This window comes from Nocardia sp. NPDC006044 (assembly GCF_042871115.1).
GTDB lineage: Bacteria > Actinomycetota > Actinomycetes > Mycobacteriales > Mycobacteriaceae > Nocardia.
The window spans coordinates 1004752-1061575 of the sequence record NZ_JBIAID010000004.1; the positions used below are offsets into that span (position 1 = coordinate 1004752).

52 protein-coding genes (2 of these 52 running past the window's edge) are annotated in these 56824 nt (G+C 68.9%); 28 read left to right on the forward strand and 24 right to left on the reverse strand.

The window, feature by feature from the left end:
- The 10 genes in view from ACFYO1_RS35665 to ACFYO1_RS35710 are tightly spaced (at most 2 nt apart) and all read left to right on the forward strand, a layout consistent with a single transcriptional unit that may run on beyond the window.
- A protein-coding gene (locus ACFYO1_RS35665) for a condensation domain-containing protein (protein ID WP_387241214.1) crosses the window boundary here: on the forward strand, nt 1-4991 show its 3' portion. It extends 22 nt beyond the left edge of the window; 4991 of the gene's 5013 nt are visible here — the last part of the coding sequence; its start codon lies off the left edge, out of view; its stop codon occupies nt 4989-4991.
- Complete coding sequence (locus tag ACFYO1_RS35670; protein ID WP_387241217.1) at nt 4988-7969, forward strand: type I polyketide synthase; 2982 nt, start codon at nt 4988-4990, stop codon at nt 7967-7969. The genes ACFYO1_RS35665 and ACFYO1_RS35670 overlap by 4 nt, the downstream gene beginning before the upstream one ends.
- The gene (locus tag ACFYO1_RS35675) at nt 7962-13589 is read left to right on the forward strand and encodes an amino acid adenylation domain-containing protein (RefSeq protein ID WP_387241220.1); all 5628 of its coding nucleotides are present in this window, start codon (nt 7962-7964) and stop codon (nt 13587-13589) included. The genes ACFYO1_RS35670 and ACFYO1_RS35675 overlap by 8 nt, the downstream gene beginning before the upstream one ends.
- Nucleotides 13586-15346 (forward strand): fatty acyl-AMP ligase, encoded by a 1761-nt coding sequence (locus tag ACFYO1_RS35680; protein ID WP_387241223.1) that lies wholly within the window; start codon nt 13586-13588, stop codon nt 15344-15346. The genes ACFYO1_RS35675 and ACFYO1_RS35680 overlap by 4 nt, the downstream gene beginning before the upstream one ends.
- The gene (locus ACFYO1_RS35685) at nt 15343-16302 is read left to right on the forward strand and encodes a hypothetical protein (protein ID WP_387241226.1); all 960 of its coding nucleotides are present in this window, start codon (nt 15343-15345) and stop codon (nt 16300-16302) included. The genes ACFYO1_RS35680 and ACFYO1_RS35685 overlap by 4 nt, the downstream gene beginning before the upstream one ends.
- A 2-nt stretch (nt 16303-16304) precedes the next feature.
- Complete coding sequence (locus ACFYO1_RS35690) at nt 16305-18044, forward strand: HAD-IIIC family phosphatase (RefSeq protein WP_387241229.1); 1740 nt, start codon at nt 16305-16307, stop codon at nt 18042-18044.
- A complete protein-coding gene (locus tag ACFYO1_RS35695) occupies nt 18037-18285 on the forward strand; it encodes an acyl carrier protein (RefSeq protein WP_387241232.1) in 249 nt (82 codons plus the stop codon). Before ACFYO1_RS35690 ends, ACFYO1_RS35695 begins: the two co-directional genes overlap by 8 nt.
- The gene (locus tag ACFYO1_RS35700; protein ID WP_387241235.1) at nt 18282-19829 is read left to right on the forward strand and encodes an SDR family NAD(P)-dependent oxidoreductase; all 1548 of its coding nucleotides are present in this window, start codon (nt 18282-18284) and stop codon (nt 19827-19829) included. The genes ACFYO1_RS35695 and ACFYO1_RS35700 overlap by 4 nt, the downstream gene beginning before the upstream one ends.
- On the forward strand, nt 19792-20751 hold the full coding sequence (locus ACFYO1_RS35705; RefSeq protein ID WP_387241238.1) for an ABC transporter ATP-binding protein: 960 nt from the start codon (nt 19792-19794) through the stop codon (nt 20749-20751). The genes ACFYO1_RS35700 and ACFYO1_RS35705 overlap by 38 nt, the downstream gene beginning before the upstream one ends.
- Nucleotides 20738-21526 carry an ABC transporter permease gene (locus ACFYO1_RS35710; protein WP_387241241.1) on the forward strand — a complete coding sequence of 263 codons (789 nt, stop codon included), beginning with the start codon at nt 20738-20740 and terminating at the stop codon, nt 21524-21526. Before ACFYO1_RS35705 ends, ACFYO1_RS35710 begins: the two co-directional genes overlap by 14 nt.
- 5 nt (nt 21527-21531) lie before the next feature.
- On the opposite strand, the gene ACFYO1_RS35715 is transcribed toward ACFYO1_RS35710, so the two are convergent.
- The 4 genes from ACFYO1_RS35715 to ACFYO1_RS35730 all read right to left on the reverse strand — a co-directional run bounded on the left by ACFYO1_RS35715 (nt 21532) and on the right by ACFYO1_RS35730 (nt 24027).
- Nucleotides 21532-22032, reverse strand: a complete 501-nt coding sequence (locus tag ACFYO1_RS35715) for a hypothetical protein (RefSeq protein ID WP_387241244.1) — start codon at nt 22030-22032, stop codon at nt 21532-21534.
- Between the two features lie 342 nt (nt 22033-22374).
- On the reverse strand, nt 22375-22572 hold the full coding sequence (locus ACFYO1_RS35720; RefSeq protein WP_387241247.1) for a hypothetical protein: 198 nt from the start codon (nt 22570-22572) through the stop codon (nt 22375-22377).
- 62 nt (nt 22573-22634) lie between these two features.
- Nucleotides 22635-23075 carry a YybH family protein gene (locus ACFYO1_RS35725; protein WP_387241250.1) on the reverse strand — a complete coding sequence of 147 codons (441 nt, stop codon included), beginning with the start codon at nt 23073-23075 and terminating at the stop codon, nt 22635-22637.
- A 112-nt stretch (nt 23076-23187) separates the two neighbouring features.
- Complete coding sequence (locus ACFYO1_RS35730; RefSeq protein WP_387241253.1) at nt 23188-24027, reverse strand: helix-turn-helix transcriptional regulator; 840 nt, start codon at nt 24025-24027, stop codon at nt 23188-23190.
- 102 nt (nt 24028-24129) lie between these two features.
- Here ACFYO1_RS35730 and ACFYO1_RS35735 point away from each other — a divergent pair, with 102 nt between their 5' ends.
- On the forward strand, nt 24130-24846 hold the full coding sequence (locus ACFYO1_RS35735; protein WP_387241256.1) for an SDR family NAD(P)-dependent oxidoreductase: 717 nt from the start codon (nt 24130-24132) through the stop codon (nt 24844-24846).
- A gap of 85 nt (nt 24847-24931) precedes the next feature.
- Entirely contained in the window at nt 24932-25798 is an 867-nt protein-coding gene (locus ACFYO1_RS35740) for an LLM class flavin-dependent oxidoreductase (RefSeq protein ID WP_387241259.1), read from the forward strand.
- Here ACFYO1_RS35740 and ACFYO1_RS35745 read toward each other — a convergent pair whose 3' ends face one another.
- Together ACFYO1_RS35745 and ACFYO1_RS35750 are read right to left on the reverse strand one after the other, a co-directional pair.
- Nucleotides 25799-26401 (reverse strand): hypothetical protein, encoded by a 603-nt coding sequence (locus ACFYO1_RS35745; protein WP_387241262.1) that lies wholly within the window; start codon nt 26399-26401, stop codon nt 25799-25801. It lies immediately after the preceding gene.
- Between the two features lie 127 nt (nt 26402-26528).
- Nucleotides 26529-27956, reverse strand: a complete 1428-nt coding sequence (locus ACFYO1_RS35750) for an FAD-dependent monooxygenase (RefSeq protein ID WP_387241265.1) — start codon at nt 27954-27956, stop codon at nt 26529-26531.
- A gap of 66 nt (nt 27957-28022) precedes the next feature.
- Here ACFYO1_RS35750 and ACFYO1_RS35755 point away from each other — a divergent pair, with 66 nt between their 5' ends.
- Nucleotides 28023-28655, forward strand: coding sequence for a TetR family transcriptional regulator (locus ACFYO1_RS35755; protein ID WP_387241268.1), 633 nt, complete (start codon nt 28023-28025; stop codon nt 28653-28655).
- 146 nt (nt 28656-28801) lie between these two features.
- Here the strand turns inward: ACFYO1_RS35755 and ACFYO1_RS35760 are convergent, their stop codons facing one another.
- A complete protein-coding gene (locus ACFYO1_RS35760; RefSeq protein WP_387241271.1) occupies nt 28802-29296 on the reverse strand; it encodes a DinB family protein in 495 nt (164 codons plus the stop codon).
- Between the two features lie 466 nt (nt 29297-29762).
- Here ACFYO1_RS35760 and ACFYO1_RS35765 point away from each other — a divergent pair, with 466 nt between their 5' ends.
- The 3 genes from ACFYO1_RS35765 to ACFYO1_RS35775 all read left to right on the forward strand — a co-directional run bounded on the left by ACFYO1_RS35765 (nt 29763) and on the right by ACFYO1_RS35775 (nt 32493).
- Nucleotides 29763-30713: an ADP-ribosylglycohydrolase family protein gene (locus tag ACFYO1_RS35765; RefSeq protein ID WP_387241705.1), complete on the forward strand. Its 951-nt coding sequence runs from the start codon at nt 29763-29765 to the stop codon at nt 30711-30713.
- A gap of 244 nt (nt 30714-30957) precedes the next feature.
- Nucleotides 30958-31809, forward strand: coding sequence for a sterol desaturase family protein (locus ACFYO1_RS35770; protein WP_387241274.1), 852 nt, complete (start codon nt 30958-30960; stop codon nt 31807-31809).
- Between the two features lie 342 nt (nt 31810-32151).
- Nucleotides 32152-32493 carry a hypothetical protein gene (locus tag ACFYO1_RS35775; RefSeq protein WP_387241276.1) on the forward strand — a complete coding sequence of 114 codons (342 nt, stop codon included), beginning with the start codon at nt 32152-32154 and terminating at the stop codon, nt 32491-32493.
- On the opposite strand, the gene ACFYO1_RS35780 is transcribed toward ACFYO1_RS35775, so the two are convergent.
- From ACFYO1_RS35780 to ACFYO1_RS35825, 10 genes are all read right to left on the reverse strand, one after another.
- A complete protein-coding gene (locus tag ACFYO1_RS35780) occupies nt 32442-33377 on the reverse strand; it encodes a metallophosphoesterase family protein (protein ID WP_387241279.1) in 936 nt (311 codons plus the stop codon). The two genes, ACFYO1_RS35775 and ACFYO1_RS35780, sit on opposite strands and share 52 nt — an antisense overlap.
- Entirely contained in the window at nt 33374-33844 is a 471-nt protein-coding gene (locus tag ACFYO1_RS35785) for a cupredoxin family copper-binding protein (protein ID WP_387241282.1), read from the reverse strand. Before ACFYO1_RS35785 ends, ACFYO1_RS35780 begins: the two co-directional genes overlap by 4 nt.
- An 85-nt stretch (nt 33845-33929) precedes the next feature.
- Entirely contained in the window at nt 33930-34616 is a 687-nt protein-coding gene (locus ACFYO1_RS35790) for a ubiquinol-cytochrome c reductase iron-sulfur subunit (RefSeq protein ID WP_387241285.1), read from the reverse strand.
- Nucleotides 34613-35179, reverse strand: a complete 567-nt coding sequence (locus tag ACFYO1_RS35795) for an RNA polymerase sigma factor (protein ID WP_387241707.1) — start codon at nt 35177-35179, stop codon at nt 34613-34615. Before ACFYO1_RS35795 ends, ACFYO1_RS35790 begins: the two co-directional genes overlap by 4 nt.
- 177 nt (nt 35180-35356) lie before the next feature.
- A complete protein-coding gene (gene msrA / locus ACFYO1_RS35800; protein WP_387241710.1) occupies nt 35357-35824 on the reverse strand; it encodes a peptide-methionine (S)-S-oxide reductase MsrA in 468 nt (155 codons plus the stop codon).
- A 44-nt stretch (nt 35825-35868) separates the two neighbouring features.
- Nucleotides 35869-36324 carry a peptide-methionine (R)-S-oxide reductase MsrB gene (gene msrB / locus ACFYO1_RS35805; protein WP_378723910.1) on the reverse strand — a complete coding sequence of 152 codons (456 nt, stop codon included), beginning with the start codon at nt 36322-36324 and terminating at the stop codon, nt 35869-35871.
- A gap of 97 nt (nt 36325-36421) precedes the next feature.
- Complete coding sequence (locus ACFYO1_RS35810; protein ID WP_387241288.1) at nt 36422-37192, reverse strand: 2-phosphosulfolactate phosphatase; 771 nt, start codon at nt 37190-37192, stop codon at nt 36422-36424.
- Nucleotides 37193-37214: 22 nt separating this feature from the next.
- The gene (locus ACFYO1_RS35815; protein ID WP_387241291.1) at nt 37215-37514 is read right to left on the reverse strand and encodes a hypothetical protein; all 300 of its coding nucleotides are present in this window, start codon (nt 37512-37514) and stop codon (nt 37215-37217) included.
- Nucleotides 37515-37605: 91 nt separating this feature from the next.
- Nucleotides 37606-38271 carry a peptidylprolyl isomerase gene (locus ACFYO1_RS35820; protein WP_387241294.1) on the reverse strand — a complete coding sequence of 222 codons (666 nt, stop codon included), beginning with the start codon at nt 38269-38271 and terminating at the stop codon, nt 37606-37608.
- 57 nt (nt 38272-38328) lie between these two features.
- Entirely contained in the window at nt 38329-39114 is a 786-nt protein-coding gene (locus tag ACFYO1_RS35825) for a DsbA family protein (RefSeq protein ID WP_387241297.1), read from the reverse strand.
- Nucleotides 39115-39286: 172 nt separating this feature from the next.
- On the opposite strand from ACFYO1_RS35825, the gene ACFYO1_RS35830 reads away from it, so the two are divergent.
- Complete coding sequence (locus ACFYO1_RS35830; protein WP_387241300.1) at nt 39287-39685, forward strand: NUDIX domain-containing protein; 399 nt, start codon at nt 39287-39289, stop codon at nt 39683-39685.
- A 73-nt stretch (nt 39686-39758) separates the two neighbouring features.
- Here the strand turns inward: ACFYO1_RS35830 and ACFYO1_RS35835 are convergent, their stop codons facing one another.
- The 3 genes from ACFYO1_RS35835 to ACFYO1_RS35845 all read right to left on the reverse strand — a co-directional run bounded on the left by ACFYO1_RS35835 (nt 39759) and on the right by ACFYO1_RS35845 (nt 42752).
- Complete coding sequence (locus ACFYO1_RS35835; protein WP_387241303.1) at nt 39759-40382, reverse strand: DUF6636 domain-containing protein; 624 nt, start codon at nt 40380-40382, stop codon at nt 39759-39761.
- A 107-nt stretch (nt 40383-40489) separates the two neighbouring features.
- Nucleotides 40490-41563, reverse strand: a complete 1074-nt coding sequence (locus ACFYO1_RS35840) for an ADP-ribosylglycohydrolase family protein (RefSeq protein WP_387241306.1) — start codon at nt 41561-41563, stop codon at nt 40490-40492.
- Between the two features lie 43 nt (nt 41564-41606).
- Complete coding sequence (locus ACFYO1_RS35845) at nt 41607-42752, reverse strand: LLM class flavin-dependent oxidoreductase (protein ID WP_387241309.1); 1146 nt, start codon at nt 42750-42752, stop codon at nt 41607-41609.
- 188 nt (nt 42753-42940) lie between these two features.
- Here ACFYO1_RS35845 and ACFYO1_RS35850 point away from each other — a divergent pair, with 188 nt between their 5' ends.
- A complete protein-coding gene (locus ACFYO1_RS35850) occupies nt 42941-44659 on the forward strand; it encodes a DUF3556 domain-containing protein (RefSeq protein ID WP_387241312.1) in 1719 nt (572 codons plus the stop codon).
- Nucleotide 44660: 1 nt separating this feature from the next.
- Here ACFYO1_RS35850 and ACFYO1_RS35855 read toward each other — a convergent pair whose 3' ends face one another.
- Nucleotides 44661-44975, reverse strand: a complete 315-nt coding sequence (locus ACFYO1_RS35855) for an NIPSNAP family protein (protein ID WP_387241315.1) — start codon at nt 44973-44975, stop codon at nt 44661-44663.
- A 148-nt stretch (nt 44976-45123) separates the two neighbouring features.
- Between ACFYO1_RS35855 and ACFYO1_RS35860 the strand changes: the two genes are divergently transcribed.
- Together ACFYO1_RS35860 and ACFYO1_RS35865 are read left to right on the forward strand one after the other, a co-directional pair.
- Nucleotides 45124-45285, forward strand: coding sequence for a hypothetical protein (locus ACFYO1_RS35860; protein WP_387241318.1), 162 nt, complete (start codon nt 45124-45126; stop codon nt 45283-45285).
- 148 nt (nt 45286-45433) lie between these two features.
- On the forward strand, nt 45434-46369 hold the full coding sequence (locus ACFYO1_RS35865) for an RDD family protein (RefSeq protein WP_387241321.1): 936 nt from the start codon (nt 45434-45436) through the stop codon (nt 46367-46369).
- Between the two features lie 6 nt (nt 46370-46375).
- Here the strand turns inward: ACFYO1_RS35865 and ACFYO1_RS35870 are convergent, their stop codons facing one another.
- Entirely contained in the window at nt 46376-47044 is a 669-nt protein-coding gene (locus ACFYO1_RS35870; RefSeq protein WP_387241324.1) for a VOC family protein, read from the reverse strand.
- Between the two features lie 201 nt (nt 47045-47245).
- On the opposite strand from ACFYO1_RS35870, the gene ACFYO1_RS35875 reads away from it, so the two are divergent.
- From ACFYO1_RS35875 to ACFYO1_RS35905, 7 genes are all read left to right on the forward strand, one after another.
- The gene (locus tag ACFYO1_RS35875; RefSeq protein WP_387241327.1) at nt 47246-48427 is read left to right on the forward strand and encodes an ROK family transcriptional regulator; all 1182 of its coding nucleotides are present in this window, start codon (nt 47246-47248) and stop codon (nt 48425-48427) included.
- A gap of 36 nt (nt 48428-48463) precedes the next feature.
- A complete protein-coding gene (locus tag ACFYO1_RS35880) occupies nt 48464-49804 on the forward strand; it encodes an ABC transporter substrate-binding protein (RefSeq protein WP_387241330.1) in 1341 nt (446 codons plus the stop codon).
- Nucleotides 49805-49811: 7 nt separating this feature from the next.
- Nucleotides 49812-50771 (forward strand): carbohydrate ABC transporter permease, encoded by a 960-nt coding sequence (locus ACFYO1_RS35885; protein WP_387241333.1) that lies wholly within the window; start codon nt 49812-49814, stop codon nt 50769-50771.
- Nucleotides 50768-51658: a carbohydrate ABC transporter permease gene (locus ACFYO1_RS35890; protein ID WP_387241336.1), complete on the forward strand. Its 891-nt coding sequence runs from the start codon at nt 50768-50770 to the stop codon at nt 51656-51658. Before ACFYO1_RS35885 ends, ACFYO1_RS35890 begins: the two co-directional genes overlap by 4 nt.
- Nucleotides 51658-52944, forward strand: a complete 1287-nt coding sequence (locus ACFYO1_RS35895) for a 6-phospho-beta-glucosidase (RefSeq protein ID WP_387241339.1) — start codon at nt 51658-51660, stop codon at nt 52942-52944. The genes ACFYO1_RS35890 and ACFYO1_RS35895 overlap by 1 nt, the downstream gene beginning before the upstream one ends.
- A 44-nt stretch (nt 52945-52988) precedes the next feature.
- Complete coding sequence (locus ACFYO1_RS35900; protein ID WP_387241342.1) at nt 52989-54041, forward strand: N-acetylglucosamine kinase; 1053 nt, start codon at nt 52989-52991, stop codon at nt 54039-54041.
- 117 nt (nt 54042-54158) lie between these two features.
- Nucleotides 54159-54971: an SAM-dependent methyltransferase gene (locus ACFYO1_RS35905; protein WP_387241345.1), complete on the forward strand. Its 813-nt coding sequence runs from the start codon at nt 54159-54161 to the stop codon at nt 54969-54971.
- Nucleotides 54972-54985: 14 nt separating this feature from the next.
- Here the strand turns inward: ACFYO1_RS35905 and ACFYO1_RS35910 are convergent, their stop codons facing one another.
- Both ACFYO1_RS35910 and ACFYO1_RS35915 read right to left on the reverse strand, forming a co-directional pair.
- Nucleotides 54986-55726, reverse strand: coding sequence for an LGFP repeat-containing protein (locus tag ACFYO1_RS35910; RefSeq protein ID WP_387241348.1), 741 nt, complete (start codon nt 55724-55726; stop codon nt 54986-54988).
- Between the two features lie 96 nt (nt 55727-55822).
- Nucleotides 55823-56551: an LGFP repeat-containing protein gene (locus ACFYO1_RS35915; protein WP_387241351.1), complete on the reverse strand. Its 729-nt coding sequence runs from the start codon at nt 56549-56551 to the stop codon at nt 55823-55825.
- A 145-nt stretch (nt 56552-56696) separates the two neighbouring features.
- Between ACFYO1_RS35915 and ACFYO1_RS35920 the strand changes: the two genes are divergently transcribed.
- Nucleotides 56697-56824: the 5' portion of a hypothetical protein gene (locus ACFYO1_RS35920; RefSeq protein ID WP_387241354.1), read on the forward strand. The gene runs 37 nt beyond the window's last position; only the first 128 of its 165 coding nucleotides appear in the window; the start codon lies at nt 56697-56699; the stop codon falls past the right edge of the window.

The window sequence follows — 56824 nt, forward strand, 5'->3', positions numbered from 1 at the left end:
TGGCCCTGGCGCGCCTGCGGGAGCGCCGCGCCGCAGGCATCTCCACCACCACCGTCCCGCTGCGCGAGGGCGCGGGTCCGTTCCCGGCGACGCCGGCCCAGCGGGGCATCTGGCTGCACGAGCAACTCGCCGGGCACCCCGCGATTTACCATGTACCGCTGGGCATTCGGATCAGCGGTCCGCTCGACGTGCCGGCGCTACAAGCGGCCGCCGACGCGGTGACCCGGCAGCAGCATGCCTTCCGCACGATTTTCGAGGAGACGCCGGAGGGCTTGCGGGCCGAGGTCGTCGAGGTCGCGGGCGCCGACTGGCAGACGCCCGATCTGCGGCTGGTGCCCGCGAAGGCGCGGGAGTCGGCGGTGGATCAGCTGCTGCGCACCCTCGCGTCCGAGCCGTTCGATCTGGCGGACCGGCCGCCGGTGCGGTGGGCGCTGATCCGGCTCGCCGAGCAGGAGTGGATTCTCGCGGTCGTCGCGCATCACCTTGTGCTGGACGGACTCTCGATCGCGCTGCTGATCGATCAGCTCTGGGCGGCCTACGGCGCCGTGGTACGCGGCGAGGAGGTCGTTCTGCACGTGCCGCCGCGGCAGTACGCCGACTATGCGGTATGGAGCGCCGAACACGGCACGCAGGCGATCCAGGCGGCGGCGGTCGAGCGGCGGGCCGCGCTGCTGCGTGGCGCCCCGGCGCTGGATCTGGCCATCGGCCGCCGTCCGCGCCGGGTGGGTAACGACGGTGCGCGCGTGGAGAATTCGTTCCCGCCCGGGGTGGCCGACACCGTGCGTTCCGCCGCGGCGGCCAACGGCATTCCGCCGTTCGTCTTCCTGTTGGCCTGCTACGAACTGATTTTGGCGCAGCGCACCGGTCAGCGCGACTTCTGCGTCGGCATCCCCATGGCCGCCCGCCCGTACGCCGAGCTGGCGAAGACCATCGGGCACTTCGTCAACACGGTCCCGGTCCGGTCCGACCTCGCCGACGGCCAGACCTTCCTCGACCTGCTGCACCGCACCCGCGACACCGCGATGGCCGCCTACGACGACGAGACCGTCCCGTTCGAGCGGGTCGTCGAGGCCATCGGCGGGCCGTGGGATCCGGCCTTCAGCCCGGTCTTCCAGACCCTGTTCGTGCAGCAGATGCTCGAGCGCCCCGATCTGAGCGCGTGGGGCCTGAGCGTCGAGTGGCAGACCATCGATACCGGCGCCACGCTCTACGACCTGGTCATGCACGTCGCCGAGACCGGCGCCGAGCTGGTCTGTCACCTGACCTACAACTCGAAGCTGCTCGACGCGACCGCCGCCGCCGACCTGGCGCAGGACTTCTGCACCCTCGCGGCCGCCGCCGCGGCCACCCCGGCCGCGCCGGTGGAGTCGTTGCTCGCCGCGTTGCCGGTACGCGAGTACACGGTGCCCGACGAAGCGGCCGAGACGGATTCGGACGCGGCAGACGCGGCCTTCGAAGCCCCGATCGGCGAGCGGGAGATCCGCCTGGCGGCCCTCTGGTCGCAGGCGTTGGAGCGCATCGAGATCGGCCGCCACGACGACTTCTTCCTGCTCGGCGGCACCTCCCTGGCCGCGACCCGGGTGATCTCGCAGATCCTGGACGAGTTCGGCGTCAGCGTCTCGCTGCGCGAACTGTTCGAGAGCCCCACTATCGTGACCGCCGCGCGTCTGATCGAAGCCGCTGCCGCCGAACAGGATTCGCTGCCGCCGTTGCGGGCCGTGCCGCGCACGGACGGCGAACTACTGCCGGTCTCCTATGCCCAGGAACGACTCTGGTTCCTGGAGACCCTCGATCCCGGCAACGCCACTTACATCATGCCCGGCGGCCTACGGCTGCGCGGCGACCTCGACGTCGCCGCGGTGGAGAACGCCCTGGCCCTGGTCGAACAGCGGCACGAGGTGCTGCGCAGCGTTTACCGGACCACCGAGGACGGGCAGCTGCGTCAAGTGATCCGCCCGTATTCGCCACGGCCGCTGGAGTTCACCGACTTCAGCACCCTCCCGCCGGAACAGCGCGGCACCGCCGAGGCCGAACTCGCGGCCAGCGTCTACCGCGCGCCGTTCGACCTGGCCGAGGGCCCGGTCTGGCGCTATCACCTGATCAAATCGGGACCGGGGGAGTATCTGCTCGCCATCGCACTGCACCACATCGTGTGCGACGGCTGGTCGATTGCCGTACTGAGCCAGGAGGTTTCGGCGCACTACCAGGCGCAGCTGGACGGTGCCGACGCGGCGTTGCCGTCGCTGGCCGTGCAGTACGCCGACTACGCGAGCTGGCAGCGCGGTAACGCGGACCGGCTCGACGGGCAGCTGGACTTCTGGCGGGCGGAGCTGGCCGACCCGACGGTCACCGAAATCCCCGGCGACCGGCCACGTCCCGCGCGGCGCACCTCCCGTGGCGCGGTCGAGCGGCTCGGGCTCGACCCGCGGGTGATGGCCGAGGTGCGGGCGCTCGCCGCGCGCAGCGGCGTCACCACCTTCGCGGTACTGCTCGCCGCGTTCTACACCGTGCTGAATCGCTATACCCGCCAACCGGATCTGATCGTCGCCTCGCCGATCGCCGGGCGCACCAGGTCGGCCGTCGAGCCGCTGGTCGGCTGCTTCCTGAACACCCTGGCGCTGCGCACCGAGGTCGACCCGGAGGAGACCTTCACCGGGCTGGTCGCCCGCGTCGGCAAGACGGTCCTGTCCGCCCACGCCAACCAGGACCTGCCGTTCGAGAAGGTCATCGAGGCGATGGTGCCGACCAGGGACATGAGCCGCACCCCGCTCGCCCAGGTCATGTTCAACTACTTGAACACGCCCCCACCGGCGCTCGGCATGCCCGGTCTCGACGTCGAACTGGTGGACGCGCCGCGCACGACGGCCAAGCTCGACCTCGACCTGACCGTCGACGAGACCGACGGCCCCACCAAGCTGGTCCTGGAATACAGCGCCGACCTCTACGACGCACCGACCGCCGCTCGGACGCTTCGGCATTACGCGACCGCGCTCGCGAGTATCGTCGCGAATCCGGAGCAGCCCGTCGGCGCGGTCGGCCTGGAGACCGCGGAACAGGCTGCTGCCGAGGCGGTCTGGGCACTGCCCGGCTCGCCGATGGTGCCCGAGCCGGAGCCGGACGAGCGCCTGATCGATCGGCTCGACGCCGTGATCGACCTGCGCGGCAGCGCACCGGCGCTGCGCGTGGGCGACCGCACGACCAGCTTCGCCGAACTCGACGCGGTCACCGCCGCCATCGCCAAGGAACTCATCGGCGCCGGACTCGACGGCAGTCGCGTCGCGCTGCTCTACGACCACACGCCGGAAAGCTTCGTCGCGGTCTGGGCGGCGTTGCGCGCGGGAGTGGCGTATGTGCCGCTCGATCCGCGGGCGCCGCAGGCCCGGCTGATCGAAATCCTCGAAGAGGCAGACGTTTCCGCGGTGCTGTGCGATCCGGCGCTGGCCGGGCCGGCTCGGTCGGTGGCCGGCGGTGCGCACGTGTTCACCGTGTCCGGCCGTGCCGACCGGCCGGACCCGGCGCTGAGCGCGGTGCCCACCAACGACCTGTCGACCTGGGGGAAATCCCACATCAGCGCCGACGATTTCGCCTACATCCTGCACACCTCCGGCTCGACCGGCCGCCCGAAAGGTGTGGCGCAGAGCGGCGGTAACGCACTGGCCCATGCCGTCACCTACGCCCGGCGACTGCGCATCGGACCCGACGACGTGGTGGCCGCGCCCGCCCGCTACACCTTCGACGCCGGCGTGCTGAACTCGTTCGGCGCAGCGGTGGCCGGGGCCGAACTGTACGTGATCGACCCGCACCTGTTCGATCCCGCGGGGCTGCGCGCGGAGATCGAACGCGCCGGGATCACCGTGCTGCACTGCACCCCAACGCTTTTCCGGTACCTGCTCAGCGACACCGACGGCCCCTGGGTGCCGCACGCGCTGCGCCTGGTGGCGCTCGGCGGCGAGGAAGTGGTCCGCGGCGACGTCGTCGACTTCGGCAAGCACTTCACCCCGGCCTGCCGGCTGGTGAGCCTCTACGGTCCGTCCGAATGCTCGGTCGCCCTGCAGCACATCGTCGCTCCGGAGGACGCGGACCGGGCCGGGGTGCCGATCGGCCACCCGGTCGAGGGCGTGGAGGTCGACCTGGTCGACGAAAGCGGCCGTCCCACCGAGGTTTACGGCGAGATCGCGCTGCGCAGCCGGCACGTCGCGCTCGGCTACTGGCATCGGCCGGAACTCACCGGCACCGTGTTCGGCACCGGCCGCGACGGCGTCCCGTACTACCGCACCGGCGACCTCGCCCGGCGGCTGCCCGACGGCCGCCTGGTCTTCGTCGGCCGCAAAGACCGCCAGGTCAAGATCCGCGGCCACCGCGTGGAACCCGGTGAGGCCGAGACGTTCCTGCGGTCGCACCCGACGGTCGCCGAGGCCGCCGTCGTGCTCGACGCCGACGCCGACGTGCCCCGCCTGGTCGCCTACCTGACCCAGGACGGTCCGCTGGAACCCGACTATCTGGAGCTGTCGGCATACCTGCGTACTCGCTTGCCGGACTACATGATCCCGTCGGCCTACATGGTTCTCGACGCGCTGCCGCGCGGCCTCACCGGCAAGCTCGACCGGGCGAAGCTGCCGAAGATCGCCCCGGCCGCCCCGCCGGTCTACACCCCGCCGGGCACCGAGCTCGAGCGGATCGTCGCCGAGGTCTGGGCGGAGGTGCTCGACCGGGAAATCGGCCTCGGGCAGAACTTCTTCGACCTCGGCGGCCACTCGCTCGCGCTGGCCCGGGTGCGCGGCCTGCTCGAGCGCCGCCTCGGCGTGACCTTGGCGATGACCGACCTGTTCGCCGCGCCGACCGTGGACGGGCTGGCCAAGTCGCTGGCCGGCCGCACGGCCCCGCAGGAGGACGCGGACCGCGGCCAGGACCGCCGCGCGGCCGCCGCCCGCCGCCGGGCACACCGCCAAGCGACCGAGACCCTGCCCGACAGCGTTGGGAGCCAGCGATGACCCAGGACGACACCGAGTTCCGTGTGGCCGTGATCGGCATGGCCTGCCGCTTCCCCGACGCGGACACGGTCACCGACTACTGGCACAACCTGTGCGCGGGGCGCGAATCCGTGCGCCCGCTCGGGCCGGAGACCATGCCCGCCGACCCGCCCGCCGGGTACGTGCACGCGGGCGCGTTGCTCGCGGACGCGGACAAATTCGACGCGGAGTTCTTCGAAATGCCGCCGCGCGAAGTACAACTCACCGACCCGCAGCACCGCCTGTTCACCCTGTGCGCGTGGGAGGCATTGGAGGACGCCGGTCACACCGCGGCCGAAAACCCCACCCCGGTCGGCGTTTTCGCGGGCGCGGGGATCAGTACCTACCTGCTGCGGAACCTGGCCGGGCACGCGAGCGTGTTCCAGACGCCCAGCTCGCAGCTGCACGCGTTGCACGGCAACGCCTCCGACTACCTGGCCACCCGGGTCTCCTACAAGCTGAACCTGACCGGCCCGAGCGTCGCGGTGCAGACCGCGTGCTCCACCTCGCTGGTCGCCGTGCACCAGGCCGCGCAGGCGCTGCTCGACTTCCAGTGCGATGTCGCGCTGGCCGGCGGCGCGAGCGTGAAGGTGCCGCAGGAGGCCGGGTACATCTACGAGGAGGGCTCGATCCTGTCCCCGGACGGCCACTGCCGCGCGTTCGACGCCGAGGCCGGCGGCACCGTCTTCGGTTCGGGTGTCGGCGTTGTCGTGCTCAAGCGGCTCGCCGACGCGATCGCCGACCGGGACCACATCCACGCGGTGATCCTCGGTTCCGCGGTGAACAACGACGGCGGCAACAAGATCGGTTTCACCGCTCCCGGCATCGCCGGGCAGCGCGCGGTCATCCGGGAAGCGTTGTCGGCGGCCGGAATCGGCGCCGAGACGATCGGCTATGTCGAAGCGCACGGCACCGGCACCAAACTCGGCGACCCGATCGAGGTGGCGGCGCTGAGCGCGGCCTACCGCGAGCACACCGGGGCGACCCAGTACTGTGCGCTCGGCTCGGTGAAAGCCAATGTCGGCCATCTCAATTCCGCGGGCGGCGTGGCCGGGTTCATCAAGGCCGTGCTGGCGGTGCGCGAGGGGCGCATCCCGGCGAGCCTGAACTACACCCGGCCCAACCCCGAGATCGACTTCGCCGCAACGCCGTTCTTCGTCAACACCGAGCTACGGGCCTGGCCGGCCGAGGTGCGCCGGGCGGCCGTGAGCGCCTTCGGCATCGGCGGGACCAACGCCCACGTGATCGTCGAACAGCCGCCGGCGCAGGTTGCCACTCCGGTCCGGTCCGGTCCCCGCGCGCTGGTGATTTCCGGTCGCACCGCCCAGGACGCGGATCGGGCGGTTGCCCGGCTCGCCGAGCACCTGGACCGCACCGATGCGGAACTCGCCGCTGTGGCACACACTTTGGCGCACGGCCGCCGACGCTTCCCGCACCGCCGCATGGTCGTGGCCGGCACCACGCGGGAAGCCGTTGCCGCACTGCGCAAGCCGACGGTGGGGGAGGCCGCACCCACGCCCGCCCTCGCCTGGCTGTTCCCCGGCCAGGGCGTCGCGCTCGGCGCCGCGGTCCTCGAACTCGCCGAAACTGTCCGCCCGTTCGGCGACCGCTACCGGGCCTGCGCCGACCTCCTGCGCGAACGCGGCGGCTTCGATCTGGACGCCGCGGTCCGCGATGCCGAGGGCACCGAACAGACCCAGGCCGCGCTGTTCGCCGTCGAATACGCGCTGGCCGGCATGTGGCGCGAATTCGGCGCGGAGCCTGCGGAACTGCTGGGCCACAGCCTCGGCGAATTGGTCTGCGCCACCCTCGCCGGCGTCTTCGACCTCGGCGACGCCCTGGAGTTGGTGGTCGAACGCGGCCGGATCATGGCGGCGGCCCCGCCTGGCGGCATGCTCGCCATCTCCAAGGGGGCCGACCTCGTCGCCGAGCGCCTGCCGGACGACATCTGGCTCGCCGCGGACAACTCGGCCAGCCGCTGCGTCGTGGCCGGCGCCCCGGCGGCCCTGTTCCGCCTGGCCGGCGCGCTGTCCGAGGAGGGCGTGCCCAGCTCGCTGCTGCCGGTCGGGCACGCGTTCCACACCCCGCTCATGGACGAGGCCGCGGCCCGCTTTGCCGAACTGGTCCGCGGCGTGGCCCGGCAGGCCCCGCGGATTCCGTTCTGGTCGAACGTCACCGGCGCGCCGATCACCGCCGAGCAGGCGGTCGATCCCGCTTACTGGTCGCGGCAGATGACCAGCACCGTGCGGTTCCGGGAGGCCGCGCTCGGCCTGGTCGGCCGGCACCCGGGGATCGTCGCGCTGGAGGTCGGCCCGGGCAAGTCGCTGGTCTCGTTCCTGCGCACTGCCGATCGCGCCTCGGCGACCGTCGGAACCCTGGGTTCGGGCCTCGGCGCGGGCGCGCCGGAGCACGCGATCGTGGAGGCGGCCGGACGGCTCTGGTTGTCCGGTGTCGCGGTCGATTTCGATGCAGTCCACGGCGGCGCGGTTCCGGCGAAGGTCAGCCTGCCGACGTATCCCTTTGCCCTGAAACGCTATTGGGTCGACCCGCCGGAGGCCGCGCCGATGCGGCCGCGCCGCGTCGACACCGTGCCCTCCGCCGCCGCGGCGCCGGAGCCGGTCGAAACCGACGCCGACGAGGACGATTTCGTTGTCTCGGTGCGCAACCAGGTCGTCGCGGTGTGGCGCGCTGCGCTCGGCGTCGAGGAGGTCGGTGCCGACGCCAACTTCTTCGAGCTGGGCGGCGATTCGCTGCTCGCCGTGCACGTGGCCACCCAGCTGCGGTCCATCTTCCCGCTGGACCTCGCCCTCGGCGAGCTGTTCGCCGGTCCGACGGCGGCGGGGATGGCCGACACCATCGCCGCGCATCTGCTGCGGCGGCTGGACGAACTGTCCGACAGCGAGGTCGAGCTGCTGCTCAACCAGCCGGGGACGGCCGAAGAACGGAGCAACAATGCCTGAACTCGTCGATACCGGCGCATCCCGTCGCGCGCTGCTGCGGCGATGGGCCGCCGGTGGCACCCCGCGGGCCGGTATCCCGCGCCGCACCGATCCCACTGCCGCCGCGCCGCTTTCGGCCGCACAGCAGCGAATCTGGTTCCTGGAGCAGCTGTTCCCGGACCGGGCGACCTACACCATGCCGCTGGCCCTGCGCCTGCGCGGGCACCTCGACCTCGCGGCGCTCCAGGGCGCGCTGTCGTTCGTCGTCGCCCGGCACGAGTCGCTGCGTACCAGCATCGAAGTGCGCGACGGGGTTCCGGTGCAGGTGGTCGGGCCGGTGGCACCGCTGCCCATGACCGTGGTGTCGCCGGCGCAGCTGGATCCGCAGCGCCCGCTGGCCGACGCCACCGCGCAGGTCGAGCGGTTCAGCCGGACCGTGTTCGACCTGTCCGGCCGGCTGGTCGAGGTGCTGCTGGTGCGGTTGAGCGAGGACGATGCGATCTTCGCCGTCGCCATGCACCACATCGTCTCCGACGGCTGGTCGCTCGGGGTGTTCGCCACCGAACTGATGTCCGCCTACGCCGATCTCACCGCCGGTAAGCAGCGGCCCGAACTGCCCGCGTTGCCGTTGCAGTACCCCGACTACGCGACCTGGTTGCAGGATCTCGCGCAGCAGGACAAGTTCGGTGCCGACCTCGACTACTGGCGCGGCGTGCTCGGCGACGAACCGCCACTGGTCACCTTTCACCCCGACCGGCCGCGCGCGCTCGAACCGGAAAACCGCGGCGCGCGAGTGCCGTTCACGATTCCCGCCCCGGTGCTGTCCGGGCTGCGGCGACTGGCCGGCGAGGTCAGGGTGAACGACCGCCCGGCAACGTTGTTCATCGCGTTGATGGCGGGATTCAAAGCGCTGCTGCGCTATTACACCGGCGCGGAGGACATCACCGTCGGCACACCGATCGCCGGCCGGACCAGGCCCGAGATCGAGCCGCTGATCGGGTTTTTCGTGAACGCCCTCGCGCTGCGCACGGACCTGTCCGGCGCGCCCACGTTCCGCGAGCTGCTCGCCCGGGAACAACGGGTCGTCTTCGACGCGTTCGACCACCAGGAGGCGCCGTTCGACCTGGTCGTCGAGCACGTGCGCCCCGATCGCGAACTGAGCCACTCGCCGCTGTTCCGTACCGCGGTGGTGCTGCAGAACACCGCGTTGCCCGAGCTCGCCATCCCCGGCCTGAGCGCCGAATACGTCGAAGTGCACTCGGGCACGACCAAATTCGACGTGCTGGTCACGCTGCGGCAGGTCGGCGCGGAGCTGGCCGGCGCGTTCGAGTACGACGTCGACCTGTACGACGAGCCGACCGTCGCCGCCATCGCGCGGCACTTCGTCGCCCTGCTCACCGCCGTCGTCGCCGAACCGGACACCGCCCTGCCGGAACTCGACTTCCTCGAACCCGGCGAGCGCGCACGCGCGGTCGCCGCGGCACTGCCCAGCGAGCCATCCGCCGAACCCGCGCTGACGCTGCACGAACTCTTCGCGGCCCAGGCCATCCAGACACCCGACGCGGTGGCGCTCACGTTCGGCGAAAGCGCCATGACCTACGCCGAACTCGCGGCGGCCGCCGACGAACTGGCCCAGCGGCTGCGCGCCCGCGGGGTCGGCCGTGGTTCGTTCGTCGGCATCCACCTCGAGCGTTCCGCCGACGTGGTCGTCGCGATCCTCGCGGTGCTGCGGGCAGGCGCGGCCTATGTACCGCTCGACCCGATGTACCCGGCGGACCGGATCGAGTTCATGATCGCCGACTCGGGCGCGCGCCTGGTGATCAGCCACAGCACGCTGGTCGCGCACTCGGGCCCGGAGCTGCTGTTGATCGACGAGCAGGCGGACGAGCCCGTGCCCGACCTCCCGCTGGAGAAGGCCGCGCCGCACGACCCGTGCTACGTCATCTACACCTCGGGTTCCACCGGTGTCCCGAAGGGTGTGGTCATCGAGCACGCCAACGTGGTTCGCCTGTTCGCCACGACCCGCCGCTGGTACGACTTCGGCGCGCAGGACGTGTGGACGATGTTCCACTCCTACTCCTTCGACTTCGCCGTCTGGGAGATGTGGGGCGCGCTGCTCTACGGCGGGCGGCTCATCGTGGTTCCCGGCTCGATCAGCCGCTCGACCGCCGAGTTCGCGGAACTGCTCGCCCGCGAACAGGTCACGGTGCTGAACCAGACCCCGTCGGCGTTCACCCAGTTGCTGCGCGTGCTGGACGACAGCGCCGAACTCGCGGTGCGCTGGATCGTCTTCGGCGGCGAGGCGCTCGACTTGTCCACGCTCACACCGTGGTTCGATCGCTTCGGTGAGTCGGCGCGCCTGGTGAACATGTACGGCATCACCGAAACGACGGTGCACGTCACCTATCGCGAACTCACCCGCGCCGACGTGGTGTCGGCGGCGGGCAGCCCGATCGGTGTCCCGCTGCCCGATCTCGGCGTGCTCATCGTCGATCCGGCGGGCCGTCCGGTGCCCGACGGAGTGGCGGGGGAGATGCTCGTCTCCGGCCCGGGTGTCGGGCGCGGGTACCTGAACCGCGACGACCTCACCGCCGAACGTTTCGTGCACAGCCCGGTACTCGGCGGTCGCCGGGTGTACCGGACCGGCGACCTCGCCCGCCGCCGGGCCGACGGCGATCTCGAATACCTCGGCCGGATCGACCAGCAGGTCAAGGTGCGCGGCTTCCGCATCGAACTCGGCGAGATCGAAGCCGCGATCACCGCGCACCCCGGCGTCGATCAGTCGGTCGTGCTGGCCCGCAAGGACTCCGGCGGAAACCTCTCCCTGGTCGCCTATTTCACGCCGGGTGACGCGTCCGCGAACGCCGCCGACGCGGAGCGGGACCAGGTCGCCAACTGGCAGATCGTGTTCAACAGCACCTACCGGCAGGGCCACGACGGCGACCCGGATTTCGACATCTCCGGCTGGAACGACTCCTACACCAACGCCGCCATCCCCGAGAAGCACATGCGGGAATGGGTCGAGGCGACCGTCGCTGCGGTGCGCACCTTCGAACCGCGACGAGTTCTCGAAATCGGCTGCGGCACCGGCCTGTTGCTGTCCAGGCTGGCCGCGCGGTGCGCGGTGTACGACGCGACGGACGTCTCCGCCTCGGCCATCGAGAACGTGCGCACGAAGATCGTCGCGGGCAACCCGGACCTCCGGCACGTCCGGCTCGACCAGTGTGCCGCCGACCAGCTGCCCGACGACATCGCCGGACCGTACGACGTCATCCTGATCAACTCGGTGGTGCAGTACTTCCCGAGCGCCGATTACCTGACCCGGGTGCTGGACTCGGTCGTCGGCCTGCTCGCCCCCGAGGGCGTGCTGTTCGTCGGCGACGTCCGCGACCTCACCCTCAGCGAGTCCTTCCACGCGACCGTCGAGGCGACCAACTCGCCGTCCGCCGGCGCCGCCGAACTGGCGCCCGCCGTGCGCGCCGCGCTCGACCGGGACGCCGAATTGGTGATCTCGCCACGGTATTTCGAAGACTTCGTCGCCGCACACCCCACGCTGACCGGGTCCAGGATCCGGCTCAAGCGCGGCCAGTACCTCAACGAGATGTCCCGATTCCGCTATGACGCCGTGCTGTTCGCGGGTCGGCGCGGACTGCCGGTGCGGCCGAAGCTGCTCGACGCGACGACCACACCGCGGCAACTGGCCGAGCTGCTCGAGCGGGATCGTCCGGCGGCGGTGCTGATCGCCGACGTGCTCGATGCCAGGGTTGCCGGTCCGCTCGCGGTGGTCGCGGAGTTACCGCGTGGCCGGGCCGGCGCCGCCCAGATCCGGGCCGCCCTCGCCGGTTCCGGCGGCGTCAACCCGGAAGACTATCTGGCCCTTGCCGATCGGGTGCCCTACCGGATCGAGGCGCTGCGCCGTCCTGGCGGCCGCTACGACGTCGTGGTGACCGGGTGGGATGTCGGGTTGCCGTCCATCCCGGTGGCCCGCGACGCCGAATGGCCGGACGAGCTCGTCATCTCGGATCCGTTGCGGGTCAAGGCCCGCGACGATCTCGTCGTCGACGTGCGTGCCCACCTGGCGCGGCGACTGCCGCAGCACATGGTTCCCGCCGCCGTACTCGTGCTGGACGAATTCCCGTTGACCACCAACGGAAAACTGGACCGCCGGGCATTGCCCGCCCCGGTCCTGCGCCGCAACGCCGTCTCGTACGAGCCGCCGCGCACCCCGCTCGAGCAGCGCGTCGCGGGCGTCTTCGCGCACGTCCTGGGCATTCCGCGGGTCGGGCGCGAGGACAACTTCTTCGATCTCGGCGGCCACTCACTGCTGGCCGCCCAGCTGATCCTGCGGCTGAAACAGACCTTCGGCGAGGACATTGCGCTCGGCTCGCTGTTCGCCCGGCCCACCGTGGCCGGTGTGGTCGCGCTGCTGGCCGGCGAGGCCGCCACCGAGGAGACCATCGATCTCGAGGCCGAGGTGGCCGCCGCGATCGAATCCTGGCCCGCCGCACCGTGGGCGGTGGCACCGCCCACGACCGGCGAGGTACTGCTCACCGGTGCCACCGGGTTCGTCGGCGCGTTCCTGCTGCGTGAACTGCTGGCGCGCACCGACTCCCGCGTGCACTGCCTGGTGCGGGCGGACAGCAGGGAGGAAGGTCTCGCGCGCTTGGCGGCCACCTTCGACAGCTATGAGCTGCCCCGGGACTCGTTCGACCGGGTCGTGCCCGTCCTCGGCGATCTGGCCGCACCGCGACTCGGCCTGTCCGAGAAGCAATTCCTGTTGCTGGGCCGCACCATCGACGCGATCTACCACAACGGCGCGCAAGTGAACTTCGCGCTGCCGTACCGGGTGCTGGAGGCGGCCAACGTCCGCGGCACCCTGGAGTTGATCACGCTGGCCCGAACCAGCGGCGCGCCACTGCATTTCGTGTCCTCGCTGTACGTGCTCGGCCCCGGCGACGCGGTCGGCGGACGGGTCGCCGAACCGCTTGTCGCGCGGGATCCGTCGCAACTGTCCCTCGGCTACCTGCGCAGCAAGTGGGTGTCCGAGCGCCTGGTCACCGAGGCGGGCGAACGCGGCCTGCCGGTGCGCGTGTTCCGGCTCGGCCGCATCGGCGGCGACAGCCGCACCGGCGCCTGCCAGACCAGCGACTTTTTCTGGCTGCTGGTCAAGGCCAGTCAGGAGGTCGGTCTCGCGCCGGAGGTGGACTTCGCGGTGGACCTCGCGCCCGCCGATTTCACCGGTGCGGCGATGGTCGAACTGGCCCGCGACCCGCAGCCGGGCACGCAGATCTACCACATCCGCAACCCGCAGCCGTGCACCTTCACCGCCGCCGTCGGCTGGCTGCGGGAGAGCGGCTGGCCGGTGCGCCTGGTGGGGCTGGACCAGTGGCGCGCCGCGATCGCCGCGCACGCCGCGAGCGCGGGACCGGGTTCGGCCTCGTTCAGCGTGCTGAGCCTGCTGAGCGCCGGCGACGGCCTCACCCCGCTCATCCAGTTCGACGTGGACCAGGCCGTCACCGCGCTGGACCGGATCGGCGTGGCCTGCCCGCCGGTCTCCCGTGACCTGTTCATCCGCTACCTGGATTACTTCCGCAAGGTCGGCTTCCTCGCCGCGCCGTCACCACAGGAGGTCGGAGTATGACCACAACACTGCTCACCGGGGGCGCGCTGGAGTACGACACCTTGGTCCGCGCGCTGACCAACCAGGCCGCGCAACGGCCGGACAAGCTCGCCTACAGCTTCCTCAGCTACCCGGACTCGACCGCCAGGCACGGCGTGACCGAGTCGCTCACCTACGCCGAGATCGACCGTGCGGCAAGGGCGTACGCGGCCACACTGCTCCAGGTCGCGCATCCCGGCGATCGGGCGGTGCTGCTGCTGCCGCCGGGTCTGGAGTACGTGAAGGCGTTCTTCGGCTGCCTCTACGCCGGGATCATCGCGGTGCCGCTGTATCCGCCGAGCGCGCACAACTCCAACGGCCGCATCGACGCGGTCTGCGTCGACTCCGATCCGGCCTGCATCGTGACCGCCGACAGTTCACTCGCCAATGTCACCGCCTGGCTGGACAATTCGCCGACCGACACCACCCGGCTCATCGTGACCACCGGCGAGGTCGACGAAAGGCTCGCGATCGACTGGGAACCGGTCCTGGTGGACCGCGAGCAGATCGCCCTGCTGCAGTACACCTCCGGTTCCACCCGCACCCCGGCCGGGGTGATGGTGCCGCATCGCGGACTGCTGGACAATGCCCGGCAGGTCTACGACATGATGTACCACGTCGGCATTTCCGCCGAGGACGAGGTCGGTTTCGTCAGCTGGCTGCCGCTGTTCCACGACATGGGCCTGATGGTCGGCGTGATCATGCCGATCATCAGCGGCCACGGCGTGGTGCAGATGTCGCCGACGTCGTTCCTGCGCCGGCCCGAACGCTGGCTGCAGGCGATCAGCGACAACCCCGCGCAGGTCTTCGCCGCCTCGCCGAATGTCGGCTACGAGCTGTGCGCCGAACGCATCGGCCCGGAGGCACTCGAAGGCATCGACCTGAGCCGGTGGCGCTACGCCCTGTCCGGCGCGGAACCGGTGCGGGTCAGCACGATCGAGAAGTTCCACGCGGCGTTCGCCGGACACGGGCTGGCCCGGTCGACCCTGATCGCCGGGTACGGGCTGGCCGAGTCGACGCTGATCGTCTCGGTGAACTGGCGGACGCTGTCCGGGGTGCAGACGCTCACGGTGGACCGAGACGCGCTGGCCACCGGGCAGGTGGTCGTCGCCGAGCACGGCGCCGACATCGTCAGCGGCGGCGCGGCGGCCCCGGGCACCACCATCCAGATCGTCGATCCGGAGACCAAGCTGGCGCTGCCCGACGACCGGCTCGGCGAGATCTGGGTGTCCGGCCCGGCCGTCTGCACCGGCTACTACAACCGGCCCGAGGAGACGGAATACACCTTCCGCGGCGAACTCTCGCCGCGCGACGGCAAATACTACCTGCGCACCGGCGATATCGGCTTCCGGCACGACGGGGAGGTCTATCCGACCACCCGGCTCAAGGACCTGATCATCATCGACGGTCGCAACTACTACCCGCCGGACCTGGAGGACGCCGCCGAGCAGGCGCATGCGCTGGTGCTGCCCGGCCGGTGCTCGGCCTTCTCCGTCGAGGTCGGCGTGCAGGAGAAGATCGTGGTGCTCATCGAGGCCCGCATTCCCTCGGGTGACGAGGCGATCGCCGAGGAACTGCGGAACGCGGTGCGCCAGGCCATCTTCAGCATCCACGACGTCGGCGTGCACGAGGTGGTACTGCTCGGCCCCGGCGCGATTCCGCGCACCTCCAGCGGCAAGATCCAGCGCTCGGCCTCGCGCACCGCCTACCTCGACGGCACGCTCCGGGGAGCGAAATGACCACGGCCCTCGCGACGCACGGCGACAAGCTGACCTGCTTCACCGCGGCGTTGGCGAGCGCCCTGGTGGCCCGCGGTGAAACCCGGTGGTGGCGGCCGCTACTGGCAGGCGGGCCGACGCTGTCCGTCAGTCCCGCCGAGGACGACCTGCTGCTGTTCGAGCACGACGCGACCCCGCCGCTGCCCGCCCTCGGCCTGCGGGTGAACGGCGACGACGACTGGGCCACCGCCTACCACGCCCTGGAAGAGCAAGTGGCCGAACATGGTTCGGTGGTGCTGCTCGCGGACATCTTCCACCTGCCCTGGCAGCACGGCTATCAGCGCTGGCACGCACCGCACTGGCTGGCCGTCGTCGAGACCATCGAGGGCTGGGTGATCGAGGACCCGCTGACCATGACCACCGAGCTGGGAAAGCAGACCGGGCAGCGGATTCCGGTGCTCGCCGCGGCGGAGCTGCGCGAATGGTCGGCCGGTCTCGGCCGGGAGCACACCGTCGCGCTGCTGCGCGAACGCGCGATGGCCGGTTCGACCGCGATTCACGCCGGTAAGACCTATCGGTGGCTCGAATCCCATCCGGTCGCGCCGCTGTCGCCGCGCGCGGACCGCCTGGTGGGCGCCGACGCGCTCATCGCACTGGCCAGTCGCTACCAGTTCGCCGCGACGCCGGCCGATTTCACCCAGCTCGACGATCTCTGGCAGGCGTTGCGGCAGCGCGAGTTGCTGCTGTGGGCGTCGGACCTCGACGCCGACCTGCTGGACGCGGCCGGCCGCGACCACTGGGAACGTGCGCTCACCCGGTGGCGCAAGCTGCCGCCGCTGCTGATGCACGCCAGGATGCGCGCCGCCGCGGGCGGCACCGTACAGACCGCGCACATCGCCGAGACCCTGCTGTCCCTCGCCGAATTCGAGGGCAAGCACCTGGCTTTCGCGCACGGCCCGCGCACGGAGCGGGAGTAGTCATGACAACCGATGTGGCAGTGGAACTTTCCCCCGCGGACGGCTACGTGGCGTGGACGCAGCGCGCCAAAGCGCTGACCCGCGCACCCGGCGGACCCGGGATCGCGGTGCGGATGGCGCTGCTGGCCACCTACACCACCGACTTCCTCACCGAGTTGCTGCCGCTGGCGTGCGCTCGCGCGGGATTGACGCCGGAACTCCTGGAGTTCCCGTTCGGTCAGGTCGAGCAGGTGCTGCTCGCACCCCAAACATCTTTTCGCGAAGGCGATTACGTCGTTCTGGCCGGTACCCATCACGACGTGACCGGCACGGTCGACGAGACCGTCAACCGCTGGGTCGGGCTCTGGGACGCGGCCGCGCGTTCCGGTGTCCGGGTGGTGCAGCTCGGTTTCGCGCCGCCCGCCGTGGACGCCTACGGTCCGGCGGCGTGGCGCGCGCCGCAGTCGCTGTCGTATCGCGTCCGCGAGATCAACGCCCGCCTGGCCGAACAAGCCGCCGGGCGAGTGCTTTTCGTCGACGTCGAACAGCTCGCCGCTCAGGTCGGCCTGCGTCAGTGGGAAGATCCGCGCAGCTGGTATCGCGTGCGCCAGCCGTACGCGCCGGACAGCCTGCCCTGGCTCGCCGCCGCCATCGCCGACACGATCGCCGCCGACCGGGGCCGCTCCGCGCGCTGCGTCGTCGTGGACCTCGACGGGACGCTGTGGGGCGGCGTGCTCGGCGACGACGGCGTGGACGGCATCCGGGTCGGCACCGGCCCCGACGGCGAGGCGTTCGCCGACTTCCAGCGCTATCTGCGCGGGCTGACCGAGCGCGGCGTCCTGCTCGCCGTGGCCAGCAAGAACGACCGTGACCTCGCCCTGCGCGCCCTCGCCGAGGCGCCCGGCATGGTGCTGCGGGTCGCGGATTTCACCCACATCGTCGCCGACTGGCGGCCCAAATCCGAACAGCTGCAGGAGATCTCGGACAAGATCCGGCTCGGCCCGCACAGCTTCGTCTTCGTCGACGACAATCCGGCCGAATGCGCGCAGGTGGTCGCCGCGCATCCGGAGGTGCGCGCGCTGTGCCTGCCCGCCGCACCCGCCAGGTTCGCCACCGAACTCGCGGCCTTGCCCTGGTTGCATCCCGGCTCGCTGTCCAGCGAGGACTTCACCAGGCATCGCTCCTACCAGGCGCTGGCCGCCGCCGAGCGCACCGCTACGGACGACCTCGACGAATTCCTGGCCGGCCTGGAAATGGTGGCCACGATCGAACCGATCAACAGCACCACCCTCGACCGGGCCGCGCAGTTGATCGCCAAGACCAACCAGTTCAACCTGACCACCCGCAGGCACACCCAGACCCAGGTCCGGAAGATGGCCGAGGACCCGCAATGGTTCGCCGCCACGCTGCGCCTGCGGGACCGCTTCGCCGACCACGGCATCGTCGGTGTGCTGCTGGCCGAGGCGATCGGCGGCGCCGTCGAGATCGACACCCTGCTGCTCAGCTGCCGGGTGATCGGCCGGAACGCGGAAGACAATCTCCTTGCCGCTGCCGCCCAATGGGCACTGGCACAGGGCAGTTCGCGATTGGTGGGCCGGTATCTCCCGACCGCCCGCAACGCGCTGGTGCGCGACCTGTACCCCGGGCACGGCTTCGCCCTCGAAGCGGAGTCCGAACAGGGGTCGGTATTCGGTTACGACCTGTCGGGCGGCGCACTCGCGCCCAGCCCGCATGTGCGAGAGGCGCAGAGGCAACATGGCTAGTGATCTGATGGAGCAACTGCTCGAGCTGTTCGCCGAGGTGGTTGGCGAGCCGGCCGCGCACGGCCCCGACACCGTCCGCGACGACATGGAAACCTGGGACTCGCTCGCCCAGGTGCGCCTGGTCTACGCGGTGGAACGCGCCTTCGCGGTGGAACTTCCGGAGAGCACGCTCACCGCCGAACCCTCGCTCGCCGAGATCGCCGCGTCCGTCGCGGCCGCACGGCAGGAGCGGGTGTCATGAACTCCAGGGTCTTCCGGGTCACCGACACGGATGTGGCGACCTACGCCGCCGCCGTCGGCGACCGCAATCCGCTGCACGTGGACAACGACTTCGGGCACCGATCGCCGTACGGCCGCCCGGTCGCGCACGGCGCGCTGGTGGTCACCCTCGCCCTGGCCGCGCTGGCCGAGACCACCGATCCGATGGCGGTGCGCGACATCCGGGCGACCTTCCGCCAGCCCACGATTCCGGGCCGCCGCTACGAGGTGGACTGGACCGTGTCGGCGAGCGAGGCCCGCGGACGGGTCAGCTTCGGCGGCATCGAGGTGGTCGGCATCCGGTGCCGGCTCGGCTCGGTGCTGCCGTGGTGCGGTCCCGCCGCCGAAGATCAACCGCGCCGGGATGCGCCGCGGGTGCTCGGATTGGCCGACGTGGCCGGTGATTCCGCGCAGGCGCCGGGTGCGGAGCAGGGGGCGTACTCGGTCGACTATCCGTTGATTGCCGGTCTGGTGTCCCGGGTCATCGGCGGACGGGTTCCCGAACATGTTGCGGCAGTGCTGGGTTGGGCGAGCTACTGGACCGGGATGTGCACACCCGGCCGGGACGCGCTGCTCGTCGCGTGCGCCGTCGTGCTACACGGATCGGGTTCCGGCGCCGTCGAATTCGAGACGAGCGAACCCGAGGTCGATCGGCGATCCGGCCTGGTCACGGTGCGCGCGGGAATGCGCTGCGGCGCCAGCGCCGACGTCACCGTGCAGAGTTTGATCAGGGAGTCGGTGCCCGGACCGGATCCGGCGGAACTGGCGGCGATCCTGCCGCCTTCGGAGGCACTGGCCGGCCGCACCATCCTGGTGGTCGGCGGCAGCCGCGGGTTAGGTGCCGCGGTCTCACTGGGTTTGGCGAGTCAGGGTGCGCGCGTGCTGGTGAGCTGCACCCGCGCACCCGAGGTGCTGGCGGCCGCCTCGCATGCCTACCGGGATCGATTGTGGCCGGTACTCGCCGATGCCAGCGACGGCTGGGCCTTGGGCGCGGCGCTGCCGGAAGGCCCGCTGGACGGCGTGGTTCTGCTTGCCGCACCGGCGATTCCGACGCTGCCGCTGGCGCCCGACGCGGTCGAGACCGCCGCGCAGTTCATGGCCGCGAGCACCCGCCTGGTGTTCGCCCCGCTGTCGGTGTGCGTGCCCCGGCTGCGCAAAGGGGCGACGGTCGTGCTGATCTCGTCCGAGGCGGTGCTCGCGCCGCCGCGCTGGTGGCCGCACTACGCGGCGGCCAAGGCGGCGGTCGAAGGACTCGCGGAATACGTTGCGCGACACCACCCCTGGAATGTCGTGGTGGTCCGCCCGCCGCGACTCTGGACCGACCTGACGAACACACCGGGCGGACGTGCCGTGAGCAACCCCATCGCGCCCGTCGCCGCCGACATCGTCAACGCGTTCTCCGCGCAAGACGTTGTCGCCGGGGAAGTCTCGGTGCTCGGCGCCGCCGGTTGGGGCGCACCATGGCCAATTCTGAGTGAGGAGGTGCGGGATGCTGGAGATCACCGGACTGAACAAGTCCTACGGTAAGAGACAGGTCCTCACCGGGATCGATCTGATCGTGCGGCCGGGCGAGATCGTCGGGCTGCTCGGCCCCAACGGCGCGGGCAAGACCACCACGGCGTCGATCGTGTCCGGGCTCACCGCCGCCGATTCCGGCACGGTGCGCATCGACGGCATCGACATCCGCGCCAATCCACGCCAGGCGCGGCGCAAGCTCGGTCTCGCGCCGCAGGAACTCGGCGTGTACCCGACGCTCACCGCGGAGGAGAACCTGATCTTCTTCGGACGGCTCATGGGTGTCGGGCGCAAGGACCTGACCGCGCGCATCGGCGAGGTCGGCGAGCGGCTCGGGGTCACCCCCTTCCTGAAGACCAGGGCGCATCAGCTCTCCGGGGGTCAGCAGCGCAGGCTGCACACCGCGATGGCGTTGCTGCACGAGCCGGACGTGCTCTGGCTCGACGAGCCGACCGTCGGCGCCGACGTGTCGGCGCGGCAGGATCTGCTCGCCGAGGTGCGCAACCTGGCCGATCACGGCGCCGCCGTCGTCTACGCGACGCACTACCTGCCCGAACTCGAAGTGCTCGACGCCCGCGTGGTCGTCCTGCACCAGGGCCGGATCCTGGCCCAGGGGAGCGCGGCGGATCTGGTCGAGCAGTACGCGCAATCCGCGGTGAGCCTGGAGTTCTCTTCGGCCATCCCCGCGAGCCTCGGCGGCTTCCTCGCCGCACCGGGCGCCGTGGTGCTGGAGTCGAAGCGGTTGAAGATCCCGACCAATGCGCCGGGCCAACTGCTCGCGCAGCTGTTCGCCACCTTGGACACCGATACCGGCCAGCTGCTGGCCGCGGAGATCCATCACCCGAACCTGGAGAACGCGTACCTGGCGATCATGCGCGCGGCCCAGGACCCGGACGAGCCGCCCGTGGAAGGGATCCGAGATGCTGTTGCATGACTCTGCCGTCGATCGAGTACGCGCGCTGTCCTGGGCGGACCTGCGCCGCATTCGTTCCGATCCGGCCCAGCTCATCGTGATGATGGTGCTGCCGATCGGCATGATGGCGTTCCTGACCCCGGCCAACCGGGCGCAGTTGCGGCTGACCGGGTACTTCGACGCGACCGGCATCGAACAGTCCGGGCCGGGCACCATCGTGTTGTTCGCGTTCTTCATCACGACCCTGCTCGGGGCCTCGTTCTTCCGCGAACACGAGTGGGGGACCTGGGATCGGCTGCGGGCCGCGCCGGTGCGGGCGGTCGAGGTGATCATCGGGAAGTCATTCCCGTCGGTGCTGTTCTCGGTGTTCCAGCTGACCTTCCTGTGGGTGGTCGCGTTCACGTTCTGGGATCTGCACAGCAAGGGGTCGACCTGGCTGCTGGTTCCGCTGACCGCGTCGCTCGCCGTCGCCACCTGGGGCTTCGGCATCGCGCTGGTGTCGTTGTGCCGCAGCATCGATCAGCTGGCGATCATGGCGCAGGTGGGTTCGCTGGCCATCGGCGGACTCGCGGGCACCATCACCCCGCGCGACACGCTGCCCGCGTGGGCCCGCGCGTTGTCGCCGTACACGCCGCAGTACTGGGCGCTGAAGGGATACCAGGACGTCATTCTGCACGGCGCCGGGTTCGGCGACATCGTCGAGCCGTGCCTGATCCTGATCGCCGTCGGTGTGGCGGGCGGACTGGTCGCGCTGTTCAAGTTCCGGCTCAATCACACCAAGATCGGGCGGAGCTGAGCCGGTTACTCGATCGGCTGGGTGATCGCGTTGTGCTCGTCGTTGATCAGGTGGAACGCGGACGCCAAGTCGTCGAGCGCGGTCTGCCAGAGCGATTCGGTGCCGTCGCCGTGCGGGTTGCCGCTGCTGAGCGAGAGCAGCACCTGCGCGGCCTCGGCGGCGCGGGCGGCGGCGTCGAGCAGCACCGGGGCCTGGTCCGAGGTGTCGCGCGGAGCCAGCGCGTCGATCCGGTTGTGCAGCCAGTGCGCGTCGAAATGAGCCTGCTCGGTGGCGTTTTCGCCGTCCAGCGCGGGCTGGGTGCTGGCCGCGGTCCAGCGGCGGGCCAGCTCGTCCTGATCCGGCGCGTTGGTCACCGCGCTGCGCAGTTCGCTGCTGAACACCCGCTGCAGCAACGCCGCCAGCTTGGCGCGTTCGACGGCGGTGTCATGGTGCGCGGGGGCATCGGCGTCGCCTGGGTCGATATGCAGCACCGCGAGAATTGCCCTCAGTTGCGCGATCGTGGCCACTCAACCCCTGCCTTGTCCTGACTCGCCGAGCCGCTCTCGGCTACCACCCGACCCCCGGTACCCCGAACGATTAACCAAATGATAGCCGCACGGTGTCAGTGCGGCACCGCAAACGCGGCGCGAATCGCGCGCGCATGGACTGCTGCGCAACCGATCTCGACGCCGAACCCTGGTTGAACATCGAACTGCCGCTCCCCGCGCCGGTGGCGGCGGGACGCACTGGCGGGTGGATACGTGCCCATCGTGACCTCATTCCGAAACGTCGATGCCTTCACATCTAAGTTCGGTTTGCTGCCCCCTCTGGATTGTCGGCACGCCGAAGCAATATCGGGACGGGGTGGGTCAGGGGCGGCTGTACGTCGACGCGACCATGTCCAGGACCAGATCCTGGAGTAGTCGGCGGGTCGCGTGCGCCTGCGCGATCAACGGCTCCGACGAGCCGTCCTCGGCCAGCTCGACGAGCTGATTCATCAGATGACACACGGCAACCAGCCGTCGTACGGCTTGCCGCCGCTCCCCGCAGGTGAGGTCGGTACGCATAACGTCCCAATCGCGCCACGCCCACGGATCGTTTCGTGTCGCCGCGCCGCCACCGAGATCGGTTATGGCGTCAGATCCAGTACCGCTGTGCCGTCGGTGAAGTCGGTCGGGACCGAGGTGTGGTCGTGCACGATGCGCCACTGTCCGTCGCGTTTCCGGAAGCAGGCGGTCCAGCGGAGCCAGATGTCGGCGTCCTGGCCGTCGACCATCGTGCCCATCATGTGATTGAGGCTGCGGCTGAAGGCGAGGTCCGCGCCGAGGGTGATGTCCAGTTCGCGGATCTCGAAATAGATGGGCCCGGAGAAGTTCGCGAACGTCTCCTCCCACGGCTTGCGATAGGTGTCCGTGCCGATGTACTGCAACGGCGGCGCGATGTCGAACGACACCGTGTCCGCGGCGTGGATCGCCATCGCGGCGTCGACGTTCCGGGTGCGGAACGCCTCCACCCATTTATCGATCAATCCGCGGATCTCCGCCTCATCGGGCGTTGTCGTAGGCGTCATCGTCCACCTCGAGCTTCCCCCACGGCCACCCCGACGACCAGCAGGTAGGTTGTTCGACCAGGACCCACACCCTGCCAGAGCCCACCGACAACTTCGCCCGGCAGCGGGTTTGCTAGCCGGTCAGCGACTGGGTGCCGAGGACGGTGAGCAGTGCGAGGCGTTCGGCGTCCTCGGTGCCCGGCTCGGCGGTGTAGATCATGATGCGGAGGTCGCTGCCCGCCACCGTGAGGACGTCGCAATCCATCGTGACCGGACCTACTCGTGGGTGGTCGATCGTCTTCTGGGCGGCCTCGCGGCGGCCGACCGCGCCGGAGTCCCACAGTTCGGTGAATCGGGCGCTGGTGGCGCGCAGGTCCGCGATGAGTTTGCGCAGGCGCAGGTCGGCCGGATATTGGGCGGCGGCGGAACGCAGGTCGGAGACCAGGGAGATCTCGTGTGCGCGGGTGGCCTCGGGGGTGCGCCGGGCGGGGATGCCGGGGCCGGCGAAATGCCGCCACACGCCATTGCGGTCGGGGTCGTTGCGTGCGGGAGGTTCACCCATCAGCGCCGCGTACGGCTGGTTGAACTGCAGCAATGTCCAGGCGGCGTCGTAGACCGCGACGGGCGTTCCGGTCAGCCGGTCGAGCACCCGCTGCACGCTCGCGGTGACGTAGGTGGGCACGGTGTCCGGGTCCGGCAGGGCCAGACCCGCCAGCCGGAACAGATGCGCGCGTTCGACCGCGGACAGCCGCAACGCCCTGGCCAGCGCCTCGACCACCTGCGTCGACGGGTTGGACGCGCGGCCTTGCTCGAGCCGCGTGACGTAGTCGACGGAGATGCCCGCCAGCATGGCCAGCTCCTCGCGGCGCAGACCGGGCGCGCGCCGTTGCCCACCGGTGGACAGCCCGGCCGCCTCGGGCGGGACCCGGTCGCGCCAGCGCCGCACCGCCTTCCCGAATTCCGCTGTCGCCATGGTTCTCAGTCTGCCCGCGCGCCGGTTCATGTGCCTGGTATCAGCAGTCCCAGGAAGGACAGACGACTGGTTGACCTGGCGGTACGACGCGAGTCTGGACGCATGACAACGACATTGATCACCGGAGCGAACAAGGGCCTCGGCTTCGAGACCGCCCGCCGGCTCGTCGCGGCGGGCCACACCGTCTACCTCGGCAGCCGGGACGCCGAACGCGGCCGCCTGGCCGCCACCCAAGTGGGTGCGCGGGCGGTGGTCATCGACGTCACCGACGACGCGTCCGTTGCCGCGGCGGTGAAAACCATCGACGCCGACGGCGGTTTGGATGTGCTGGTCAACAACGCGGGCATCGCGGGCATCGAAGCACAGTCGCTGGACGGGGCCGAGATCGGCGCCGCGGTGGTGACCGCCGACGAGATGCGGACGGTGTTCGAGACGAACGTCTTCGGCCTCGTCCGGGTGACCCACGCGTTCCTGCCGCTGCTGCACCGCTCCGCCGCGCCCGTCGTGGTGAATGTGAGCAGTGGCCTGGCGTCCCTGGCGAATGCCGGCACGCCCGGCGCTCCCGCCTACTTCTATACGGGAGTCGCGTATCCCGCGTCCAAGTCCGCGGTCAACATGGTCACCGTGCAATACGCCAAGGCGTTCCCGAACATTCGGATCAACGCGGTCGAGCCCGGCTATACCGCGACAGATCTGAACGGGCACAGGGGCACTCAGACCGTCGAGGAGGGTGCCGAGATCATCGTCCGGATGGCGCAGGTGCAACCCGACGGGCCGACCGGAGGCTATGTCGATGCCGCCGGAACGTTGCCGTGGTAGTCCTTTCACGATCCCTCAGCTGAGTGCCGTTGCGGCGGAATTCATTCCGCTTGCCTGCCGCGGTCCGACGCCGCAGTATTCCGGTATGCGATTCTCGATCAACATTCCGAACTTCGGGGACTTCGCCGACGCCCGGACGGTGGCCATGGCCGCCCAGGCGGCGGAGGAAGCAGGCTGGGACGCGCTCTTCATCTGGGATCATGTGGTCCTCGACAAGAAAGAACGCCGAGGTCAACCGTTCGGCGACCCCTGGATGCTGCTGACCGCGGCGGCGCTGGCGACCTCCCGCCTGAAGCTCGGCACCCTGGTCACCCCGGTGGCCCGCCGGCGGCCGGAACAGCTCGCCCGCCAGGTCGCCACCCTGGACGCGCTCAGCGGCGGCAGAGTCATCTTCAGCGCCGGCCTGGGCGGACCGATCGAGGACGAGTTCGGCAGCTTCGGCGAGCCGACCGACCCCGTCCTGCTCGCCGAGCGCCTCGACGAGGGCCTGGACCTGTTGCAGCGCTACTGGTCCGGCGAACCGGTCGACCACGACGGCAAGCACTATCAGGTCCGCGACGTCACCCTGCTCCCCGCCGCCACCCAGCGCCCCCGCCCGCCGGTCTGGATCGCCGGCTTCTGGCCGCACCGCCGACCCATCCGCCGGGCCGCCCGCTGGGACGGCGTCGTCCCCCTGTTCGGCGGCGGTCACGGCAACCCCCCGCCGCTCGACGAGCTCCGCGACCTCCTCGCGTATCTCGATGAACAACGAAAAGACTCCAGCCCCAACAACTTCGAGGTGGTGATAGGCGGCATCACGCCCGGCGACCCCACCAAAGCCCGCGATCTGGTCGCCCCCTTCGCCGAAGCCGGTGCGACCTGGTGGGACGAACGCCAACTGATGACCACCCCCGCCCTGCACCGCCTGGCCCCGGTGATGCGCCGAATCAACCAGGGCCCACCCACGCTGTAGTCAGCGGCGGCGGCGGGGCGGCGAGGTCCGGGCGCCGAGTTCGCCTGCGGCCATGATCAATCCGCCGACCGCGAAGATGGCGAAACCAGCGCCCGGGGTGCTCTGGGAGTTGTGCTGGCTGATGCCGATCATCATGATGGCCCAGCCGAAGGCGGCGATCGCGCCACCGATCCACAGGCAGGCTTTGGTCCATCCCGGGGCCCCGGAGATGTCGTCAGGTTGTGGCGCGTAGTAGTCGTAGGTGTTGATGTCTCGGCCCGCGACGTGGCCGTCTCCGGGGCCGCGGGCGACCGCCCAGCCGTCGCGGCTGCTCGCGGTGTAATTGCCTTGGGCTCGGTCGAGTTGGTCGCGCAGGTCGGCCAGTTCGCGCGCGAATCGCTCGTCGGCCGCGGCGGCCCGCTCGATGGCCGCCGCGACCCGCTCTCGGGTTCGGATACTGTCGGGATTCTCGGTGAGGTCGGCGACCGGGCCGCGACCGAGGCGGCGGGTGACCGCCGTGGACAGGGCGGTCAGGCCCTGATCCAGCGAGCGATCCGCCCATCTACTTCCGGCTCCCCCTATCGTCGCGGCCAGATACGCGGCGATTACCATTCCATCGATCATGCCCTTCTCCTTCGGCCACCCGGGGCATTTCAATCATCTAATCGTCGCAGTAATTTCCTTTGTTTCAAGTGTCATTGTCTCGAATTGGTTTGTGAGCGTATGTAATTGGCGACCGACGGGTCGGTGTTCAGCCGAACCAGTGGGCGAGGGCCGCTTCGAGTGGTTGGTCATCGGTGGCGGACCAGGCGATGTAACCGTCGGGGCGGATCAGGACGGTGGGGGTGTCGTCGTCGGCCTTGGCGGTGACGTGGTCGACCCGGTCGGACCAGCGGTCGATCGAGCGGGGTGTGTCATCGAGCGAGAGCAGCAGGCCGCGACCGGAATGCATCAGCCGGCTCACCCGGGTCGGGCCGTCCTGGGTGGTCAGGTCGAGGTCGATCATGCGTGGGCCGAGTCCGGCGTATTGGGTGTCGAGGCCCGACATCATGCCCGAGATGAAATAATTGGTGTCCGGTAGCCGGAGCAGGTCGGTGAACATGTCGCGGACCGCGCCGATGTTCTCGTCCTGCATGGGATTCAGGATCACGCCCTGGGCGCGGGTGGTGCGCAGCACTCGGGCGGCGACCGGGTGGCGCTCGTCGTGATAGCTGTCGAGCAGGCCCTCGGGCGCCCAACCCTGCACTGTCGCAGCGAGTTTCCACCCCAGGTTGACGGCGTCCTGGATGCCGAGGTTCACGCCTTGGCCGCCGATCGGCAGGTGAATGTGGGCCGCGTCCCCGGCGAAAAGTACCCTGCCCTCGCGATAGCGCTCGACCTGCCGGGTGGCATTGCTGAATCGGGAGGCCTCGCGCAACTCACCAACTTTCGTCTCTGATCCATACACCGCCTCGAGTGCCTCGTTGACTTCCGCTGTGGTGACGGGCGTTTCGCGATCGGGTCGCACATCGGAGTTCTTGCCGAAGATCAGCCGGTACAGATCCCCCTCGATGGGGTGCAGGGTGGTGAAATATCCGTTGGCGGACTTGACGTACCGGCTGAAATGCTCGGAAGTGGTTGGCACGGTGGCGGATCGGGACGCGAGCGTGAGATCCGCGACCACCGACGACATCGTGCCCGCGGTCCCGGGGAAGGGGACCCCGAGCAGCTTTCGGACCGTGCTGTGCCCGCCATCGCACGCGACCAGGTAACTACCGCGAACGTCCCCGGCCGTGACGCCGGTGGAATCCTGTTCGATCGCGGACACGTCGACTCCCCGCAGCACCGGCACGCCCTGGTCGAGGAGGAGCTGTTCGAGGAACGCCTCGAGCCGGGTCTGCGGGATGGACACCGGATACGGATGGCGAGTCCGCCACGGCCGGCAATCCAACTCGACCGGAAGCCCGGCGAAATGCCCGCCGAACTCGCCGCGCGGCAGCGAACGGTCGAGCAGCGGATCGAGCATTCCCCGCAGGTCGAGTACTTCCGCGGTCCGCGGCTGCAGCCCGCCTGCCCTGGACTGCGCGCTCGGTGTGAGCCGCTTCTCCAGCACCACCACCGGCACTCCGGCCAGGGTCAGCTCATTGGCCAGCATCAACCCGGTCGGGCCTGCCCCGATCACGATCACTTCGGTTTTCACGTCATCCTCCAAAAGTAGACTCGATGCAACAATACACTCGATCTACCAATGCGCTAGAGTGTGACCATGACCGAACCGACCGGCCTGCGCGAACGCAAGAAGATCCGCATCCGCGAGCAGATCGCGGCCACGGCCATCCGCATGTTCCTCGAATCAGGCTTCGATCAGGTCTCCGTCACCGATATCGCCAAGGCGGCCGACGTCTCCCGCCGCACCCTGTTCGCGTACTTCGCCACCAAGGAAGACCTTGTCCTGCAACGGTTCGCCGACCATGAGGAGGAGACGGCCCGCACCGTCCGCGCGCGCCGCCCCGATCAATCACCCTTGGACGCGTTGCGCGAAGCGCACCTGGACGCGCTGCGGCGGCGCGACCCGAACACCGGCCTCAACGACACCCCCGAGATCATGGCCTTCCTCCGATTGGTCTTCGGCACGGAGACTCTCGCCGCAAGGCTGATGCGCTACTCCGCCCGCGGCGTCGCGACCCTGGCGGAAGCGTTGCGCGACAACGGCTTCGACCCGCTGACCGCCCGCCTCCTGGCCGCCCAGATCATCGTGACCTACCGCGAACTCATCCTCATGAACCACGAATCCCTGGTCGGCGGCGAGTCCGCCGCAGCCCGCTACCCAGAAGCCGTCCGAGCCGTCAACCACGCCTTCGACCTACTGCAGGACGGAGTGAAATCCCTTCCCGCGTAGTCGCTCTCCATCGGAAGCGGATTACTGTCCCGCGCGGTCGCACTGAGTGCGGCGCTGCCCGGCCGAATCATGGGCTGAGGTGTCGAGTTCTCCGGCGCCGCGTCATTGCACTTGATGGCGTGAATATGGCTGGTGTGGGCGAGGTTTCACGGATGGGGTGAGGGGTGGTCGATCTGTTCGCGGAGGATGTCGCCGTGGCCGGCGTGGCGGGCGAATTCTTCGATCATGGCGAGCAGGGTCCAGCGCATGCTGACGGTGCCTTCGGGGGGGTTGTGTTTGGTGGCGTCGAGGTCGAAGCGGGCGGCGATCTCGCGGGATCGTTGGCTGGCTCGCTCGAATTCGGCGATCACGTCGGCCAGTGATTCGTCAGCGGTGACGGTGAAGGTGCCTTCGTCGCGTTTCGAGTATCCGTCGCAGTCGGATTCGCCGAGTCCCGCCCAGAATCGCTGGAACCAGATCCGTTCCGCCGCGGCGGCGTGTTTGATCACCGAGATCGGGGTCGTCAAGGAGGCGACGAGTCGCCGGCGGGCGTCGGTCTCGGAGAGGCCGCGGACGGTGGCGATGAGTGCCGCGCGGTTGTGGTCGAGCGTGTTCTCGATGAGCTGCCGCTCGGTGCCGGTAGTGATTCTGTTGATAGTCAAGGGGTTTCACTCCATTCGTACATTGGTTGAGCTCCGGGCCGTCTTATCGGTCGGGGCATGACGGGTAGACGAGGTTTCAGCTACGGATCTCGATCCAGGGACATCGCGTCCGGGGATGGAGGCGAGCCGGGGAGCATTCGATGTGCGCGCCGCGAAATGCGTACTGAGAGTGGCGATGCGGGCAGATTCACACCGCAGCCAGGGGACCGAGCACCGAACTCGGTGCCGTCGAGTCACAGTATTACACAACCTGATTTGCGGCTCGACGGTGTTGAGTAGATACCACTCGCCCGAACGCGATGACCAGAGCGTGGCGGATCCCGGCGACACCCGTGGGTGCGTATTCGGCAGAGGCCGATGTGCGCTGACGGCGCGGACAGCGTGCGCTTGTGGGTCGGCGTGGCGGCCATGGCGGGGGCTGGCTGGAGGGGTGGGGGTTACGATCGGGGCGATGCGTATCGACTTGATGCTTGATTCGTTGGATGGGCTGTCGGTGGGGGACTCGTTGGGGCAGGAGTTTCCGGTTATGCGGCGGTCGATTCGGGATGTTCGGGGTGGGAATCTATCGGCGGGGCCTTGGGGGTGGACGGATGACACCGAGATGGCCTGCACGGTGGTGGCCGAGTTAGGGGCCAGGGGTGGGATTGATCAGGATCGGCTGGCTGCTGCTTTTGCGCGGCGGTTCGATCCGGGGCGGGATTACGGGTTCATCGCGGTCAGTACGTTGCGTCGGATTCGGGACGGCGCGGCGTGGCGGGAGGTGGCGGGGGCGGCGTATGACGGGCAGGGGTCGTGTGGCAATGGTGGTGCGATGCGGGTCGCCCCGTTGGGCGCGTATTTCGCCGATGATCCGAAAAAGGTTGTAGCCGAGGCGATTCGATCGGCACAGGTGACGCACATGCATCCGGAAGGGGTGGCGGGCGCGGTGGCGGTGGCGCTCGCGGCAGGTCAGGCCGCGCATGCCCGGCTGACCGGAACCCGGCCGACGCCAGCGGAATTCATCACCACTGTGCTCGACCACCTCGGCGACGGCGCGACGAGCCGGCTGATTCGCCACGCTCGCGCCCTGCTCGGCGCCCCGGCCGAACAGGCGGCGGCCGAACTCGGCAACGGATCTCAGGTCACCGCGCAGAACACGGTGCCGTTCACGATGTGGGTCGCGGCAACGCATCTGGCCGACTACCCGTCCGCGATCACGACATGTATTGCGGCAGATGGCGATATCGACACAACCAGCGCCATCGTCGGCGGCATCGTCGCCGCCTACACCGGCACCGCCACCAACTCGGGCCCGACCATCGGCGTCCCGCCGGCCTGGCTCGCCGCGCGCGAACCCCTGCCACAGTGGTTCGATCCGGCCCGCTGGCCCAGGCGCCGCAAGAACCCTTTTCGACGCTGGCTCCCCGGCGCATCGTGAGCCGACCCGCTTCGCGTGAACGGACCGGCGCACACCCATAGGTCGTCGGGCGCAATCGACCAGAGTCAAAAGGTCGCTGCCAGAGATCATCGAACGACCTTTTGACTCGGCTCGATGCTGCCCGGCGTTCACCGGCGCGCGTTCGGACTGAGTGCGGGGGCTAGCGCGCCCCGGGGATAGAATCGAGCGGTCGCAGGCAGGTCCGCTCCTGCGCACATCTGGGTGAGTTCGAGGGAGGTCGGCCATGCCGGCCGAATTCCTGCAGCACGCGACCACCGCTGCGGTCGGTGCGGTGCCGATCTATCTGGTCTTCATCGCGATCGAGGTGATCGCGGTCCGCCTGCTCGATGCGCGCCCACAAGGCCGAGCCGGAAAAGGGTATAGCCTCGTCGACACCATCGATAGCTTCGCCCTCGGGATCGGCTCGGTGATCATTCATGGCATTACGCAAATAGGCCCGCTGGTCGGGGGTATTTCGGCACTCTACGCTCTGACGCCGTTGAAGATGCCGACGTCGCAGTGGTGGAGTTGGACGCTCCTGCTGATCGGCTACGACCTGCTCTACTACCTGCGCCATCGCGCCAGCCACCGGGTTCGGCTGATGTGGGCCGGGCATCAGGTGCACCATTCGAGTCAGTATTTCAATCTCGCGGTCGCATTACGCCGGAAATGGGCGCCGCCATGGCAATTGGCCTTCAACATCCCGCTGGCGCTACTCGGCTTCTCCCCGGCGATGATCGGCGTCGTCATCACCGTCGACCTGACCTACCAGTTCTTCCTGCACACCGAAACCATCGGCCGACTGCCCCGCTGGTTCGAATTCGTCTGCAACTCGCCCTCGCACCACCGAGTCCACCACGGCAGCGACCCCGACTACCTCGACCGCAACTACGGCGCCTTCCTGATCATCTGGGACCGCATGTTCGGTACCTTCGTCCCCGAAACCCACCCCGCCACTTACGGACTCGCGCACCCCATCGACAGCACGAACCCACTGACCATCGGCGTCAGCGGCTATCGCGACATCCTGCGCGACCTGCGTGACTCCCACACCCTGCGCGAACGACTCGCTTGCGTGCTCCGCTCGCCCAGCTGATCGACACACGGGGAGCGGGCTGAACTGGCCGGTCTCAGCGCCCCCACCCGTTCCACGCGGCATTTCGGCCTGTCGTTGCTCCGCGCTGCCGCCGGATGCCTGATCGGATCGCATGCGGATCCGTGAACACTTGGATAGACCGCGCCTGACCCACGGGACAACAGCGCCGGCGTCGGACCCCGCAGCCGACGCCGACGCCGCTGTCGCCCCTTCGTCAGACCGGACTCTCGTGCATGGCGTCAACCGGTCGGCCGTGCGCTCTCGCAAAACCAGAAGCGAAACCGCGCAGAGGACGACGGTGATCGCTTCGGCGATCACGCTCAGGGCTGCTTGCGGCGCAGGTTGCCAGCCGATCTCGATGAAGCCGAAAAGCCCGGTGGTGCGGGACAATACGAACGCCGTCAGCGCGCCGACCGCAAGCAGGCCGGCGGCCACGCGCAACGTCCACGGCCCGACGATCACCAGCAGGGCGAGCGCGAACGAGGCCGCGGCTTGGAGCAGGAAGGACGGGCCGATGAGGTGGATGTAGCGGTAGCCGTGGTCGTAGAGGTCGGCGTGGAGGAAACCGCTGACCGCGAGGCTGATGCTGATACCCACGCGCACAAGCAGATCGGCGGCCGGAAAGCTCTGCCTCATTTGAGCGTCTGCTCCTTGATCGCCAGCATCTGCTGTCCCTTCTGGTAGGTCACCTCACGAATGCCCAAGGCGTCGTGCAGCTTTCCGGCGGGCAGGGTAACCGGCTTGGGTACCGGCCCGTCGCCGGGCTTCGGCAGGGGATAGGCCGTGGTGGTACCGCTGTAGAAGGTGATGTTGCCCTCGGTCTTCGTGAACAGCTGGTGCACATGCCCGTTGAGGCAGGTGACCGAGGAGAACCGCTTCAGGTAGCTCAGCGCCTGAGTGGCATCGTCGGTACCCCAACCCCATTGGGGGTACATGGCGAACAGCGGAATATGACTGAACACCACGATCGGTGTGTCGCTGGACAACCCGGCCACGTCCTTGCGCACGAACTCCAGCTGATCCTGCCCCAGATGTCCGAGATTCTGCAGGTTCAGCGTGTTCACCAGGGCGATCAGGTGCACGCCTGCGATGTCGAAGCTGTACCAGCCGTCGCCGCGGGTGCCCTTGCCGAACGCGGAAAGGTACCGCTGCCCGCCGTCGTCGGTCGAATCGTGTTCGCCCGGAACGGTGAACACGTGCGGGGTGTCGAGCCCCTTCATCATCTGCGCGACCTGATCGAACTGGTCCGGGGTGGCCAGATGGGTGAGGTCGCCGGTGTGGATGACGAAATCGGGTTGGTAGCCGAGCGCGTTGACCTGCCCGATGGCCTCGGTGAAGGTATCGGTCACGTTGGCATTGGCCGTCCCCTGGAAGCCGATGTGGCTGTCGCTGAGCTGTGCGAAGCGCAGCGTCGGCCGATTGTCCGCCGCCGCGCTCGGCGCGCTGCCCGCGACGTGGGAGATGACCTCGCCCCCGACCACGGTCAGCCCGACCGCGGCGCCGAACCAGGCACTGTGCCGAATCAGTTGCCGCCGGGTCATGCCGTGCGGGTCCTGGTGTCCGGTCATGGGGTAACCACCACCGTCGCCTTCATGAACGGATGGATCGAGCAGATGTAGGCGAACGTGCCCGCCTTGGTGAAGGTGAACGTGTAGGTTGCCCCGGCACCCATCCCGGGCGAGTGGAATCCGCCGTCGGTGGCGGCGACGGTGTGCGGCTCCTCGTCGTGATTGACCCAGGTCACCGTCGTGCCCGCCTTGACCGTGAGGGTCGCGGGCGTGAAGGCGAAACCGTCGATGTTCACGGCGTTCGGTCCGGCCGGTGCGGCGCCCCGCGTCGGTGGCGGCATCGACATTCCGGGCATGCCGCCGGGCGTCGCGCCGCCGGGTGGGAACCCGGGAGTTTCGGTGCCGGAAGCGAATACGGGGGTCGGCGCGGAAGTGTCCGGGCTCGCGCCACCGCAGGCACTCACCGTCGCCATCAGTGCTGCCGCTGCGACGGCGACTGTCATTCGCTTGCCAGGGATACGTTTCATCGATCCGGTCCTCCATCCGGGGATGACCCGCGGGATGCGGGCCTCTCACCGACAGATAGCGAACGGGGTTACACCGGCGGCGATCTCAGCCGGGCTGGGTCGGGGCGAATACCTCTATCGTGCCGTTGTTCTCGCGCACCTCGAGCCGGGGCAACGGTGTCGGCGCGATCGGCAGCTGATGCTCGAGCACCCGCCCGTCGGCGGCGAACGAGGTGCTGTGACACGGGCAGCGGAGCCGGGCGACGGGCGCGTCGAGCCACAGCTTGCAGCCCTGATGCGTGCACACGCCGGACACCGCCGTGGCAATCCCGTTGACGCGCCGCACGAATCCGCTCAGCGTGCCGACATCGAAATGAATGATGCCGACCTCCGGTAGGTCGGAACTCGCCGCGATCGCGTGCCACGCGCCGTTGTTCGGTGTCAAAATCTCCTGGGCCGCAGTCTCGTTCGCCGACCGATCGGTCACGGCGTGGTCGATCGCCGCGCCGGCGGCCGCCGCTACCGCGGCCGCCGAGGTGCCGATCAGCACGTTCCGCCGCGCGGTGGATCCATCCGGACGGGATTCCGTTGCGGCGTCATTCATTTCGGCAGCGAGCCGCCGGTGCAGATCGGCCAGGAATTCCTCACTGGGCGCTTGACTGCCGAGCCGCGCGGCCCGCAGATCGATGGCGGTCCGCATCTGCTCGGCCTGCTCCGCATCGGGCCGGAACGATCGGGGACGGCGCCCGGCTAGCAACTGCTCGACGTAGCGCCGCACGTCTCGCCCGCTCACCGCGCACCTCCCGCACTCTTCCGCGCCGCCAGCTGTAAAGCTCGATGCTGCAGCACTTTCGCGTTCGCGACGCTGACGCCCAGCGTGTTGGCCGCGTCGCGCACCGACAACCCTTGCAGGAACCGTAGTTCCAGAATCCGCCGATAGCGATCCGGGAGCCGCTCGAGCACGGCGCGTGCCCGCGCCGTGGAGACCGGGTCCGGTGGTTCCGGATCTGGCCGATCGTCGACGATGTCGTCGTCGATCGTGGTGATCTCCCGTCCCATTCGCGTCCGCCAGTATCCCGCCAGCACGGTGCGCGCGGTGGCCCGCAGATAGGCGCGCACCTCGGGAACGCTCGCCGACACCCGCAACGGCCGCAGCGCGGCCATGAACACCTCCGCGGTCAGATCCTCGGCGTCCGGCCGGTTGCCCACCTTGCTGAACATCAGCGCGAACACCCAGGAGACGTTGTCCCGGTATACCGCCTCCCAGTCCGGATAGCCGTCACCGGAGACCAGCCGCAGCTCCCGGTCCGCCCCGGGTTCCTCCCGTGCGGGCCCGGCTCCCGTTCGTCCCACGATGCCCACCTTCTGCGCCGGTGTAACCACGCTCCCTACTAGGTAGTGCACGGGGTTACACGCCCGGCAGTTCAAAGGTGAGCACGAGCCGGCCCGCAAACGACAACTGCGCCACCTGAATCAGGTGGCGCAGTCGGTCGCGCGTCACTGGATTATATTGCGCCCCAGCATCTTCGACGCTTACTTCGCGGCGTTCTCCCGCTTGGGCAGCTTCCAGCCCGGCCGCGGGAAGTGGCAGGTGTATCCGTCCGGGTACTTCTGCAGGTAGTCCTGGTGCTCGGCCTCGGCCTGCCAGAACTCGCTCGCCGGCGTCACCTCGGTGACCACCTTGCCCGGCCAGAGGCCGGAGGCGTCCACGTCGGCGATGGTGTCCAGCGCGACCTGCTTCTGCTCCTCGTCGAGGTAGAAGATGGCCGAACGGTAGCTGCTGCCGATGTCGTTGCCCTGCCGATCCTTGGTGGTCGGATCGTGGATCTGGAACAGGAACTCCAGCAGCGCACGGTAGTCGGTCTGCGCGGGGTCGTAGACGATCTCCACGGCCTCCGCGTGGCCCGGGTGGTTGCGGTAGGTGGGGTGATCGTTGCGGCCACCGGTGTAGCCGACTCGCGTCGACAACACCCCCGGCTGCTTACGGATCAATTCCTCCATGCCCCAGAAACATCCGCCGGCCAGAATCGCCTTGCGCGTGTCCGTCACGCGTCCTCCTTCGTGAACAGGGTCCGGTACTGCGCGTACCCTTCCGCCTCGAGGTCGTCGAGGTGGACGAAACGCAGTGCCGCCGAATTGATGCAGTACCGCAGGCCGCCTTCGGCCTTCGGCCCGTCGGTGAAGATGTGCCCGAGATGGCTGCCACCGTGCGCCGAACGCGCCTCGGTGCGAATCATCAGATGGCTGAAGTCTCGCTTCTCGACCACATTCGCGGCGTCGATCGGCTTGGTGAAACTCGGCCAGCCCGACCCGCTGTCGAACTTGTCGACCGAGGCGAACAACGGCTCACCGGACACCACGTCGACGTAGATGCCAGGTTCGTGATTGTCCCAGTATTCGCCCGTGAATGCGCGCTCGGTCCCGTTCTCCTGGGTGACGTGATACTGCTCGGGGGACAGGGCGGCGACGGCCGCGGGATTCCTGTTGTATTCCGGTGCCACATGACCTCCTCATATCGGCCCCACGTATAACCCGGGCTCCAGGTGGGAAAGTCCCCGCGTGGCCGGACGTCACACTTCGGTCATCATTGTCCGCCATTCAGTGTGCCGCGTCGACGAATGCCCCGTCTACCAGCAGCGGAACCGTCCGGCCCGCGTCGATTTCGGTCGCGACGGCGACATCGCCGGCGAATCCGATGCCGGCCAGCTCGCGGCCGGAGGCGCAGTGCTCGATCAGCGACGGCACGTCGGCGGTCGCGTCGTAGGTGGTCTTGGCCGCCGAGGCTTCCGGCGACAGTGGTCCGGCGCCGTGCGCGGCGAGCGCCGAGATGACCGCGGCGGCCCCGAACCAGTCCTCGATCGCGGGCCGCAGCACGTCCTGACCCGGCCAATGCTCGCCCGCGGCGATGACCGCGATCGGCCGCTCGACGGTGCCCCAGCCCTGCCGGACGATCCAGCGGGCGACCGCGGACGCGTTCCGCAGGCAGGCCGCGAGCACCGGCACCCCGGTGACCGCGGCCGAAATCGCCGATCCGTTCGGCGACGGCAGCACCAGGCGGGCCGGAGCGGGCGCCTGGCGTAGCGCCGCGGGCGACAGCGACCACGGCTGCTGCTCGGACACCGCCGTGCGCCCGACAGCCAGCCGTGCGTCCTGCTCGGTCGCGAACGCCGCGGCGGTCTCGTTTCGCCACGGGTAGGGAAACACCCGAGTGCCCGCGTCGACCGCGACCGATACCGATGTCGTGAACGACAGCACGTCCACTACAACGACTGCCGCGCTATCGGGGCCTAGCGCCCGCGCACCCGCCAAACCCCAATCGATCCGCACTCCCCACGGACGTTGTTTCGACCAGTCGGGAATCTCCGGCATCGGTTCTGCGAATTCTCGTTGGTCAGAAGAAGTACGCGGTGCCCGAGGAACTTCCGGTCCCGTAACCCATGCTCTTCAGCCAGTTGCGGAAGTTGATCAGGGCATTGCCGACCGGCCCCGGATCGGAGCACGAACCGCCGACCGAGGAGAAGGTGCACCCGTCGTCCGCCACCGCGGACACCCCGGGCTGGTTGCCGGCACGCTGCCCGCTGTCCGCGGACGCGGTCGCGGATCCGGCCAGCACACCGGCGACCACGCCACCGGCCACCAGCGCACCGCTGATTCCACGTTTCCACTGCACGTTGTCAATAGATGTACCCATTCGTACGAAGCTACCGCACCGCGCAGTGAAACCGTTTGTCCCGCAGTGCACCCCAACTCTGGGGTCTCGCGGAATCCGGCGATCGGTGCAGCTAGCCCAGCCGGGCGTTATCGATCACGACCGGTTGGGCCGGCAGGCCGTCCCGCTCACCGCGTTCGGTTGGCGTGATGCCCGCGGCGACGATCCGATCCAGCACGTCCATTCCGCTCACCACCTGGCCGAGCACCGAATAATTGGCCGGAATATGCGCGAACGAGTGGACGATGAAGAATTCGCTGCCGTTGGTACCGGGACCCTGATTGCCCATCGCGACCGTGCCCCGCTCGTAGGTCTCGGTGCCGTCGACCTCGTCGGGGAACTGGTAGCCGGGGCCGCCCTTCTCCACCTCGTAGATGTCGCCGCACTGCAAGACGCCGAGGCGGGCGCTGTCGGTCAGCCGCCAGCACTGGCTCTGATCGTAAAAGCGTTGCAGCACCAGGCTTGCCATGTTCTGCGCGGCACACGGCGCGGCCCCGGCCCGGTTCAGCCGCACGGTCACCGGCCCGTAGTTGAACTGGAAGGTCACGTCCATGGTGCCGACGGCGAGCGCGACCGGCGGCGGCGACACCACCGGCCGGGCCGCGGCGTTGTCCGGCGCGGTCGGAGTGAAGCTGCACGACACCACGGGCGGCCCGGCCGAGGCCGGAGCCGTGCCGGCTACCAGGCCGGACAACGATAGGACGGAGATGGCGAGCGCAGCGCCCCAGCGTGAATTCATAGCGTGCAAACTAGCCGATAATGCCGAATCGAGCTCACTAACGCGACAATTCGCTCATTATCGCGCAGCGGTGATCAATGGGGTGAGGCCGTCGGCGCCGAAGAGGGGCTGGGATTCGGTGACTTGCCTGCCGTTGACGAAGACCGACGGGGTGGAGGTGATGCCGCCGGCGAGGAGTTCCTTGGTCTTCGCGCGCAGGTAGGGGTCGTACTTGCGATCGGTAATGCATTGGGACACTGTGGGATCGGTGTAACCGGCGTCCCTGGCGAGCTCCACCAGCCGCTCGTCGGGCAGCCCGTCACCGCCCTCGGCGGGCTGGTTCTGGAACATCGCGGCCAGCCAGCCCTGGTACTTCGACGGGTCGGCTTCGGCGACGCAGTAGGCCGCGTTGCCCGCGCGCGACGAGTACTGGGTGGTCGACGCGCGGTCCAGGAACGAGATGATGTTGTACTCGACGAGGGCCGAACCGCTGGTCGCGGCGTCCTCGAGCACCTTGGCGTTGGCCTTCTCGAACATCTGGCAGGCCGGGCATTGCAGGTCGGCCACGACGCGCACGACGACCTTCGCGGCCGGGTCGCCGATCCGGACCCCGCCGTTGTCGGTCACGCCCGCCGGGGTGGCGGGCAGTTGCTCGGCCATGGGGAGCGGGCTGGCGCTCTGGACCGGTTTCGGCGTGCCGATGACGTCCTTGGTGAGGTCGCGCGCCACGATCCCGACGCAGACCGCGGCGACGAGGGCGAACAGCACGCCGCCCGCGATCAGCGCGGCCAGCACCTTGCGATTGTGCGCCTCGCGCTCCGGCTCCGATGGGAGGGTGGACCAGCCGTCCCGCGTGGTGTTCACGTGTATTCCCCCGTGCCTCTCGCCAATTCAACAGTTTCGCTCCGTCACGATAGTGGGTGCCGAACCTGTTTGGTGACGTTGACCGGGTGCAGTACACATCCAGTACCGGTGCGCCGCACGGCGGCGAATACTCGCTTGACCCCGGCCCGAACCGGAAAAGTAGGGTGGGCCCGTGATTCGCACAGCCGCGTTGGCCCACATCAGGGATCGTCGTCTGCTGCAGGCGCGATCGATCGGCAAGGACATCTTCTACATGGCGGGCGGGAAGATAGACCCCGGCGAGACGCCCGAGGGGGCACTGCGTCGCGAGGTGCGCGAGGAACTCGGCGTCGGCGTCGTGTCCTTCGACGAGCTGGGCGTTTTCACCGCCCAGGCGGTCGGCTACGCGCCCGGCACACAGCTGCACATGACCTGCTTCACCGCCGAACTGGACGGTGAACCACAGCCGACCAGCGAGATCGCCGAGCTGCGCTACTTCACGGTCAGCGAGTACGCCGCGATGGACCACGTCGCGCCCGGCTCGATGCTGGTGTTCCGCAAGCTGCACGAACTCGGCATCGTCGACTGGTAGGGGTATCAGATCAATAAGCCTGCGGCACAAGTCCATTGAGCCGCAGGCCGTTGAACGCCTTCCGTGTCGTCGGTCAGAACAAGGACTGTGCGTCGGCCGCGATGAAGAATCCGTGACCGGCCTGATCGCACCGGATCCCCGCCTGCGTCGACGTGCACGCGGTGCCGCGGACGATGAGCGTCTGTCCGTAGCCGAGCACCTTGCCGCCGCCCTTGCTGCCGCCGTCGAGCGGCGGGCCGACGAAAATGCCCTGGCTGGTGCAGAGGAACTTCGCCTTGCCGCCCACGATCTGCGCCGCCACCGCACGGTTGGCGCGGGTGCCGCAATCGGGCAACTCGGCCGGGACCACCGACGCCTGCGCCAGTTGGCAGCCGGTGCCGAGGGAGTCGGCCTCGACGAACCCGCACATGATGTTCCCGCTGGGTGACTGGAAGTAGTACTTGTCACCGCTCTGATAGTCGCGGGCGTCGACGGTCGCGTCGTCGCGGCTCGGCAGCTTCGTGGTGGCGTCGGCGCCGCCTGTCTGCGGCGCCGCGGTCGCAGTGCCCTTCGGCGGACCGTCCGAACCGGCGCCCGCGGGACCCGGGACGCTCGTGCCCGGGGAGTTGCTCGCAGCGGGACTCTTCGCGTTGTCCGAACACCCGGTCAACGCGCCTATCGCGGCAACCGCCGCGAACGCCAGAACAATTGCCTTCATGTCGTCTCCTCCGTCGATCCACCCCAACGATCTTGTTGAGCATCGATCGGCCGAGGTGAGTCGTTACTTCGGCAGGGCAACAGGGGGAGTCGTTTTCGTGCCGCCGGCTACTCGTCCACGGGGTAGCGTGCTTCGAGCCCGGATCGGTCGCCGACGCCGAAGTTCATGACCAGGTCGTCGGCGACCTGGATCAGCACGTCGCGTCCTTCGACCGTGGACACCAGATCCATCGGCAGCGCGGAGACGCCGTGCACGGCGCCGATGAGGTTGCCGGCCACCGCGCCGGTCGAGTCGGAATCGCCGGAGTGGTTCACCGAGAGCAGCAGTGCCGCCCTGGTATCGCCGCTCTTCGCCGAGTGCAGCGCGCAATACACCGCTATTGCCAGGCATTCCTCGGCGATCCAGCCCGCGCCGACGCGCTCCACCTGTTCGGCGGTGGGCGCCTGCTCGGCCGATTCGACGGCTCGGGTCAAGGCCGCGACCGTCTCCTCGCTCGACGGAATCTCCGCGAGCTGAACGATCGTCTCCTGCACCGCGATCGGCAACTCGAGTCCGCTGACCACCCGATCGAGAATCGCCGCGAACGCGCCCGCCGCGAGATATCCCGTCGGATGTCCGTGCGTCAGTTGCGCCGCCCGCGCCGCGGTGACAAACGCCTGATCGGCTCCCATTCCGGCCAATCCGAATGGCGCGGAACGCATCACGGTGCCGCAGCCTTTCGAATGCGGATTGACCGGCCCCTCCGCCCCGAACGGCGCCGGCGGCTGATATTCGCGCGCCTGCCGGGCAAGCCCGGACATGCACGCGTTGCCCGGCGCCCGCGACGCGTACAAGAACGGCAAACTCGCCAGCCAGCCATCGCTGTGGTCCGCGGGCCCGCCCCCTTGCTGAGTCTGCAACCAGCGCAGATACGCCCGCCGCAAGGCGGGCACCGGATCCGCCCCCGCCGCTGACCGCAATAGCCCTTCCGCGGTGAACAATGTCATCTGCGTGTCGTCGGTAATCTCTTGCGGCGCACCTGCGTTCGCCTGAGGGACAAAGCCGGTCACCCCGCTTTCGCCGTGCCGCCCGCGGATCTGCTCCCACTTCAAGAACTCGATGGGCCACCCCAGCGCGTCGCCGACCGCCCCACCCAGCAGGGATCCCCGAACCCGCTCGAATATCGTCGCGTAATCCACCATAAGACCCCATCATTCCCGACCCGCCCGCCCCTGTCCCAGAACCTCACCCGGTCCGTCGCCGCAGCCGGGCGGCCAGCCAGAGCACGACACCGTACCCGAACGCCGCGTCCGCGCCGGACACCAGCGCGGCCGTCGGGAAGACGACGGCATGCCGCAATCCCGCGTCGGCCAGGGCGCGAATGCGGGTGAGAACCTCTGGGGGAGTGCCGATCATCAGCCATTCGTGCAGCACCTCGTCCGGGACCTGCGAGATCGCCTCCTGCACTTCGGCTTTGGTCAGCCGATGCGGCATGAGATCGATCAGGCCGCGGAAACCTTGGCCGAACGGATGTTTCGCGCCGCAGCGGGCCCACACCTCGTCCGGCGCGAGCAGCGCCATGTAGCGGATCCCGGGGTGGCGCATCAGCTTCCGGATGCCCGCGGGCGTGCGCGCGGTGAGCATGGAGATCATGGTGGCGGGGACGATCGCCGCTGGGTCGCGCCCCGCGGCGCGGGCGGCGGTGTGCACCACCTTCAGTCGTCGCCCGTACTCGTCGGGCGTCATCGCCTCCCACGGATACCAGCCGTCGGCGTAGCGCCCGGTCAGTTCCAGCATGCGTGGGCCGTGCGCGCCGAGCCAGAGCTGCGGCATCCGGTCCGCCGGCGCGGTCAAATCCATTGGCGCGCCGTCGATCCGGTAGTACTTGCCGGTGAAGTCGAACGGTTCCGTCGCGGTCAGCGCGGTGCGCAGCACCTGGAGGGCCTCCTCCAGCCGGGAGACCGGACGGTCCCAGGCGAACCCGTACGGATCGAGGTTCTCCCGTTCGCCGCAGCCGAGCCCGAGGATGGGCGGCGTCTTCGTCATGTGCGCCAGCGTGAGGAACGTCTGCGCGAGCAGCACCGGGTGCCTGCGGATCGGGTCGGTGACCCCGACGCCGAGTTGCACCCGGCCGGCGCCGGCGGCCAGATTGGCCAGTAGCGGCGCGTAATCGAACTGTTCGTCCGGGCTGCGGATCGCCTTCGCCTGCGGGGTGAAGTCGGTATCCCAGATGGCCCGGGGGAACACGCTGATCAAATGATCCGGCGCCAGAATGGAATCCAGCCGTCCGAGCTTGGCCAGCCGCACCAGGAAGCGGGAGGCGCTCAGCGGCGGATTGACCCCGGCCATGGTGCCCACCGCGAACGCCCGGGAATTGTGCGAGTCCGACACCGTGGTCTCCTCTCGACCGGTGTGCCGCGTCGGGCACCCCCAGCTGATTATCCCGATGACCCAGGTTCGCGTCCGGCGAATCCTGCGGCCATAATTGACACACGTTGCAGTTCCTGCGAATGTTCGAGGGACCGCGAGGTCCCTGATTCGGCTGGGCGCCTCGGTGTCGTCGAGTCGGAGCGTGCGCTATGGGCTTTCTGCAACCCGAACTGCCGGTCGTCGATATGGCGGAGTGGAGCAAGGGCACCCGCGGGGAACGAATCCGGCCGATGGCCCGGCACTGGGCCGAGGTGGGCTTCGGGACGCCGGTCGTGCTGCATCTGTTCTACGTCGGCAAGATCGTCCTCTACGTGCTCGGCGGCTGGCTGATCGTGCTGGCCACCAAGGGCGTCGACGGGTTCACCGATGTCGGGGCGTGGTGGTCGGAGCCGATCGTCTTCCAGAAAATCGTGCTGTACACGTTGCTGTTCGAGGTGGTCGGGCTGGGCTGCGGATTCGGGCCGCTGAACAACCGGTTCTTTCCGCCGTTCGGCTCGATCCTGTATTGGTTGCGGCCCAAGACCATTCGGTTGCCGCCCTGGCCGGGCCGAATCCCGTTGACCAAGGGCGACTCTCGTTCGGTGCTGGATGTCGCGCTGTACGCGGCGCTACTGGTGCTGACCGTGATCGCGTTGCTGTCCGACGGAACCGGCCCGGTGCGCGAGCTGGATACGACGGTGGGACTGCTGCCGATGTGGCAGATCCTGGCGGTGCTCGGCGTGCTGGCGGTGCTCGGGTTGCGCGACAAGGTGATCTTCCTGGCAGCGCGCGGCGAGGTATACGCCACCCTCGCGGTGACCTTCCTGTTCACCGGCACCGACATGATCGTCGCCGCCAAGGTGGTCTTCCTGGTGATCTGGATGGGCGCGGCGACCTCCAAGCTGAACAAGCACTTCCCGTTCGTGGTGTCCACCATGATGTCCAACAGTCCGGTCGTCCGGCGAAAGGCGTTGAAACGCAAGTTCTTCGAGAACTTCCCGGACGACCTGCGCCCCGGGCGGCGGTCCCGGATCTTCGCGCACGGCGCGACGGCCGTCGAGCTGCTGGTGCCGCCGGTGTTGTTCTTCTCCCACGGCGGCCTGGTGACCGCGATCGCCGCGATCGTCATGGTCGGCTTCCACCTGGGCATCCTGACCGCCGTGCCGATGGGCGTGCCGCTGGAGTGGAACGTCTTCATGATCTTCGGCGTGCTGTCCCTGTTCGTCGCGCACGCCGATCTCGGCCTCGGCGATCTGCACAACCCCGCGCCGGTGGCGGTGTTGTTCGTGGTGATCGCCGGCCTCGTGATCGCCGGAAACCTGTTCCCGCGCAAGATCTCCTTCCTGCCCGGTATGCGCTATTACGCGGGCAACTGGGATACCACGATGTGGTGTGTGAAGCCGTCGGCGGCGGCCAAGATCGGGCAGGGGATCGTCGCGATCGCCAGCATGCCGCAGGCGCAGCTGGAGCGGTTCTACGGCAAGGACCGCGCGGTGATCCCGATGTTCATGGGATACGCCTTCCGCGCGATGAACACCCACGGCCGCGCCCTGTTCACCCTCGTCCATCGCGCCATGCCGGACGGTCGCGAGGACGAATACACGATCACCGACGGCGAGCGCATCTGTAGCACCGCCCTTGGCTGGAACTTCGGCGACGGGCACATGCACAACGAGCAGCTCATCGCCGCGATGCAGAGGCGCTGCCGGTTCGAGCCCGGCGAGGTGCGCGTCGTGCTGCTCGACGCGCAGCCGATCCACAAGGGCACGCAGGAGTACCGGCTCGTCGACGCCGCGACGGGCGAGTTCGAACGCGGGTTCGTGAACGTCGCGGACATGGTGACCCGCCAGCCATGGGCCGATGACGTGCCGGTGCACGTCCGCGACTGAGCTACGCCGGATCCGGGAGCATGGGCCGCATGAACGTGCGCTCGTAGCGCAGCACACACCCGCTCTCGTCCCGGATGCGATCCGCGGCGACGAAGTCGGGATCGACGCCGAACAGCTCCCGATACTGCTCGTAGGCGCTGAGACTGGCGAAGCTGAACAGCGCCATGGCCTTGTCGCTGGCGCCCTCGCCGGGCAGGAAATAGCCGTGATGGGTGCCGCCGTGGCGCCGCACCAACTCCATCCATCGGCGGCCGAATCGTTCGAAGTCCTCGATCTTCGCGGGATCGATCACGTACTCCACAACACAGGTGATCACCAGGTCAGCCTACGGCCGCGATAATGGCAGACCGGGCACGCTTGTGTTCTGGATCACACAGTGTTTGGGTAGTGGGGGCCGGGGCATATCGGCTGACGGCGCACAGCGCGCCGGCGGAAACAATGCTTCGGAAGGATCGGTATCTGTCGTGGGCTTGCTACTGGTGGGAATCGGTACTGCGTCGGCCGTCGTGATCGCGACACACGGCGTGGTGGTCGCCGCGCACCTGGCGCAGCGCCGTCCGGCCCCGCGTCGCCGGCCCGCCGACGTGGACGTGCACCCCGCGAACACCCCGCGCGTCTCCGCGTAGCGCGCCCGGCTCGGGACGAGCCACGAAACTTCGCTTACCGCCGCCGTCGTGTCGGTTGTTCGGCCGATGGTGTGCCCTCGTCGCAGCGAGGAATCTGTTAGAGCAAAGACAGAGCGCCGGGTCCCGGCACTGCGAAGAGGTGCACACGATGGCCGAGCACATTCCGCCGCCCGATCGGGCTCCGGCGAATCGGCGGATCGCCGCCTGGGCGGTCGATTTCGGCCTCATCATCTGCGCGGCCGTGCTGCTCGGCTCGGTGACGCACTATCGGATCGCCGATTACCTGTCCGGCTGGCCCGGACTCGCGCAACAGGGCGGGTGGGACCTCTTCCGCGCGAACGGGGACTGGGGTGGCGCGGGAAAGGCGTTCGGGTGGGACGTCTTCGGTGAGATCCTGCTGCTGGTCACCGAGGCGTTCGTCGCCCTGGTGCTGATCGTGTTCGCCTACCAGTTCGCCGCCCTCGCCTGGAAGGGGCGCACGCTGGGCAAGTTCCTGCTGGACATCCGGGTGCATTCGCTCACGGATCCACATGGGGCACTGAGCAAGTGGCAGTCGGCCCGGCGGGCCTTCGCGAGCACGCTGGTGGATGTCGGACTGTACTCCGCCGCCTGCGTCGCGCTACTCGCGGGCAAATTCGTGCTCTCCCTTATTCTTTGGGTAGTTGCCGTGGTGGTGCTGATCATCAACGCGGTCCCGCTGGCCGGCGGCCGTACGGTGATCGATCGCCTCGCCGGGACAACCGTCGTTCGCGCCGGGCTGTACCAAAAGTCATGGCAGGCAGCCAGAGACGCGGCCGTCGTCGAGCGCGGCGTGCAGGCCGGGCGCGAACGGATGCACGCGGTCACCAGCGCCATGAAGGAACAGGCGCAGCATCTCGCCGAGGACGAACGACTCCGGCAGCTGCGCGAATCGGACCGGGCCGCACAGCTGCGCCGGATCGGCCAGGACGCATCCCGGCACTCCGGCGCGGCGGCCAGGCAGCTGCTCAATTCCGAACGCGGACAGCAGGCTCAGGACACGGCCAAGCGGGTCGGCTCGAATCTCCGCGCGGTGTACGACAAGCGCCGCGGCACGCGCAGCTGATCCCCGTCATCCGTCTATGCGCGCCACCTCGCCCAGGGTGAGGGTTGCGCCGCCCTTCGGCGCATCGATCCGCACCGCCACTGCCGCGCGGGCCGGTAGGTCGGCTTCGGTCGGGAACCAAATCCGTTCCCGGTCAACCAGAATGATCAGTCCGTCATGGTCACCGACCGGAGTGAAGACGGGCAGCTGCGGCGTGAAGGCAGCGAGACCGTACGCCTCGGTGAGTTCGCCGACCGCTTGCCGAACGTCGGGCACGCCGATGCCGACCTCGCTGATCGACAACAGCCTCGGCGCCTCGCCGGTACCGGCGGCAACTCCGGCATCGGCCGCTCGCGCGATCAGCTCCAAGACGACGCCGTCCGGTCCACGGAAGTAGACCGAGCGCGAATCCCAGCCGGGCGGCCCCTCGATGATCTCGGAGCCGTTCGACGTGATCAGCTCGACCCGACGGCCCAACCACTTCCACGCAAGTCCGAAATCATCTGGGGAAATCCCGAATGCCAGATGATGGGCGCCCGCGAAGGTTTCACCCCGGGTCAGGATGAGCGTGCTGAGGCCGATTTCGACAGTCACATGATCGTCCCCGACCGCGACCGGTAGTTCGAGCACGTTCCGATAGAACTGTGCCGCCGCGTCGAGATCCGTTGTGCTGATAGCTACTTCGCGAATTCTCATGACTTCTCCCTTCGGTCGGTCCCGAGGCTAGATCCTCAACACTGGTTGAGGTCAAACGGCGTCGGGCGCCGGATGACGTGTGGGTATCCGCCACGCGGACAGCGATTGACAGGCTGTCGAACCGGACATACAGTCCCTCCTCAAAGTAATTGGAAACTTTCCTAATAGTTCACCCGGTGCGGGGTGAGGGGAGGGGGTCACGTGACCACGCGACAGACCCTCGCCGGCACGCCCAGCCTGCTGCGGGCGATCAACGATCGCGCCGCGCTGGAGCTGCTGCTCGCCAACGGTCCGCTGTCCCGCACCCAAATCGGCACGCTCACCGGACTTTCCAAGCCGACCGCCTCGCAACTGCTCGGCCGGCTGGAGGCGGCGGGGCTGGTCGTCCCGGTCGGCACCATGGCCGGCGGTCCGGGGCCGAATGCTCAGCTGTACCAAGTGAATCCGGCGGCCGGCTACGTGGCCGGACTCGACGTGACGGCCTCCAGGATCCGAATCGCGGTCGCGGACATCACCGGTCGCACCCTCGCCGAACACGAGGTCTCCACCAAGGGCTGGCCCGCCGCCGAAACCACCGCCAGGGTGGGCGCGGCGGTCGCCGAGGCGGTCGAACTGGCCGGGCTCGCCGAGGGCATCTGCTGCGAGGTGGTGATCGGCATCGGCGGCGCGCTCGACCCGGCCACCGGCAAGCTCCGCTACGCGACCCACCTGCCTGGCTGGCACTCGCCGCGCCTTGTGGCCGAGCTGGAGGACGCCATCGGCTGCTCGGTGTCGATCGAGAACGACGTCAATCTCGCCGCGATCGCCGAGCAGGCGCACGGCGCGGCCCAGGGGTGCGAGGATTTCGTCCTGCTCTGGACCGGCGTCGGGGTCGGCGCGGCCATCGTGATCGCCGGCCGGCTGCACCGCGGATTCCACAGCGGCGCTGGCGAAGTCGGCTACATGCCGTTGCCGGGCGCGCCGATCGTGCACGACGTGCGCCGGAAGAACTCCGGTGGCTTCCAGCAATTGGCCGGTGCGCCCGCGGTTCTGGCGCTGGCCAAGCAGCACGGACTGTCCGCGCCGACCGCCGCCAAGGTGGTGGCCGAGGCGCTGGAGACGCCGGGCTCCGGCGACGCGTTCCTGGTCGAATTCGCCGGCCGGCTGGCGCTCGGCCTGGCCTCGATCGTCTCGGTGGTCGACCCCGAGCTGCTGATCCTGGCCGGCGACGTGCCGACCGCCGGTGGCGAACGGCTGCGCGCGCTGGTCGAAGAAGCGTTGACCGAGCTCACCTTTCCGCGCCCCGAGGTGCGTTCGAGCACGCTGCCGGGCTCCCCGGTACTGCACGGCGCGCTGGAGCGCGCCCTGGCCACTACGCGGGACTCCGTGTTCACGACCCATTGATCCGCCGCACACCAGCAGTACCCAGGAGAACCGCACATGCGCAGAACAACCCGCCGCACCCTCGCCGCCCTCACCGCATGCGCGACCACCGCGCTGGTGCTCACCGCCTGTACCGGCCAGAGTGCCACCGGCGGTGACGACGGATCGGGGGAGGGCAAGGACGTCACCATCACCTTCTGGCACGGCTGGAGCCAGGACACCGAGGTCAAGGCGATCGAGGACAACATCGCCGCCTTCGAGAAGCTGCACCCGAACATCCACGTCAAGGCGGTCGGCAATATCGCCGACGACAAGCTCGAGCAGGCGCTGCGCGGCGGCGGCCGCGACGCCCCGGATGTGGTGTCGTCGTTCACCACCGACAATGTCGGCAAGTTCTGTGCCGGCAAGGTGTGGGCCGATCTCGCGCCGTTCATGACCAAGGACGGCATCGACCCGGCCAAGACGTTTCCGGCCGGCATGCTGAAATACAGCCAGTTCGAGGGAAACCAGTGCGCGCTGCCGCTGCTGGGCGATTCGTACGGCCTGTACTACAACAAGACTGCCTTCGCTGCCGCCGGAATCGCCTCGCCACCAAAGACATTCAGTGAGTTCGAGGCGGCGGCGCGCAAGCTGACCATCGCCGAGGGGGACAGCTTCAAGCAGCTCGGCTTCCTGCCGAACTACCACGGCTACGAGACCGCCGCCACCCGCTACCTGGCCCAGTACGGCGCCGACTACTTCGGCGCGGACGGGAAGTCGAACATCGCCACCGATCCCCGGGTCGCGGCCATGTTCGCCTGGCAGAAGGACCTGATCGCCAAGCTCGGCGGGTACGACAAGCTGGAGAAGTACCGCACCACCTTCGGCGAGGAGTTCAGCGCCAAGAATCCGTTCCACACCGGGCAGGTGGCCATGGCGCTGGACGGCGAGTGGCGGACCGCCTCGATCGCCGAGAACCCGGTGAGCTTCGACTGGGCCACCGCGCCGTTCCCGGTGCCGGACGATCAGGCCGCCACCTATGGCCGCGGCTACCAGACCGGCACCATCATCGGCATCGCCAACTCGAGCCGGAAGCAGAGCGCCGCTTGGCAATTGGTGAAGTACCTGACCACCGACACGGACGCGGTGGTGAGCTTCGCCAACGCCATCCACAACGTGCCGAGCACCAACGAGGCGCTGAATTCGCCGAAGCTGACCGCCGATCCGAACTTCCGGACCTTCATCGACATCGCCAAGAACCCGCACTCCGCCACCACGCCGTCCAGCATCAACGGTGGCGCGTACCAGCTTTCGCTGCGCAACTTCGGCTACGACTACGAGGCGGGCACGGTCGACCTCGCGGCGGGCCTGGCCGCGACCGCGAAGGAAATCGACGAGGCGATCGTCCAGGCGAAGTGATGTAGCGATGGCATCGATGACCGCGACCGTCCCGGCGGCGCTGAAACGCAAGCGCCGCAAGGGGAATCTGCGCACCCTGGCGTTCCTGTCGCCGTGGCTGATCGGGTTCGGCTTCTTCTTCGCCTACCCGCTGCTGTCCACCCTCTACTTCTCCTTCATGAAGTACGACGGGTTCGCCGCGCCGACCTTCACCGGGCTGAAGAACTGGGACTACGTGCTGGCCAAGTACCCGTTCTTCTGGCAGGGGCTGGGCAACACGCTCTGGCTGGTGCTGATCATGGTGTCGCTGCGCGTGGTCTTCGGACTCGGCGTCGGGCTGCTGGTCACCAAGATCAAGACCGGGCTCGGGTTCTTCCGCACGGTGTTCTACCTGCCGTTCCTCGCGCCGCCGGTCGCGGCTACCATCGCCTTCGCCTTCCTGCTGAACCCGGGGACCGGGCCGGTCAACCATCTGCTCGGCAATCTCGGTCTGCCGCAACCAGGTTGGTTCACCGATCCGGAATGGTCCAAGCCCGCGCTGACCATGTTGGCGCTGTGGGGCGTCGGCGATCTGATGGTCATCTTCACCGCGGCACTGCTGGACGTGTCGCGGGAGCAGTACGAGGCGGCCGAGCTGGACGGCGCGGGCCCCTGGCAGCGCTTCCGGTATGTCACGCTGCCGAACATCACGCCCATCGTGCTGTTCGCGGTGGTGACCGGCGTGATCCAGACCATGCAGTACTACACCCAGGCGATGGTCGCCGGGAAGGTCGCCAGCGGCAAGGCGGGTAACTCGGGTGAGGCGTTCGAGGCCGGTTATCCGCACGGCTCCACCTGGACGCTGCCGCAGATGGTCTACAACCTCGGCTTCCAGCGCTTCGATCTGGGGTCCGCGTGTGTCGTCGCGGTGATTCTGTTCGCCCTGTCGATGGCGTTCACCGCACTGCTGCTGCGGCGCAAATCCGGTTTCCTGCAGGAGGACCCATGACCACCACGCTGCCGGTCCCCGTGCGGGTGAACGCCCCGACGGTCGAGGCCAGGGGTGCGCGCCGGAAGCACCTGCTGAACTGGGTTGCCGTGCACGCGTTCGCGATCGCGGCGGCGCTGCTGTTCCTGATGCCGTTCGTATTCGTCTTCTTCACCTCGGTCATGTCGGACCGGCAGGCGCTCACCGCCGACCTGTGGCCCGCCGAGTGGCACTGGGGGAACTACGTAAAGGTCTGGGACACACCGGGATTCTTCACCTGGTGGCGCAACACGCTGGTGTACGCGGTGGCCGGCACCGCGCTGACGCTGCTGTCCAGCATCCCGGTCGCGTACGCGCTGGCCAAGTTCCGCTTCCGTGGCCGCAATCTGGCGCTGATGGCGGTGGTTTCGATGATGATGCTGCCCCCGCAGGTGACGGTCATCCCGATGTATCTGATCTGGGCCAAGCAGTTTCATCTCACCGGTTCGCTGTGGCCGCTGATCATCCCGCTGGCGTTCGGTGACGCCTTCTCCATCTTCCTGCTGCGTCAGTTCCTGCTGACCATCCCCGACGACTACCTGGAGGCCGCCCGCATCGACGGCTGCGGTGAGCTGCGCATCCTGCTGCGGATCGTGTTGCCGATGGCCAAGCCGGCCATCGCGGCGGTCGCGCTGTTCCAGTTCTTCTATTGCTGGAACGACTATTTCGGCCCGCAGATCTATGCCAGCGAGAACCCGGGCGCCTGGACCTTGAGCTACGGCCTGGAGTCGTTCAAGAGCGCGCACCACACCAACTGGAACCTCACCATGGCCGCCACCCTGCTGGTGATGGCGCCGGTGATCATCCTGTTCTTCTTCGCACAGAAAGCCTTCATCGAAGGCGTGACACTGACAGGGGTCAAGGGCTGATGGGCGCACTCAAGCTAGCCATAGTCGGTGGTGGTTCCACCTATACGCCGGAGTTGATCGACGGATTCGCCCGTCTGCGTGCGAGTTTGCCGATCGGGGAGGTGGTTCTCGTCGACCCGGCCGCGGACCGGCTGGAGCTGATCGCGGGGCTGGCTCGCCGGATCTTCGCCAAACAGGGACACGATGCGCGGGTCAGTACCGCCGCGTCGATCGCGGACGGGGTCGAGGGCGCCGACGCGGTGCTGCTGCAGCTGCGGGTCGGCGGGCAGGCCGCGCGCAACGAGGATGAGAGCTGGCCGCTCGAATGTGGCTGTGTCGGACAGGAAACGACCGGCGCCGGCGGCCTGGCGAAGGCATTGCGCACCGTCCCGGTGGTGCTGGAGATCGCCGAGCAGGTGCGCCGGGCCAACCCGGACGCCTGGATCATCGATTTCACCAACCCGGTCGGGATCGTCACCCGCGCACTGCACACCGCGGGACACAAGGCGGTCGGTCTGTGCAACGTCGCCATCGGATTCCAGCGAAAGTTCGCCGCGCACTTGGGTGTCGACCCCGAGTGTATCCGGCTCGACCATGTCGGCCTCAATCACCTCACCTGGGTCCGCGGCGTCACCGTGCTCGACTATCCGGGCGCGGGCACCGGTCACGAGGCGTTACCCGAGCTCCTCGCCCGGTTCGGCGAGGAGATCGCCGCGGATGTGCGGCTGCCCCTTTTCCTGATCCGCCGGCTCGGCGTCGTCCCGTCGTACTACCTGCGCTACTTCTATCAGCACGACGTGGTGGTCGAGGAGCTCGCGACGAAGGGTTCCCGCGCCGCCGAGGTCGCGGCCATCGAGCAGCAGTTGCTGACCATGTACGCCGACCCGGCCCTGGACACCAAGCCCGAACTGCTCGGAACCCGCGGCGGCGCTTTCTATTCCGAGGCCGCGGTCCAGCTGCTCGCCGCCCTGCTCGGCACCGGGGACACCGGCATCCAGGTGGTCAACACCCGCAACGACGGCACCCTGCCGTTCCTGCCCGACGACGCGGTGATCGAAGTGCCGGCGGAGGTGGGCGCCGCAGGAGTGCGCCCACTCCCGCAACCGCCGGTCGAGCCCCGCTACGCGGGCCTGATCGCCCACGTCACCGCCTACGAGCAGCTCGCGTTGCGGGCGGCGCTCGACGGTAGTCGCGACCGAGTTTTCGACGCGCTACTAGCTCATCCGCTGGTCGGCCAGAACGAACTGGCCGAGCAGCTGACCGACCGGCTGATCGACCACAACCGCGCTTACCTGAGCTGGGTGTGATCATGCCGACTAACACCGTGCACTGTTGGCGGGGGAAGCGTCTGATGAAACTCCCACAGAATGAACAGGTTCCGGGCGTCCTGGCCATCGACGCAGGCAACAGCAAGACCGATGTGACCCTGGTCGGGCGCGACGGTGCGATCCTGGCGACCGCGCGCGGCGGCGGCTATCAGCCGCATCGGACCGGCGCGCGCAAGGCGATCGAGGGACTCAGCCCGCTGGTCGAATCGGTGGCTCGGCAGGCCGGGCTGACGCGCGGCGGGATCCTCACCACCCGGGTCAGCGCCTGTATGGCCAATGTCGACCTGCCGATCGAGGAGCAGCGAATCCACGCCGCTATCGCGGCCCGGCCGTGGGGCCTGACCGTGGGCGTGGTCAACGACACCTTCGGCCTGCTCCGCGCGGGCACCGACGGCCCGCGCGGGGTGGCGGTGGTCTGCGGCGCGGGGATCAACTGCGTCGGCTTGCTGCCGGACGGCCGCACCGCGCGGTTCCCGGCGCTCGGTGTGCTGACCGGTGATTGGGGTGGCGGCGGCGGGATGGCGGCCGAGGCCATGTGGCATGCCGCGCGCGCCGAGGACGGGCGCGGCGAGCCGACCGCGTTGTCCGCGGCGATCGGCGAGTACTTCGGTCTGGCCGGCGCCAACGCGGTGGCCGAGGCGATCCACCTCGGGGAGCTGCCGGAGAAGCGGCTGCACGAGCTGGTCCGCGTGCTGTTCACCACGGCCGAGGCGGGCGACCCGACGGCCCTGCGCCTGATCGATCGCCAGGCCGACGAGATCACCCGGCTCGCGCTGGTCGTGCTGCGCAAACTGGACATGCTCGACGAGCAGACTCCGGTCATCCTCGGTGGCGGCGTGCTGGCGGCTCGCCAACCGCTGCTGATCGACAACGTGACGCGCAGGCTCGCCGCGGCGGCACCGCTCGCCGAACCCCGAATCGTGGTCGCCCCACCGGTTCTCGGGGCCGCGCTGCTCGGCCTCGATCACCTCGGTGCGACCCCGGCCGCCCATCAACGACTCCGCGCGGCCTACCCGACCGTGCCGGCCACCGACGGCAGGCCGGAGTATCCGAGCGAGATGGGCCAACCGGCCTGATCGGTGCGCGATCGCGGCATCTCGAAACTGATCCGGAGTGCGCGCTTTTCAACTGACCGCTTGCTCGATGCGGTATACCTCGGTAGTACCGATCCCTACGCGTAAGGAGACTTCGGCGTGTCCGACGGCCCGATCGATCTGCACACCGATGTCGCGCATCCGGCCCGGATGTATGACTATTTCCTCGGCGGCAAGGACTCCTACGATGCCGACCGGGTCGCCGCCGAGCATGCGCTACAGGACTTTCCGCACGTCCAGCTGACCGCCCGCACCAATCGCGAGTTCATGCGGCACGTCACCCGCTATCTCACCGGCCAGGGCATCCGGCAGTTCCTCGACATCGGCACCGGCATCCCGACCGAGCCGAACCTGCACCAGGTCGCCCAGGAGCTGGCGCCGGAGTCGCGGGTCGTCTACGTGGACAACGACCCGCTGGTGCTCGCGCACGCGCGAGCGCTGCTGGTGAGTTCGCCCGAGGGCCGCACCGCCTACCTCCAGGCCGACGCCGCGGAACCGGAGGCCATTCTTGCCGCTCCGGAACTGGCTGCCACACTGGATCTTTCGCAGCCGGTCGCGGTATCCCTGATGGCGGTGGTGCATTTCGTGCCCGGGGACGTCTACCAGATGGTCAAGACGTTGCTCGAGCCCTTGGCACCGGGCTCGTACCTCGCGATGTCGCATGTCACAACGGATTTCGACGACGGCGACCAAGACCCGGAGGGCATGGCGCGACTGTTGCAGGTCTACGCCGACCGCGGCATCCCGGTGCGCCCGCGCTCCCGCGCCGAGGTCGCCGAGTTCTTCGCCGGACTCGAACTCGTCGAGCCCGGCGTCGAGGTGATCCACCGCTGGCGCAACGAGGGCATCGCCCCGCCGCAGAGTTACGACAAGCGGATCTCGCTCTACGGGGCCGTCGGCAAGAAGGTCTGAGCCGGTCGAATCCGTCAGGGACGCCAGGTGATTCGGCCGCCCTGGAAGTCCTGGGCCTTGCCGCCCTCGTAGTCGTATTCGTCGCCGGTGGGGTAGCCGTAGATGCCGTCCGCGCCGGCCCTGGCCTCCCAGCTGGTGCGGATGGCTCCCCAGACGGCGTGCGCGCCGGTCTTCTGCGACCAGTAGATCGTGCCGTCGTTGAACAGGTTGTAGCGGCCGCCGCCCTTGGCGGGCGCCTCGTCGGTGACCGGGAAGCCGAGCGGGCTGTTCTCCGCGCCGAGCGCGTACCACTTGTCCCGGATGACGCCGCTGACCTGATGGGCGGCGGTGCCGACGGACCAGTAGATCGAGCCGCCCTGGAAGTGACTGAACCGGCCGGGCTTGGCCGGGGTGGACTGCTCGCTGGTGACGGGATAGCGCAGGCCGCCGGTCTCCGCGCCGAGTCCGCGCCACTTGTCCAGGATCGGTCCGCTGAGCGCGTGCGCGCCGGTGTCGGGGTGCCAGTAGATCGCCGCGTTGCGGTCGAAGGTCTGGAACTTGCCGCCGTTGGCGGCGTCGGCCTCGGGCGCGGTCGGGTCGCCGAACACCCCGCCACCGCCGGCCGCGTCGTATTCGGCCTCGATCGCGCCGCCGACCTCGAACGGGCCGATCGGGCGCGCGGTCGCGGTGCCCGCGGCGAGCAGCACCGCCAGCGTGACGGTCGCGGTGGCCAGTGCCGCGTTGGTGCCGCGGTGGTGGGTACGAAGGCGGGCCAAGAGAACTCCTCAGTCAGGCTTTACCGGGTGACAAAGACAGGGCGGAGCGTCGGTAGGCGATGATGGCATGCGGCCTCGGCCCACGCGCCGCGCGGGTCAGGGTTGCCAGGTGATGCGGCCGCCCTGGAAGTCCTGTGCCTTGCCGTTCTGGTAGTCGTATTCGTCACTGGTCGGGTAGCCGTAGCCGCCGTTGACGCCCGCCCTGGCCTCCCAGGTCGTGCGGATCGCGCCCCAGATCACGTGCGCGCCGGTGGCCGGGGACCAGTAGATGGCGCCGTCGTCGAACAGGTTGTAGCGGCCGTTGTTCTTGGCGGCGGCCTCGTCGGTGATCGGGAAGCCGAGCGGGCTGTTCTCCCAGCCGTAGGCGCCCCACTTCTCCCGGATCGCGCCGCCGACCTGATGCGCCGCGGTGCCGAGCGACCAGTAGATCGAGCCGCCCTGGAAGTGGTTGTAGCGACCCGCCTTTGCCGGGGTGGACTGCTCCCTGGTCACGGGGTAGCCGAGGAAGCCGTTCTCGAAGCCGAGGTTGCCCCATTTGTCCCGGATCGCGCCGCCGATCTGGTGCGCGCCGGTCGCGGGATGCCAGTAGATGGAGGTGTTGCGCTCGAAGGCCTGGTACTTGCCGCCGCGGCCCGCGTCCGATTCGGGATTGACCGGGTCGCCGAAGACCGCGCCCCCGCCGGCCTGGTCGTATTCGACCTCGATCGCCCCGCCGACATCGAAGGGCCCGATCGGCCGTCCGGCGGCGGTGCCCGCGGTGAGCAGGACCGCGATTCCGGCGGTGGTCATGGTCAATGCGGCTCGGGTGCGACTTAGGCGGGCCAAGAGGAACTCCCTATGCAAGTGGTCGTCGTATACGAAACGGTCGGCTCGGCAATTCGGGCGCGATGGAGCTGTGTCGTGCTATCCGACACCCGCCTATCGGTCGCGTCGCCGTCACCGTTAGCCCGGCGGCCCCCGGGGCTGAGACTTGGTCTCAGAACTGCTCGGCTGGTTCGCTATCCAAGTGGTGCGTTGTCATCTCGGTGATGAGTTCCGCGAGCCCGCGGAGTCCGAACTGTCGGCCGGCGTAACCTCGCCACCGGTGTCCGGGGTCGC

What these genes read in the sequence shown, in the direction of transcription:
- ACFYO1_RS35720 (WP_387241247.1), bottom strand. Translation starts at nt 22,572, where the DNA reads ATGCGTACCGACCTCACCTGCGGGGAGCGGCGGCAAGCCGTACGACGG.
- ACFYO1_RS35670 (WP_387241217.1), top strand. Translation starts at nt 4,988, where the DNA reads ATGACCCAGGACGACACCGAGTTCCGTGTGGCCGTGATCGGCATGGCC.
- ACFYO1_RS35815 (WP_387241291.1), bottom strand. Translation starts at nt 37,514, where the DNA reads ATGGGTACATCTATTGACAACGTGCAGTGGAAACGTGGAATCAGCGGT.
- ACFYO1_RS35895 (WP_387241339.1), top strand. Translation starts at nt 51,658, where the DNA reads ATGGGCGCACTCAAGCTAGCCATAGTCGGTGGTGGTTCCACCTATACG.
- ACFYO1_RS35680 (WP_387241223.1), top strand. Translation starts at nt 13,586, where the DNA reads ATGACCACAACACTGCTCACCGGGGGCGCGCTGGAGTACGACACCTTG.
- ACFYO1_RS35870 (WP_387241324.1), bottom strand. Translation starts at nt 47,044, where the DNA reads ATGAGAATTCGCGAAGTAGCTATCAGCACAACGGATCTCGACGCGGCG.
- ACFYO1_RS35740 (WP_387241259.1), top strand. Translation starts at nt 24,932, where the DNA reads ATGCGATTCTCGATCAACATTCCGAACTTCGGGGACTTCGCCGACGCC.
- ACFYO1_RS35705 (WP_387241238.1), top strand. Translation starts at nt 19,792, where the DNA reads ATGCTGGAGATCACCGGACTGAACAAGTCCTACGGTAAGAGACAGGTC.
- ACFYO1_RS35780 (WP_387241279.1), bottom strand. Translation starts at nt 33,377, where the DNA reads ATGACCGGACACCAGGACCCGCACGGCATGACCCGGCGGCAACTGATT.
- ACFYO1_RS35770 (WP_387241274.1), top strand. Translation starts at nt 30,958, where the DNA reads ATGCCGGCCGAATTCCTGCAGCACGCGACCACCGCTGCGGTCGGTGCG.
- ACFYO1_RS35745 (WP_387241262.1), bottom strand. Translation starts at nt 26,401, where the DNA reads ATGATCGATGGAATGGTAATCGCCGCGTATCTGGCCGCGACGATAGGG.
- msrA (WP_387241710.1), bottom strand. Translation starts at nt 35,824, where the DNA reads ATGGAGGAATTGATCCGTAAGCAGCCGGGGGTGTTGTCGACGCGAGTC.
- ACFYO1_RS35890 (WP_387241336.1), top strand. Translation starts at nt 50,768, where the DNA reads ATGACCACCACGCTGCCGGTCCCCGTGCGGGTGAACGCCCCGACGGTC.
- ACFYO1_RS35725 (WP_387241250.1), bottom strand. Translation starts at nt 23,075, where the DNA reads ATGACGCCTACGACAACGCCCGATGAGGCGGAGATCCGCGGATTGATC.
- ACFYO1_RS35865 (WP_387241321.1), top strand. Translation starts at nt 45,434, where the DNA reads ATGGCCGAGCACATTCCGCCGCCCGATCGGGCTCCGGCGAATCGGCGG.
- ACFYO1_RS35840 (WP_387241306.1), bottom strand. Translation starts at nt 41,563, where the DNA reads ATGGTGGATTACGCGACGATATTCGAGCGGGTTCGGGGATCCCTGCTG.
- ACFYO1_RS35710 (WP_387241241.1), top strand. Translation starts at nt 20,738, where the DNA reads ATGCTGTTGCATGACTCTGCCGTCGATCGAGTACGCGCGCTGTCCTGG.
- ACFYO1_RS35730 (WP_387241253.1), bottom strand. Translation starts at nt 24,027, where the DNA reads ATGGCGACAGCGGAATTCGGGAAGGCGGTGCGGCGCTGGCGCGACCGG.
- ACFYO1_RS35700 (WP_387241235.1), top strand. Translation starts at nt 18,282, where the DNA reads ATGAACTCCAGGGTCTTCCGGGTCACCGACACGGATGTGGCGACCTAC.
- ACFYO1_RS35735 (WP_387241256.1), top strand. Translation starts at nt 24,130, where the DNA reads ATGACAACGACATTGATCACCGGAGCGAACAAGGGCCTCGGCTTCGAG.
- ACFYO1_RS35810 (WP_387241288.1), bottom strand. Translation starts at nt 37,192, where the DNA reads ATGCCGGAGATTCCCGACTGGTCGAAACAACGTCCGTGGGGAGTGCGG.
- ACFYO1_RS35885 (WP_387241333.1), top strand. Translation starts at nt 49,812, where the DNA reads ATGGCATCGATGACCGCGACCGTCCCGGCGGCGCTGAAACGCAAGCGC.
- ACFYO1_RS35765 (WP_387241705.1), top strand. Translation starts at nt 29,763, where the DNA reads ATGCTTGATTCGTTGGATGGGCTGTCGGTGGGGGACTCGTTGGGGCAG.
- ACFYO1_RS35900 (WP_387241342.1), top strand. Translation starts at nt 52,989, where the DNA reads ATGAAACTCCCACAGAATGAACAGGTTCCGGGCGTCCTGGCCATCGAC.
- ACFYO1_RS35880 (WP_387241330.1), top strand. Translation starts at nt 48,464, where the DNA reads ATGCGCAGAACAACCCGCCGCACCCTCGCCGCCCTCACCGCATGCGCG.
- ACFYO1_RS35785 (WP_387241282.1), bottom strand. Translation starts at nt 33,844, where the DNA reads ATGAAACGTATCCCTGGCAAGCGAATGACAGTCGCCGTCGCAGCGGCA.
- ACFYO1_RS35835 (WP_387241303.1), bottom strand. Translation starts at nt 40,382, where the DNA reads ATGAAGGCAATTGTTCTGGCGTTCGCGGCGGTTGCCGCGATAGGCGCG.
- ACFYO1_RS35820 (WP_387241294.1), bottom strand. Translation starts at nt 38,271, where the DNA reads ATGAATTCACGCTGGGGCGCTGCGCTCGCCATCTCCGTCCTATCGTTG.
- ACFYO1_RS35675 (WP_387241220.1), top strand. Translation starts at nt 7,962, where the DNA reads ATGCCTGAACTCGTCGATACCGGCGCATCCCGTCGCGCGCTGCTGCGG.
- ACFYO1_RS35850 (WP_387241312.1), top strand. Translation starts at nt 42,941, where the DNA reads ATGGGCTTTCTGCAACCCGAACTGCCGGTCGTCGATATGGCGGAGTGG.
- ACFYO1_RS35690 (WP_387241229.1), top strand. Translation starts at nt 16,305, where the DNA reads ATGACAACCGATGTGGCAGTGGAACTTTCCCCCGCGGACGGCTACGTG.
- ACFYO1_RS35755 (WP_387241268.1), top strand. Translation starts at nt 28,023, where the DNA reads ATGACCGAACCGACCGGCCTGCGCGAACGCAAGAAGATCCGCATCCGC.
- ACFYO1_RS35685 (WP_387241226.1), top strand. Translation starts at nt 15,343, where the DNA reads ATGACCACGGCCCTCGCGACGCACGGCGACAAGCTGACCTGCTTCACC.
- ACFYO1_RS35695 (WP_387241232.1), top strand. Translation starts at nt 18,037, where the DNA reads ATGGCTAGTGATCTGATGGAGCAACTGCTCGAGCTGTTCGCCGAGGTG.